Annotated in this window: 52 protein-coding genes (2 of these 52 only partly in view); 34 read left to right on the forward strand and 18 right to left on the reverse strand. The window is 67.8% G+C overall.

Annotated elements, in window-relative coordinates; all coding sequences use genetic code 11:
- Positions 1-2934: the 5' portion of a C39 family peptidase gene (locus tag PotMrB4_RS22985; protein ID WP_172434573.1), read on the reverse strand. It extends 2031 nt beyond the left edge of the window; the window shows 2934 of its 4965 coding nt (coding positions 1-2934); it begins with the start codon at positions 2932-2934; its stop codon lies off the left edge, out of view.
- A gap of 216 nt (positions 2935-3150) precedes the next feature.
- Between PotMrB4_RS22985 and PotMrB4_RS22990 the strand changes: the two genes are divergently transcribed.
- The 5 genes from PotMrB4_RS22990 (at position 3151) to PotMrB4_RS23010 (ending at position 8807) form a co-directional block, all read left to right on the forward strand.
- Positions 3151-3534: a hypothetical protein gene (locus PotMrB4_RS22990; RefSeq protein WP_172434574.1), complete on the forward strand. Its 384-nt coding sequence runs from the start codon at positions 3151-3153 to the stop codon at positions 3532-3534.
- Positions 3535-3695: 161 nt separating this feature from the next.
- Entirely contained in the window at positions 3696-4703 is a 1008-nt protein-coding gene (gene yejK, locus PotMrB4_RS22995) for a nucleoid-associated protein YejK (RefSeq protein WP_074970821.1), read from the forward strand.
- A gap of 158 nt (positions 4704-4861) precedes the next feature.
- Positions 4862-5368 carry a sigma-70 family RNA polymerase sigma factor gene (locus PotMrB4_RS23000; RefSeq protein WP_172434575.1) on the forward strand — a complete coding sequence of 169 codons (507 nt, stop codon included), beginning with the start codon at positions 4862-4864 and terminating at the stop codon, positions 5366-5368.
- Positions 5365-6312: a FecR family protein gene (locus PotMrB4_RS23005; RefSeq protein WP_172434576.1), complete on the forward strand. Its 948-nt coding sequence runs from the start codon at positions 5365-5367 to the stop codon at positions 6310-6312. Before PotMrB4_RS23000 ends, PotMrB4_RS23005 begins: the two co-directional genes overlap by 4 nt.
- Before the next feature lie 92 nt (positions 6313-6404).
- On the forward strand, positions 6405-8807 hold the full coding sequence (locus PotMrB4_RS23010; protein ID WP_172434577.1) for a TonB-dependent siderophore receptor: 2403 nt from the start codon (positions 6405-6407) through the stop codon (positions 8805-8807).
- A gap of 21 nt (positions 8808-8828) precedes the next feature.
- Here PotMrB4_RS23010 and PotMrB4_RS23015 read toward each other — a convergent pair whose 3' ends face one another.
- The 4 genes from PotMrB4_RS23015 to PotMrB4_RS23030 all read right to left on the reverse strand — a co-directional run bounded on the left by PotMrB4_RS23015 (position 8829) and on the right by PotMrB4_RS23030 (position 11366).
- Positions 8829-9761, reverse strand: coding sequence for a glutathione S-transferase family protein (locus PotMrB4_RS23015; RefSeq protein WP_172434578.1), 933 nt, complete (start codon positions 9759-9761; stop codon positions 8829-8831).
- A 50-nt stretch (positions 9762-9811) separates the two neighbouring features.
- Entirely contained in the window at positions 9812-10120 is a 309-nt protein-coding gene (locus tag PotMrB4_RS23020) for a GIY-YIG nuclease family protein (protein ID WP_044411691.1), read from the reverse strand.
- Positions 10117-10815 carry a glutathione S-transferase family protein gene (locus PotMrB4_RS23025; RefSeq protein ID WP_044411694.1) on the reverse strand — a complete coding sequence of 233 codons (699 nt, stop codon included), beginning with the start codon at positions 10813-10815 and terminating at the stop codon, positions 10117-10119. Before PotMrB4_RS23025 ends, PotMrB4_RS23020 begins: the two co-directional genes overlap by 4 nt.
- Before the next feature lie 80 nt (positions 10816-10895).
- Positions 10896-11366: a nuclear transport factor 2 family protein gene (locus tag PotMrB4_RS23030; RefSeq protein ID WP_074970808.1), complete on the reverse strand. Its 471-nt coding sequence runs from the start codon at positions 11364-11366 to the stop codon at positions 10896-10898.
- Positions 11367-11490: 124 nt separating this feature from the next.
- On the opposite strand from PotMrB4_RS23030, the gene PotMrB4_RS23035 reads away from it, so the two are divergent.
- Positions 11491-12444, forward strand: a complete 954-nt coding sequence (locus PotMrB4_RS23035; RefSeq protein WP_172434579.1) for a GlxA family transcriptional regulator — start codon at positions 11491-11493, stop codon at positions 12442-12444.
- Positions 12445-12551: 107 nt separating this feature from the next.
- On the opposite strand, the gene PotMrB4_RS23040 is transcribed toward PotMrB4_RS23035, so the two are convergent.
- The 4 genes from PotMrB4_RS23040 to PotMrB4_RS23055 all read right to left on the reverse strand — a co-directional run bounded on the left by PotMrB4_RS23040 (position 12552) and on the right by PotMrB4_RS23055 (position 16705).
- A complete protein-coding gene (locus tag PotMrB4_RS23040) occupies positions 12552-13313 on the reverse strand; it encodes an amino acid ABC transporter ATP-binding protein (protein WP_107329307.1) in 762 nt (253 codons plus the stop codon).
- Positions 13314-13323: 10 nt separating this feature from the next.
- Positions 13324-14418, reverse strand: a complete 1095-nt coding sequence (locus tag PotMrB4_RS23045) for an amino acid ABC transporter permease (RefSeq protein WP_172434580.1) — start codon at positions 14416-14418, stop codon at positions 13324-13326.
- Positions 14419-14428: 10 nt separating this feature from the next.
- Positions 14429-15613 (reverse strand): amino acid ABC transporter permease, encoded by a 1185-nt coding sequence (locus PotMrB4_RS23050; protein WP_172434581.1) that lies wholly within the window; start codon positions 15611-15613, stop codon positions 14429-14431.
- Positions 15614-15676: 63 nt separating this feature from the next.
- The gene (locus PotMrB4_RS23055; protein WP_074970800.1) at positions 15677-16705 is read right to left on the reverse strand and encodes an amino acid ABC transporter substrate-binding protein; all 1029 of its coding nucleotides are present in this window, start codon (positions 16703-16705) and stop codon (positions 15677-15679) included.
- A gap of 464 nt (positions 16706-17169) precedes the next feature.
- Here PotMrB4_RS23055 and PotMrB4_RS23060 point away from each other — a divergent pair, with 464 nt between their 5' ends.
- The 8 genes from PotMrB4_RS23060 to PotMrB4_RS23095 all read left to right on the forward strand — a co-directional run bounded on the left by PotMrB4_RS23060 (position 17170) and on the right by PotMrB4_RS23095 (position 26725).
- Complete coding sequence (locus PotMrB4_RS23060) at positions 17170-17829, forward strand: alpha/beta hydrolase (RefSeq protein ID WP_172434582.1); 660 nt, start codon at positions 17170-17172, stop codon at positions 17827-17829.
- A gap of 26 nt (positions 17830-17855) precedes the next feature.
- Positions 17856-19763 (forward strand): acyl-CoA synthetase, encoded by a 1908-nt coding sequence (locus PotMrB4_RS23065; RefSeq protein WP_172434583.1) that lies wholly within the window; start codon positions 17856-17858, stop codon positions 19761-19763.
- A gap of 231 nt (positions 19764-19994) precedes the next feature.
- Entirely contained in the window at positions 19995-20933 is a 939-nt protein-coding gene (locus PotMrB4_RS23070; protein WP_172434584.1) for a GGDEF domain-containing protein, read from the forward strand.
- 68 nt (positions 20934-21001) lie between these two features.
- Positions 21002-22165 carry a dipeptidase gene (locus tag PotMrB4_RS23075; protein ID WP_044411720.1) on the forward strand — a complete coding sequence of 388 codons (1164 nt, stop codon included), beginning with the start codon at positions 21002-21004 and terminating at the stop codon, positions 22163-22165.
- 95 nt (positions 22166-22260) lie between these two features.
- Positions 22261-23757 carry an ATP-dependent RNA helicase RhlB gene (rhlB, locus tag PotMrB4_RS23080; RefSeq protein WP_232060759.1) on the forward strand — a complete coding sequence of 499 codons (1497 nt, stop codon included), beginning with the start codon at positions 22261-22263 and terminating at the stop codon, positions 23755-23757.
- A gap of 172 nt (positions 23758-23929) precedes the next feature.
- The gene (locus tag PotMrB4_RS23085; RefSeq protein WP_172434586.1) at positions 23930-24886 is read left to right on the forward strand and encodes an ornithine cyclodeaminase family protein; all 957 of its coding nucleotides are present in this window, start codon (positions 23930-23932) and stop codon (positions 24884-24886) included.
- A complete protein-coding gene (locus tag PotMrB4_RS23090) occupies positions 24883-26007 on the forward strand; it encodes an NAD(P)/FAD-dependent oxidoreductase (RefSeq protein WP_172434587.1) in 1125 nt (374 codons plus the stop codon). The genes PotMrB4_RS23085 and PotMrB4_RS23090 overlap by 4 nt, the downstream gene beginning before the upstream one ends.
- Positions 26008-26083: 76 nt before the next feature.
- Positions 26084-26725, forward strand: coding sequence for a helix-turn-helix transcriptional regulator (locus PotMrB4_RS23095; RefSeq protein ID WP_044411726.1), 642 nt, complete (start codon positions 26084-26086; stop codon positions 26723-26725).
- A 396-nt stretch (positions 26726-27121) separates the two neighbouring features.
- On the opposite strand, the gene PotMrB4_RS23100 is transcribed toward PotMrB4_RS23095, so the two are convergent.
- Entirely contained in the window at positions 27122-27898 is a 777-nt protein-coding gene (locus PotMrB4_RS23100) for an ABC transporter substrate-binding protein (protein WP_172434588.1), read from the reverse strand.
- 23 nt (positions 27899-27921) lie between these two features.
- On the opposite strand from PotMrB4_RS23100, the gene PotMrB4_RS23105 reads away from it, so the two are divergent.
- Both PotMrB4_RS23105 and PotMrB4_RS23110 read left to right on the forward strand, forming a co-directional pair.
- Positions 27922-28128 (forward strand): hypothetical protein, encoded by a 207-nt coding sequence (locus tag PotMrB4_RS23105; RefSeq protein WP_172434589.1) that lies wholly within the window; start codon positions 27922-27924, stop codon positions 28126-28128.
- A 69-nt stretch (positions 28129-28197) separates the two neighbouring features.
- Positions 28198-28362, forward strand: coding sequence for a hypothetical protein (locus PotMrB4_RS23110; RefSeq protein ID WP_165667147.1), 165 nt, complete (start codon positions 28198-28200; stop codon positions 28360-28362).
- Positions 28363-28365: 3 nt separating this feature from the next.
- Here PotMrB4_RS23110 and moaE read toward each other — a convergent pair whose 3' ends face one another.
- The 6 genes from moaE to PotMrB4_RS23140 all read right to left on the reverse strand — a co-directional run bounded on the left by moaE (position 28366) and on the right by PotMrB4_RS23140 (position 33753).
- Positions 28366-28827 carry a molybdopterin synthase catalytic subunit MoaE gene (gene moaE / locus PotMrB4_RS23115; protein ID WP_044411731.1) on the reverse strand — a complete coding sequence of 154 codons (462 nt, stop codon included), beginning with the start codon at positions 28825-28827 and terminating at the stop codon, positions 28366-28368.
- 1 nt (position 28828) lies between these two features.
- Positions 28829-29077: a MoaD/ThiS family protein gene (locus PotMrB4_RS23120; protein WP_172434590.1), complete on the reverse strand. Its 249-nt coding sequence runs from the start codon at positions 29075-29077 to the stop codon at positions 28829-28831.
- 2 nt (positions 29078-29079) lie between these two features.
- On the reverse strand, positions 29080-29550 hold the full coding sequence (moaC, locus tag PotMrB4_RS23125; protein WP_044411737.1) for a cyclic pyranopterin monophosphate synthase MoaC: 471 nt from the start codon (positions 29548-29550) through the stop codon (positions 29080-29082).
- Between the two features lie 119 nt (positions 29551-29669).
- Positions 29670-31061: a PhoH family protein gene (locus PotMrB4_RS23130; protein ID WP_044411740.1), complete on the reverse strand. Its 1392-nt coding sequence runs from the start codon at positions 31059-31061 to the stop codon at positions 29670-29672.
- Between the two features lie 311 nt (positions 31062-31372).
- Entirely contained in the window at positions 31373-32500 is a 1128-nt protein-coding gene (locus PotMrB4_RS23135) for a polysaccharide deacetylase family protein (RefSeq protein ID WP_172434591.1), read from the reverse strand.
- Between the two features lie 68 nt (positions 32501-32568).
- Positions 32569-33753, reverse strand: a complete 1185-nt coding sequence (locus tag PotMrB4_RS23140; RefSeq protein WP_232060760.1) for a tetratricopeptide repeat protein — start codon at positions 33751-33753, stop codon at positions 32569-32571.
- Positions 33754-33933: 180 nt separating this feature from the next.
- Here PotMrB4_RS23140 and yaaA point away from each other — a divergent pair, with 180 nt between their 5' ends.
- The 17 genes from yaaA (at position 33934) to PotMrB4_RS23225 (ending at position 54321) form a co-directional block, all read left to right on the forward strand.
- The gene (gene yaaA / locus PotMrB4_RS23145) at positions 33934-34713 is read left to right on the forward strand and encodes a peroxide stress protein YaaA (protein WP_172434592.1); all 780 of its coding nucleotides are present in this window, start codon (positions 33934-33936) and stop codon (positions 34711-34713) included.
- A gap of 738 nt (positions 34714-35451) precedes the next feature.
- The gene (algD, locus tag PotMrB4_RS23150) at positions 35452-36762 is read left to right on the forward strand and encodes a GDP-mannose 6-dehydrogenase (RefSeq protein ID WP_044411749.1); all 1311 of its coding nucleotides are present in this window, start codon (positions 35452-35454) and stop codon (positions 36760-36762) included.
- A 110-nt stretch (positions 36763-36872) separates the two neighbouring features.
- Entirely contained in the window at positions 36873-38354 is a 1482-nt protein-coding gene (gene alg8, locus PotMrB4_RS23155; RefSeq protein WP_044411752.1) for a mannuronan synthase, read from the forward strand.
- A 25-nt stretch (positions 38355-38379) separates the two neighbouring features.
- Positions 38380-39546: an alginate biosynthesis protein Alg44 gene (locus PotMrB4_RS23160; RefSeq protein ID WP_044411755.1), complete on the forward strand. Its 1167-nt coding sequence runs from the start codon at positions 38380-38382 to the stop codon at positions 39544-39546.
- Between the two features lie 11 nt (positions 39547-39557).
- Positions 39558-40931, forward strand: a complete 1374-nt coding sequence (algK, locus tag PotMrB4_RS23165) for an alginate biosynthesis TPR repeat lipoprotein AlgK (RefSeq protein ID WP_172434593.1) — start codon at positions 39558-39560, stop codon at positions 40929-40931.
- Between the two features lie 10 nt (positions 40932-40941).
- Positions 40942-42393, forward strand: coding sequence for an alginate export family protein (locus PotMrB4_RS23170; protein WP_172434594.1), 1452 nt, complete (start codon positions 40942-40944; stop codon positions 42391-42393).
- A gap of 26 nt (positions 42394-42419) precedes the next feature.
- A complete protein-coding gene (gene algG, locus PotMrB4_RS23175; protein WP_142014808.1) occupies positions 42420-43979 on the forward strand; it encodes a mannuronan 5-epimerase AlgG in 1560 nt (519 codons plus the stop codon).
- Positions 43980-43992: 13 nt separating this feature from the next.
- A complete protein-coding gene (locus PotMrB4_RS23180) occupies positions 43993-45423 on the forward strand; it encodes an alginate O-acetyltransferase (protein ID WP_044411767.1) in 1431 nt (476 codons plus the stop codon).
- 14 nt (positions 45424-45437) lie between these two features.
- Complete coding sequence (locus tag PotMrB4_RS23185; RefSeq protein ID WP_172434595.1) at positions 45438-46544, forward strand: mannuronate-specific alginate lyase; 1107 nt, start codon at positions 45438-45440, stop codon at positions 46542-46544.
- Positions 46545-46717: 173 nt separating this feature from the next.
- Entirely contained in the window at positions 46718-48274 is a 1557-nt protein-coding gene (locus PotMrB4_RS23190; protein WP_172434596.1) for an MBOAT family O-acyltransferase, read from the forward strand.
- Positions 48275-48287: 13 nt separating this feature from the next.
- On the forward strand, positions 48288-49421 hold the full coding sequence (locus PotMrB4_RS23195) for an alginate O-acetyltransferase (RefSeq protein ID WP_160482969.1): 1134 nt from the start codon (positions 48288-48290) through the stop codon (positions 49419-49421).
- A gap of 56 nt (positions 49422-49477) precedes the next feature.
- Complete coding sequence (locus tag PotMrB4_RS23200) at positions 49478-50122, forward strand: alginate O-acetyltransferase AlgF (protein WP_142014789.1); 645 nt, start codon at positions 49478-49480, stop codon at positions 50120-50122.
- 135 nt (positions 50123-50257) lie between these two features.
- Positions 50258-51706, forward strand: coding sequence for a mannose-1-phosphate guanylyltransferase/mannose-6-phosphate isomerase (locus PotMrB4_RS23205; RefSeq protein ID WP_044411782.1), 1449 nt, complete (start codon positions 50258-50260; stop codon positions 51704-51706).
- A 183-nt stretch (positions 51707-51889) separates the two neighbouring features.
- Positions 51890-52354 (forward strand): multidrug transporter, encoded by a 465-nt coding sequence (locus tag PotMrB4_RS23210; RefSeq protein WP_107330904.1) that lies wholly within the window; start codon positions 51890-51892, stop codon positions 52352-52354.
- Between the two features lie 39 nt (positions 52355-52393).
- Complete coding sequence (locus PotMrB4_RS23215; protein WP_074970770.1) at positions 52394-53233, forward strand: SDR family oxidoreductase; 840 nt, start codon at positions 52394-52396, stop codon at positions 53231-53233.
- Positions 53230-53598 (forward strand): hypothetical protein, encoded by a 369-nt coding sequence (locus PotMrB4_RS23220; protein WP_044411790.1) that lies wholly within the window; start codon positions 53230-53232, stop codon positions 53596-53598. The genes PotMrB4_RS23215 and PotMrB4_RS23220 overlap by 4 nt, the downstream gene beginning before the upstream one ends.
- Positions 53599-54081: 483 nt before the next feature.
- On the forward strand, positions 54082-54321 hold the full coding sequence (locus tag PotMrB4_RS23225; RefSeq protein ID WP_172434597.1) for a hypothetical protein: 240 nt from the start codon (positions 54082-54084) through the stop codon (positions 54319-54321).
- Between the two features lie 284 nt (positions 54322-54605).
- On the opposite strand, the gene PotMrB4_RS23230 is transcribed toward PotMrB4_RS23225, so the two are convergent.
- Entirely contained in the window at positions 54606-55484 is an 879-nt protein-coding gene (locus tag PotMrB4_RS23230) for a DMT family transporter (protein ID WP_172434598.1), read from the reverse strand.
- Between the two features lie 144 nt (positions 55485-55628).
- On the opposite strand from PotMrB4_RS23230, the gene PotMrB4_RS23235 reads away from it, so the two are divergent.
- Positions 55629-56447 carry an AraC family transcriptional regulator gene (locus tag PotMrB4_RS23235; RefSeq protein WP_172434599.1) on the forward strand — a complete coding sequence of 273 codons (819 nt, stop codon included), beginning with the start codon at positions 55629-55631 and terminating at the stop codon, positions 56445-56447.
- On the opposite strand, the gene PotMrB4_RS23240 is transcribed toward PotMrB4_RS23235, so the two are convergent.
- Positions 56444-56725 carry the 3' portion of a cupin domain-containing protein gene (locus PotMrB4_RS23240; RefSeq protein WP_021220921.1) on the reverse strand. Its footprint extends 36 nt past the window's final position, so only the last 282 of its 318 coding nucleotides appear in the window; the start codon falls outside the window, past its right edge; the stop codon is at positions 56444-56446. The genes PotMrB4_RS23235 and PotMrB4_RS23240 overlap by 4 nt on opposite strands.

Below are 56725 nucleotides of genomic sequence, written 5' to 3' on the forward strand. Positions count from 1 at the left end.
GACCACCCACAGCTGCCAGGTGTCCGGCTGGCGCTCCAGGGCGGCCTGGAGCTGCTCCAGCAGCGCGGCATCGTCCAGCAGGGCGCGGGCCTGGTAGGCGTAGGTGAGCCAGCCGTCGCCGAAGTTCACCTGCTGCACCAGTTGGGTGTGGATGTAGGCCAGGGCTTCGTCCAGTTCCTCTCGGCTGGCGCAGCTGTCCAGCAGCATGCTCAGGGCGTAGTCGTTGTCGATGCTGCGGGCCAGCGCCAGGCGGAAGGCCTCGCGGGCAGCCTCGCGGCGGCCGGCCTGCAGGTGCACGAAGCCGAGGGTGGACTGGGCGCTGGTGGCGCCGTGCTCCACCTGGATGGCCCGCTCGCAGGTCTCCAGGGCTTCGTCGTCGCGCCCCAGGCGGGCCAGGGTCACGGCCAGTTCGCGGATCGCCCAGGCGTGCTCGGGGTGGCTGGCCAGCAGGCGCAGCAGGGCGGTCTCGGTGTCTTCCAGGGAGCGCCGCTTGGCCCGCTCCACGGCCAGGTCGGCGATGCCCCGGTGATGGGGGAAGCGCGCCACCAGGGCTTCGACGTAGGCGTCCACGGCCTCTTCGCCGGCGCTCTGCAGCAGCAGGTCCACCTGCAGGCGGTGTACGCGCATGTTCAGCGGGTCCAGTTCGGCGGCTTCGCGGCACCAGGCCTGGGCCTGTTCGAGGTCACCGCCGGCGCGCTGGCTGTGCAGCACGGCGGCACGCAGCCAGTTGCCGCGCCGGCTGACCGGTTCGGCGCGTTCGAGCAGGGCCTGGTTCAGCTCCAGTTCGCCGATGCGTCCGTAGAAGTCGGCCAGGCTGAGCAGCAGCGCGGGGTCGCGCGGGCGCTGTTCGACGGCCTGCTCCAGGACCTCGCGGCACTCCCGGGAGAAGTCCAGCTCCTCCAGGCATTCGGCGAGGGTCAGGCTCGGGCCGGCGTCCAGGCTGCCCAGGCGTGCCTGCCGGCGACGCAGGAAGGCCAGGCCCTCCTCCTGGCGGCCGAGGAAGCGCAGGGCGCGGAAGTACTGGACGCTGAAGCCTTCGTTGGTGTCGTGCAGGCAGGCGGCGATGCGGTAGTAGTCGCAGGCCGCCTCGCGCTCGCCGGCGCTCCACAGCTGGCTGGCCAGCTCGTTCCAGGCCAGGGCGTTGGTCGGTGCCTGGCGCAGGACACGGGCCAGCAGGCGGCGGGCCTCGGGGGCGTCGCGGCCGTCCTCGCCGAGGACGCTGGTGTAGCGCACCAGCAGCACGGGGTCGCACCAGCGTTCCTGGCAGTGCTGGGCGAGCCAGTCGAGGTGGACTTCGCGGCTTTCCAACTGGGACAGCGAGGTGGCCTTGGAGAGGATCAGGTTGGCGTCTTCGGGGAAGCGCTGCAGCAGCGCTTCGGTGGCTTCCAGCACCTGGCTCTCGCGGCCGTCGTACCAGCCGAGGGCGCGCAGGCCCTGGTAGGCCAGGCGGTGCTCGGGCGCGGCTTGGCGCAGGGCCTGGAGGGCGGCCTCGGCCTCTTCGCGGTCGTGCACTTCCAGGGCGCTGACCAGGCGGTAGTAGTGATCCCACACGTCGCTTTCGGGCAGCTCCAGCCCGTCCAGCCGGTGGGCTTCCTCGGGGGGCAGCAGGAGCATGCCGCGCGGGCCGGAGGGGCGCTGGCTCTCCAGCAGGCCGACGGCGAGGGATTCGCCGAAGTGGGCCTGGCCGGGGTCGCGGATCAGCAGGGTGCCACGGGGTTCGTCGTAGCCCACCACGGCCTGCAGGTGGCCGCTGCCGGTGTACTGCAGGGTCAGGGTGAAGGGGATGCCGCGGTCGATCAGGGCACGGCTGGTGGCCCAGTCCACGGTGAACTCGCGGGCCAGCCAGCCGTTGCGCTCGCCCCAGGCGCGCTCGGCCTGGTGGGAGGTGCCGTCGTAGCAGATCTCTTCGGCCACTTCGAGGTGGCCGACGGGGCGGCCCCAGTAACCGGACAGCGCGGTGAGGGTGGCCGGTACGCAGGTCATGTGGTGCTGGCGGACGAAGCGCACCGGCAGCAGGCAGCGCCGGCCCTGGGGCTCGGCGAGGTGCTCGGCGACCTTGCGGTAGAACGGCGACTCCGACTCCAGGGCCAGGCGATGCCCGGCGGCCAGGTCGCCGCGCAGGCAGGCGATGTCGCACCGGCGGGCGGCGTACCAGCCGCGCATGCCCTTCTCCATCAGCGGCGCCAGCTGTTCGCCATGGGCCAGCCAGTGCTCGGCCTCGTCGAGGGCTTCGCGTTCGATCAGCAGGTCGGTGAGCTGGGCACACAGGCTGGCGCTCTCGCTGCGCGCGCAATCGGCCCGCAGGCGCGCCAGGGCGGCGTCCTCGCGGCCGAGCTGCAGTTCCAGCTGCGCGGCCTGGTGCTGGGCGCCGCGGTAGTCGGGGCGCTCGGCGAGCACGGCTTCGCAGAGGGCCAGGGCTTCTTCGTAGCGGTCCTCCTGCTCCAGGCTGTAGGAGCGCTCCACCGGCAACCACGGGTCGCCGGGCAGCAGGCGCTCGGCTTCGGCGTGGCATTCGGCGCTGCGGTCGAAGTCACGCAGCAGCGCGTGCAGGTAGCCGAGGAAGGACAGCCATTCGGCGCGCAGCTCGGGCGCCTCGGGCAGCCAGCCGTCGAACCCCTGGACGAAGCGCCAGGCGCGGTACTGCCCGCGACGCGAGAGCAGGAAGCGCGCATAGCGCAGGCGTGCCTCGGGGGATTCGGGGTGGCGGCGGTAGGTGCGCCAGGCCAGGGCGTCGGCCAGACGCGGCGCGCCCATGTGGCCGACCAGGCGGCAGGCCAGCGCCAGGGCGGCGGGGTCACGCCATTGGCGGTAGTCACCCAGGCGGCCGGCCAGGGCATGGGCCTGGAGGAACAGGCCACGGTCGGCCAGCGCCTCGATGGCGTGCAGCAGCTCGGCGCGCTGGTGGGCGGGTAGATCGAGGGCGATGTCGGTCATCGGAACCATCCCTGGTCAGGCGGGGCCGCCACGCTGAGGTGGCGCCACGCTCAAGGTGAGAGCGGTTTCATCCGCGAAACAGGCTGAAAAGAATAATGCCCGGCACCGGGCAGAACCAGCGCCTGCGGCCGCGTTCTACTGCGCGACGGCTCATCGGTTCACAGGGGTGTGAACCGGGTAGCAGTCGTCGGGTTCCTTCAGGAGCGAAGAAACGAGATGGCGACAAAAGCGGGTGTCTTCACCAAACGTGTGTTGGGCGTGCTTTTGACCGTGGTGGCGCTGGTAGCGGTGACGGCCCATGCCATGGACGAGGATGTGGATAACGACGGATACCGCGATGCCACCTACGGTGGTACGGACGAGGATCTGGACAATGATGGCCGCCGCGATGCCCGCTTCGGCGGCACGGACGAGGACCTGGACAACGATGGGCGCCGTGATGCCGAGTTCGGTGGTACGGACGAGGACAGCGATAACGACGGGCGGCGCGATGCCCAGTACGGCGGCACCGATGAGGACATCGACAACGACGGCAAGCGTGACGTTCGTTTCGGTGGCACGGATGAAGACCGCGATAATGACGGCTACCGCGAGGAATAACGCGTCCGGCCCCCGGAAGACGCCCGCACATGCGGGCGTTTTCGCTTCTCCGCCCTCCCGCGAAACGACCACCCGCCGCGCCGTTGCACCGGGAGCCTGTTAGACTTCCGCCCCTCAGCCGACCCCAGCGGTCGCCCCGTCCACCGTTCCCGGATATGTCCATGCCGATTCGCCATTGCATCGTCCACCTCATCGACAAGAAGCCCGACGGCAGCGCCTCCACCCTGCACGCGCGCGACAGCGAGCTGGCCGAGTCCAAGGCCATCGAGAACCTGCTGGCCGACCTCAACGACAGCTACAACGCCAAGCAGGGCAAGGCCTGGGGCTTCTTCCACGAGGAGTCCGGCGCCTACCCCTTCAGTGGCTGGCTGAAGGCCTATCTGGAAGGCGGCGAGTTCGCGCCCTTCACCCGCCAGGCGGCGGAGCACCTGCAGAAGCTGATGGACGAGTCCAACCTCTCCACCGGCGGCCACGTGCTGTTCGCCCACTACCAGCAGGGCATGACCGACTACCTGGCCATCGCCCTGCTGCACCACAGCGAAGGGGTGACGGTGACCGAGTCCCTGGAGCTGGCCCCCGCCCGCCACCTGGACCTGGGCCAGTTGCACCTGGCGGCGCGCATCAACCTCTCGGAATGGCGCAACAACGCGCAGTCCAAGCAGTACATCTCCTTCATCAAGGGCAAGAACGGCAAGAAGGTCTCGGACTACTTCCGCGACTTCATCGGCTGCCAGGAAGGCGTCGACGCCCCCGGCGAGACCCGCACCCTGCTCAAGGCCTTCAGCGACTTCGTCGAGCAGGAAGACCTGGCCGAGGAACAGGCCCGCGAGAAGACCAAGACCCTGGTGGACTACGCCACCACCCAGGCCAAGCTGGGCGAGGCCATCACCCTGGAAGAGCTGTCCGGGCTGATCGACGAGGACCGCCCGCGTGCGTTCTTCGAGCACATCCGCAACAAGGACTACGGCCTGTCTCCGGAGATCCCGCCGGACAAGCGCACCCTCAGCCAGTTCCAGCGCTTCACCGGCCGTGCCGAGGGCCTGTCCATCAGCTTCGAGGCCCACCTGCTGGGTTCGAAGATCGAGTACGACGAGGGCCGCGACATGCTGATCATCCGGCAGGTGCCGACCCAGTTGAAGGATCAGCTCAAGCGCCGCAAGGACAACTGATCGCAGCGCCACCCTGGTGAGGCATGCAGGACGGAAACCCGGCACACGCCGGGTTTTCTCTGGGTACTCGGCACCACCCCCAGCCTTCCCGTGATTGCGGAACAGGCACTGGCCCCGATAAGATGCGACGCATTCTCATTTGAGCCCGGATCGCTCCCTTGCCCGCCTCCTCCTCCAGCAAACTGGGCTTCTTCTTCAGCGACCACCATCGCTGGCTGCTGCAGCACGTGCAGCGGCAGTTGCGTAACCGCGCGGATGCCGAGGACACGGCAGCCGAAACCTTCTGCCAGCTGCTCGCTGCGCGGGTCGACCCGGACAGCATCGAACAGCCCCGTGCCTACCTTTCCACCATCGCTCGCCGACTGATCTTCGATCGCCACCGCCGCAAACGCCTGGAGCAGGCCTACCTGGAGCGGCTGATGCTGCTGCCGGAGGAACTGGTGCCCTCCCCGGAGGAAAGCCACCTGCTGCTGGAGGCCCTGCACGCCATCGACCGCAGCCTTGCCGGCCTGCCGCTGACGGTAAAGAAGGCCTTTCTCATGAGCCAGCTCGACGGTCTCGGCTACGCGGAGATAGCTCGGCGCCTGGGCGTCTCCGAGCGCACCGTCGGCCGCTACATGACCCAGGCCCTGCGCCAGTGCTACCTGAGCGGGGCCCAGCCGTGAGCCGCGACGCATTGGCTCCGGCCGCCGAAGAGGCCATCGCCTGGATGGTGCGCCTGCGCACCGGGCACACCGACGCACACCAGCAGGCGCTGTTCCAGCAGTGGCTGGAGCAAGCGCCCGCCCATGCGCACGCCTGGGCGCAATTGCAACGCGGCCTGGGCGGCCACTACGACATCGTGAGCCGAGCCCCCCAAGCCCTGCGCGAGAGCCTGCTGCAACACGAACCAGGCCGCCGCGACCTGCTGCGCAGCCTGGTCGGTATCGGCCTGCTCGGTGGCGGGCTCTGGCTCGGCGGCCGCAGCCAGCCAGGCCAGGCGTTGATGGCAGGCCTGCGCACCGGCACCGGCGAACGACGCCATTTCACCCTGGCTGATGGCAGCCAGTTGGACCTGAACGCCGGCAGCGCCGCCGATTTCGCCCCCTCCGCCGAGCATCGCCTGCTGCACCTGTACCAGGGCGCCCTGGTGGTCCAGGTGGCAGCGGACCCGTCGCGCCCCTTCGTTGTGCGCAGCGCTCAAGGTGAGATCCGTGCGCTCGGCACGCGCTTCCTGGTCGAGCAACTGGCGGGGGCCACCCGCGTGGTGGTGCTGGAGCATGCCGTGCGCGCCTCGCTGCCCAACCGCACCACGCTGGACATGACTGAAGGCCAGGCCGCCCTGCTGCACGACCAGCGCATCGAGCCACTGCCTCGCGGACAGGCCTTCCGGGCTGACTGGGTCGAGGGCCGCCTCAGCGTGCTCGACGAACCCCTGGCGGCGGTGGTCGATGCTTTGCGCCCGTACCGTGCCGGGCTGATCCGTGTCAGCCCGGCAGTACGCGACCTGCGTGTGCAGGGCGTGTTCCCCCTGGACGACAGCGAACGCACCCTTGCCGCACTGGCGGAAACCCTGCCAATCCGCATCGAGCGCTACGGCCCCTGGCTGACGCTGATCGACACCTTTTGAAAGTGCGAGTGAAAAACTTTCGCATTCATGTCCGGTTTTTCGTACTCGTTGCACCTCTCTCCTGACACGTCCACCCTTTCAGGAGAACCCCCGTGCTCAAACCCTGGCCCCTTGCTCTCGCCATAGCCCTGGCTGCCGCCCCCTCGGCCTTTGTCCGAGCCGACGGTTCCGTCCAGCACGCCGTGCAGCGCTTCGACCTGCCGGCTGCCGGCCTGGCGGAGACGCTCAACGCCATCGCCCGCCAGAGCGACCAGGTGATAGCCCTCGACCCGGCGCTGGTAGCCGGCAAATACGCACCGGCCATACAGGGCGAGATGAGTGCCCTGCAGGCCATGCAGCGTGCCCTGCGAGGCAGTGGCCTGCAGGTGATCGTCACCAGCAGCGGCACCTTCAGCGTGGCACCGGCCGTGGATGCCGGCGGTGCACTCGAATTGAGCGCGACCGACATCAACAGCAGCGGACTGGGCGAAACCACCGAAGGCAGCGGCTCCTACACCACCGGCGCGGTGACCCTCGGCAAGACCGCGCGCTCCCTGCGCGAAACCCCGCAATCGGTGACCGTGGTCACGCGCCAGCTGATGGACGACAAGAACCTCGTCTCCCTCGACCAGGTGATGGCCCAGACACCGGGCATCACCCGCGCCAACCGTGGCTACGGCAACCACCACTTCAGTTCCCGGGGCTTCGATCTCACCGACGAGAGCTACATGGTCGACGGCGTGCCCGGACAAGCCTTCGCCTACACTGGCTGGATGCCGCCGGACATGGCGATCTTCGATCGCGTCGAAGTACTGCGTGGCGCCTCCGGGCTTCTGGTGGGAGCCGGCAACCCAGGCGGCGCGGTGAACCTGGTGCGCAAGCGCCCGACCCTGGACCCGCGCTTCACCATCACCACCCGCGCCGGGTCCTGGGACACCTACCGCCTCGACCTGGACGCCAGCGGCCGACTGAACGACGAAGGCACCCTGCGGGGCCGCATGGTCGCTTCCTATGAGGATCGCGGGTCGTTCATTGATGTCACCACGTCCAAGCGCCCACTGCTCTACGGCATCGTCGAAGCCGACCTGAACAACGCCACCACGGTCGCTTTCGGGCTGCGCCGGCAGACCTCGCGCATCGACGGCTACAGCGTGCTGGGCCTGCCGATGAACCCCGATGGCAGCAACCCGCACCTCAAGCGCTCGACCTTCCTCGGCCAGGACTGGGCCAAGCTGCAGAGCCGCATCGACGAAGTGTTCGCCGACCTCGACCATCGCTTCAACGACACCTGGACCGGCAAACTGGCGCTGTCCCACTCCGAAAGCAGCTACAACCGCAGCGCCATCGAATGGGGCGCAGCCGATACGCTGACCTACGGCAGCCCCGGCGGCCCGATGGTCAGCGGCATCGGCTACCACAAGTTCGATGCCACCTCGAATGCCGTCGACGGCCACCTGGACGGCGAGTTCGAGGCCTTCGGCCTGTCCCACCAAGTGACCCTGGGTGCCAACTGGTCCAGGCGCAAGATGAACGACAAGGACGCCACCGTCGCGTTGCCCAGCCCCATCCCCCTCGACGTGTTCAATCCCGACCACGGCAACGTGCCCCGCCTCGCCCGCCAGGCCTGGGACGCCAAGGACGACACCCTCGAAACCCGCTACGGCACCTACCTCAACGCCCGCCTGCACATGACCGAAGCCCTCAGCCTGGTCCTCGGCGGCCGTCTGAGCTGGTACAAGACCGACGCCTGGAACGGTGACCTGCTCTCCACCAACCAGCAGAAGCACGAGTTCACGCCCTTCGTCGGCGCCCTCTACGACCTCGATGAAACCTGGACCCTGTATGCCAGTTACGCCGACATCTTCATGCCCCAGGCCAGCTATCGCACCGTGGGCGGTCGCATGCTGGACCCCTCCATCGGCTCCAACTACGAGACCGGGATAAAGGGCGAGCTGTTCGACAAACGCCTGAATCTCTCCTTCGCGCTGTTCTACATCGAGCAGGAGGACATGGCCGCCCGCGACTACGCCAACGACGGCAAGTGCACGCAGGATGTCGCGGGACGCTGCTGGGTGAACAGCGATGGCATCAGCCGCAGCAAGGGCTTCGAGGCGGAAGCCAGCGGAGAGGTACTGCCAGGGCTGCAGGTAGCGGCCGGCTACACCTTCAACACCACCCGCTCGGAGGATGGCGGGCCCATCTCCGCGCAGACTCCCAAGCACCTGCTGCGTCTCAATACCCTCTACACCTTGCCGGGCGAGTGGAACCGCTTCAGCGTCGGCGGCGGTGTGTCCGCGCAATCCGGCTACGAAGATGCCTACAACGGCACCGACAACAGCGGCCGGGCGATCTTCGACGCGCGGGCGGCCTATAAGGTCGACTCGAACTGGACCGTCGCCCTGGACGTCGAGAACCTGTTCGACCGCACCTACTTCGCCTCTACCGGCTACTGGACGCGAGGCACCACGTACGGCACGCCGCGCAGTTACATGCTCACCCTGCGCGGCGATTTCTGAAGGGACCGACGCTCGGTGTTGTCAGCGCGCCTCGATATGGAAGCCGACCCGCGGGAAGTGCACGTGCACCACGCCGGCGCGGTCGTCCTCACGGCGCAGGATGAGGCTTTCCAGGCCGACGAACAGCAGCTCGCCTTCCACCGGGTCCACGCCGTAGTCAGTGGCGGCGATGCTGACCGCCTGGCCGGCCACCAGGCCATTGGCATCGCTGAAGGGCTCGGCCGGCAGCGGGGCCGGTTCGGCGGCGCGGGCGATCTCGATGGCTTCGGCAGCGCTCAGCTGGCTGGAGGCGCCATGGCCGAAGCCGAGCACACGGCCCAGCCAGGCGGCGACCGCCGGGTACTCATCCACCAGCGGGGCGGTGACCGGGGTGCCCTTGAGGAACCACAGGCAGTGGGCCAGGGAGAAGTCGGCCATGCTCGGCTCGCCGAAGAGGAAGTCGCCGCCGACAGCCAACTGCGCCTGGACCCGGGCCATGAAGGTGGGCCAGTTGTGCCGGGCCACCTCCAGCGGCAGGCGGCTGCTGGTGCCGCCGCTGAACAGCGCGGCGCGGTCGGCCATGAAGGCCTTGACCGCTTCCGGCGGCAGGCCGGCGAAGCGCACGGCGGCCGATTCGGGCTGGAACACCAGGGTCACGGCGTGCTGGAAGATCACCGCGTCCACCCAGTGGCAGAAGCTGGCGATGTTGAAGGCATGGGCATCGGGCAGCAGCGCCGGGACAGCCTTTTCCTGCTCCAGGCGACGGGCGATCAGGGCGGTGTCGCAGTAGATGTCGGCGCCCACCTGCAGCACCGGCGTCTTGCGGTAGCCGCCGGTCAGGGCCATCAGGTCGGGCTTGGGCATCACCCGGGGAATGTGCACCGAGCGCCAGGACAACTGCTTGAAGCCCAGCATCAGGCGGGCCTTCTCGGCGAAGGGCGAGGCGGGATAGTGGTGCAGGATCAGCTCGTGCATGGCGCGCTCCATCAGGTGGCGTGGGAGCCGCAGCTTAACCGGCCTGCGCGCTACGGCCTATCGCCCAACCGGCATGACAGGCCATCAGCCTCGCTGATACAGGTCGCCACCAACGCCTCCTTGGCGCGCTTGCTCAAGGCCTTGATGGCACGCTCGCGGCGCAGGGCGTCGCCCTTGCTGGCGCAGACCTCGACGTAGACCAGCGCCTGGGCCGGGCTGGAATGGAAGAAGCGCGCGCCCTTGCCGCTCTGGTGCTGCTCGAAGCGGCGCAGCGGGTGGTCGCTGATGCCGCAGTACAACGCGCCGTTCAACGCACGCACCAGGTAGACGAACCAGGGCCGGGGTGGCGCTGCACTCATGCCCAGGCCACGGCTCGCAGGCGCTGGCAGTAGTCCACCAGCACGGGGTATTCCCGCGCCAGGCGGTTGAGCGGGGTCTGCAGGGAGCAGAACACCAGGTTGGCCAGCACGCCGTAGGCGGAGGCATCGGCGCTGCAGGGGTGGTCGCCGCCGAAGAACGGGGCGTCGCCGAGCAGGTCGGTGAGGGCCTGCAGGTCTTCCCGGGCGAAGGTGAGCAGGTCTTCCCGCTCGTGGCGGGCGAAGCCCTGGGCGCTCAGGTCGGCCCTGACGCGGCGCTGGATCAGCGGGGTGATCAGCGTCAGCAGCGCCGGGCCGAGGTGGCCGAAGAAAGCCTGGCGGGTCTGCTGCCAGCCCTCCGGCTCCAGCCAGCGGAAGTACACCAGCAGCCAGTAGAGGTGGTCGTCGCACAGGCGGGTGACGGCCACCGCGCGGCCACGGGCCTCGGCGTCGAGGTGCTGGTCGAGTTCCAGGTGCAGGCGCTCGGTGAGCACCCGCTGGATGATGGCGCTGTCGGCGATCAGCTCGCCGTCGAAGTCGATGTAGGGGAGCTTGCCCTTGGGGGCCTTGCGCGGGTCGCGGAGCGCACGCACCTGGTACTGCACGCCGGCCAGGCGCATGAAGGTCTCCAGCTTGAGGCAGAAGGGGCTGACGTTGGGCACGTCGAACCCGGCAGGGAACTGGTAGAGCCTGATCATGAAGAAGTTACCGGTGAACAATCCGCCGGCGAGCTTAGCAGGTTGCCCGGGTGGCATCGCGCCACCCGGGCTCCGGCTGCTCAGTGGTTGGCGCGCCAGGCGGCCAGCCCGTGGGCGGCCTGGCGGCGGATCGCCGCCTGCACCGGCGGCAGCCAGCCCAGCAGCAGGCCCTTGGCGCCGAGGGCCTGGCGGGCCCAGCGCCACAGGTCGAAGCTGTCGCGGTGCTCGACGATCAGGCCGTTCTCGAAGCGGAAGCGCGCCTCGATGCGGTTGACCACGGTGCGCCCGGTCTGGCTGAACAGGTAGGTGGCGACCCAGCGCGCGCGGCCCTCGCGGTCATCGGCCTCGACACCGTCGAAGGTCAGGGAGAAGGCCTGGGCGCGCTGGGTCAGCATGCGCCACATGTCCGCCGCCTCGCTGCCGCGCAGGTCGGTGAACACCGGGTCGGCGAAGCGCACGTCGGCGGCGTAGCAGGCGGCCATGGTCTCGGCGTCCAGGGCCTGGAAGGCGCGGTAGAAGCGTTCGATGAGGGCGGCGTTGGGGTGGCTCATGGGGCGGCTCGCGGCAGGTGGGGTGAGGAGAGTATCGACGCCTTTCCGCTGGGCGGCGATTGGCTGTATCGCCATCTTTGTGGCAATAATCGCCATCCTTCCCTACCCCGTGCCGAGCCTTGTGATGATCCGAGTCGCCCTGCTGGTCTGCCCACAGACGGTCTGCTCCAGCCTGGCCATGGCCGACGACGCGTTCCGCCTGGCCAATGCCCTGGCGGGCGAGGAGCTGTTCGAGGTGCTGCGGGTCAGCCGGGATGGCCAGCCGGTGGACCTGGGCATGGCCAGCATCCGCGTGGATGGCGACCTGGGCCTGGCCGAAGGCGCACGCCTGGTGATGCTGCCGGCCACCGGCAGCGCGGTGGAACGCACCATCGCCGCCAACCCGGAGCTGCTGCGCTGGCTGGCGCAGCGACCCGCCCGGCAGCAGGTGGCCAGCCTGTGCAGCGGCGCCTTCCTGCTGGGCGCCGCCGGGCTGCTGGAGGGCCGGCGTGCCACCACCCACTGGGCCCTGGCCGGCGCCTTTCGCCAACGCTTCCCTGGGGTGCGACTGGAGGCGGATGCGCTGTACACCGAGGACGGCGAGCGCTTCTGCTCCGGCGGCGCCCAGGCCGGGCTGGACCTGTGCCTGCACCTGATCGCCCGGCACGCCGGCGAGTGGCTGGCCCAGCGGGTGGCCAGCGCGCTGGTGGTGGAGCGCGAGCGCGGCGGCCAGAACCGCTTCGCCCCGCTGGTCCCCGAGGCCGGCCTGGACGACCCGCAACTGGGCGCCTTGCTGGCCTGGCTGCAGGCCCACTACGCCGAGCCCATCGACCTGCCGGGACTGGCGGCGCGGGCCCACTGCTCGACCCGCACCCTGCTGCGGCGCTTCCGCACGGTGACCGGGCTGACCCCGAACGAGTACGTGCAGCGCCTGCGCATCGGCGCCGCCCAGCTCGCCCTGCGCCACCCGGGCCGCTCCCTGGAGCAGGTGGCGGCGCAGGTGGGCTACGGCGACCGGGCGACCTTCGCCAAGCTGTTCAAGCAGGTGTGCGGGGAAACGCCAGGGGCCTTCCGCAGGCGCCTGCGGGAACAGGCGTGATCCGCGTCATGCACCGTGCGGAGTGGCCGGCATTCCCGGACTGAAGTCCGGGCTACGGCGGACATGAAAAAGGGGCCCGAAGGCCCCTTTCCGTGTCGTGCTGGCGATCAGTGCAGGATCTGCCCGAGGAAGAGCTTGGTGCGCTCGTTCTGCGGGTTGTCGAAGAAGGCGTTGGGTTCGTTCTGTTCGACGATCTCGCCCTTGTCCATGAAGATCACCCGGTCCGCCACGGTGCGGGCGAAGCCCATCTCGTGGGTCACGCAGAGCATGGTCATGCCGTCCTGGGCCAGGCCGACCATGGTGTCGAGCACTTCCTTCACCATCTCGGGGTCGAGGGCGGAGGTGGGTTCGTCGAACAGCATGATCTTCGGCTTCATGCACAGGGCGCGGGCGATGGCCACGCGCTGCTGCTGGCCGCCGGAGAGCTGGCCGGGGAACTTGTGGGCCTGCTCGGGGATGCGCACGCGCTCCAGGTAGTGCATGGCGATCTCTTCGGCCTGGCGCTTGGGCATCTTGCGCACCCACATGGGTGCCAGGGTGCAGTTCTGCAGCACGGTGAGGTGCGGGAACAGGTTGAAGTGCTGGAACACCATGCCCACTTCGCGGCGGATGGTCTCGATCTGCTTGAGGTCGTTGGTCAGCTCGGTGCCGTCGACGACGATGCGGCCCTGCTGATGCTCTTCCAGGCGGTTGATGCAGCGGATGGTGGTGGACTTGCCGGAGCCGGACGGGCCGCAGAGGACGATGCGCTCGCCCGGCTTGACGTTCAGGTTGATGTCCTTGAGCACGTGGAACTGGCCGTACCACTTGTTCACGCCCTGCAGCTGGATGATCGGCGCAGCGGCGTCATTGCGGATTGCTTCACTCATTCAGATTCTCCTAACGCTTGTGCCCGGTATGCAGCTTGCGCTCCAGCCTCATGGAGTAGCGCGACATGCTGAAACAGAAGATCCAGTAGACCAGGGCGGCGAATACGTAGCCTTCGGTGGACATGCCCAGCCATTTGGGGTCGGTGGTCGCCTGCTTGATGCTGTTGAGCAGGTCGAACAGGCCGATGATGATCACCAGGCTGGTGTCCTTGAACAGGGCGATGAAGGTGTTGACGATGCCGGGGATGACCAGCTTCAGCGCCTGCGGCAGGATCACCAGCGCGGTGCTGCGCCAGTAGCCCAGGCCGAGGGCGGCGGCGGCTTCGTACTGGCCCTTGGGGATGGCCTGCAGGCCGCCGCGGACCACTTCGGCGACGTAGGCCGCCTCGAAGAAGATCACCATCACCAGGGCGCGCAGCAGCTTGTCGAGGTTCATGCCTTCGGGCAGGAACAGCGGCAGCATCACCGAGGACATGAACAGCACGGTGATCAGCGGCACGCCGCGCCAGAACTCGATGAAGGTCACGCAGATGACCTTGATCGCCGGCAGCTTGGAGCGCCGCCCCAGGGCCAGCAGGATGCCCAGCGGCAGGGCGCCGGCGATGCCGACGTAGCCGATCACCAGGGTCAGCATCAGGCCGCCCCAGCGGCTGGTGGACACTTCCTGCAGACCCAGCCCGCCGTGCAGCAGCCAGAAGGCCAGCAGCGGGTAGACCACCAGGAAACCGATCCCGTACAGGGCCTTGTGGGGCATCTTCTTCAGGAACAGCGGCGCAGCGCCGATGATCGCCACCCACACGGTGACGTCCACCCGCCAGCGCAGCTCGCTGGGGTAGAAGCCGTACATGAACTGGCCGAAGCGTTGCTGGATGAAGACCCAGCAGGCGCCCTCGCCGGTGCAGTCGGTGCGGGTGGTGCCGCTCCAGGTGGCGTGGATCACCGCCCAGTTCAGCAGCGGCGGGAGGATCAGCCACAACAGGTACAGCGACAGCAGGGTGAGCACGACGTGCAGCGGGCTGGCGAACAGGTTGTGGCGCAGCCAGGCGACCGGCCCCACGACATTGCTCGGCGGCGGCAGATCGGGCTTGAAGGTATGGGTGTTCATGGCTGTGCCCTCACCGCTCGATCAGCGCGATGCGCTTGTTGTACGCGTTCATCAGCAGCGAAATGCTGATGCTGATGGCCAGGTAGACGCTCATGGTGATGCCCATCACCTCAATGGCCTGGCCGGTCTGGTTGAGCGTGGTGCCGGCGAACAGCGAGACCATGTCGGGGTAGCCGATGCCGGCCGCCAGGGACGAGTTCTTCGCCAGGTTCAGGTACTGGCTGGTGAGCGGCGGGATGATCACCCGCAGGGCCTGGGGCACGATGACCAGGCGCAGGGTCAGGCCGGGGCGCAGGCCCAGGGAGTGCGCGGCCTCGGTCTGGCCGTGGCTGACGGCCTGGATGCCGGCGCGCACGGTCTCGCCGATGAAGGCGGCGGTGTAGATGGACAGCGCCATCATCAGCGCCACCAGCTCGGGGATCACCACCCAGCCGCCACGGAAGTTGAAGCCGCTGAGCTGCGGCACCTCCCAGTGGAAGGGGCTGCCGATCAGCAGGGCACTGAGGCCGGGCACCAGCACCAGCAGGGCGATGGCGCTGAGCAGCACGGGGAAGCGCTGGCCGGTCTCGTCCTGGCGCTTGCGGGCCCAGCGCCGCAGGGCATAGATGGCCACCAGGCACAGCAGCACGGCGATGGCGAAGGGCCAGAAGCCATCGGCCACGGTGGGCGAGGGCATGTACACGCCCCGGTTGTTGATGAAGAAGGTGTCGGCCAGGCTGAGGCTCTGCTTCGGCCCGGGCATGGGCAGCATCACCGCGAAGTACCAGAAGAAGATCTGCAGCAGCGGCGGGATGTTGCGGAAGGTCTCGATGTACACGGTGGCCAGCTTGCGCACCAGCCAGTTGGGCGACAGCCGGGCCACGCCCAGGATGAAGCCGAGGATGGTGGCGAGGATGATACCGATCACCGTCACCAGCAGCGTGTTGAGCAAGCCGATGAAGAAGACGCGCCCGTAGGTGTCACTTTCCTCGTAGTCGATCAGGTGCTGGGAGATGCCGAAGCCGGCGCTCTGGTCGAGAAAGCCGAAGCCGGAAAGGATCCCGCGCTTCTCGAGGTTGACCTGGGTGTTATGGAAGAGGAACCAGCCGAAGGCCACGACGGCGACCACGGCGATGATCTGGAATAGCCACGCGCGCACCTTGGGATCGGTCAGTACCGACCCTCGGGCACGCGGGGCTTGGGAAGTGTTGTGCATGACAGCCCTCGACGATTGGAACGGAACGCTGCCGCCCGCCTCCGCAGGCGGCAGCGTGGTCGGTCAGCGCACCGGCGGTGCGTATTGCAGACCGCCCTTGTTCCACAGGGCGTTGAGGCCGCGCTCGATCTTCAGGTCGCTGCCGGCACCGACGTTGCGGTCGAAGATCTCGCCGTAGTTGCCGACCTGCTTGACGATCTGGACGGCCCAGTCCTTCGGCAGCTTGAGGTCCTTGCCGAAATCACCCTCGGCGCCCAGCAGGCGGGCAACGTCGGGGTTCTTGGTGGACTTGGCGGTGGCTTCGACATTCTTCGAGTCGATGCCCAGTTCCTCGGCGTTCAGCTGGGCGAACAGGGTCCAGCGCACGATATCGAACCACTCTTCGTCACCCTGGCGCACGGCCGGGCCGAGGGGTTCCTTGGAGATGACTTCCGGCAGCACCACGTACTCGTTCGGCGCGGCCAGCTTGATGCGCTGGGCGTAGAGCTGGGACTGGTCGGAGGTCAGCACGTCGCAACGGCCGGATTCGAGGGACTTGGCGCTCTCGTCGGAGGTGTCGTAGGTGATGGGGGTGTACTTCAGGTTGTTGGCGCGGAAGTAGTCGGACAGGTTCAGCTCGGTGGTGGTACCGGCCTGGATGCACACGGTGGCGCCGTCCAGTTCCTTGGCGCTGGAAACGCCCAGCTTCTTGTTCACCAGGAAGCCCTGGCCGTCGTAGTAGGTCACGCCGGTGAAGTTCAGGCCCATCGCCGCGTCGCGGGAGCTGGTCCAGGTGGTGTTGCGGGAGAGGATGTCCACTTCGCCGGATTGCAGCGCGGTGAAGCGCTCCTTGGCGGTCAGGGGGCTGTACTTGACCTTGCTGGCGTCGCCGAAGACTGCAGCGGCAACGGCACGGCAGACGTCCACGTCGATGCCTTTGTATTCGCCCTTGGAATCGGCGTAGGAGAAGCCCGGGAGGCCATCACTGATGCCGCACTGCACGTAGCCTTTCTTCTTCACTGCGTCCAGGGTGGCGCCGGCCTGCACGAAACCACTGGCGCCGAGCACAGCAGCTGCGGTCAGCACAGCCAGGGTGGATTTCACCATCTTCATCAAAACCTCCAGTTGCTTTTATTTGTGTTGGAGTCTCGGTCCTACCGCCGTACCCTCGTGAGGCAGGTTCAACCGCCTGGGCGGCCAACCGGGGAATCGGACCTAAGGAAAGCGGGGATGCATCGCTCCACTCGTCCCGCGCTTTCCCCGCCCATTGGTCAAATGGGCTGGAGACGGATTTTCGTCCACAGGCTTCGCGGAACCCCGCAGCCAGCGGACGTTTGCAAGGGCACGGCGAACCGTGCCCCAACCCGTTGGGCCGCCGCCCGGAGTGTTACCTCACGGCCGGTGCCAGCAGTCTGCTACGGCCTTAGCAAGGCCCGTACCAGTACCTTTTCCGAAGGACTCTTCCGATAGGTCAATAGGAAAAGTTTTGATGGTGCGACATGTTCTTCACAGATAGACCACAACCCTGCAATGCGCCAGCACCACACTGGTGCGCACGCCCCAAACCGGAGCCCCACATGCGTGAATCCCTGATCCTGGAACCTACACACTCCGTCGATTCGTGCGTCATCTGGTTGCACGGTCTGGGGGCGGACCGTTACGACTTCCAGCCGGTGGCCGAGGCCCTGCAGCAGCAGCTCACCGGCACCCGTTTCATCCTGCCCCAGGCGCCCACCCGCGCCGTGACCATCAACGGTGGCTGGGCGATGCCCTCCTGGTACGACATCCTCGCCATGACCCCGGCCCGGGCCATCGACCAGGATCAGCTGGAAGCCTCGGCGCAGACGGTGATCGACCTGATCGAAGGCCAGCGCGATGCCGGCATCGACCCCGCGCGGATCATCCTCGCCGGCTTCTCCCAGGGCGGCGCGGTGGTGCTGCACACCGCCTTCCTGCGCTGGAACGGCCCCCTGGGCGGGGTGATGGCGCTGTCCACCTACGCGCCCACCTTCCCCGATGCGCTGGAGCTGGCGGATACAAAACTACAACTGCCGGCCCTCTGCCTGCATGGCACCTTCGACGACGTGGTGCCGCCGGCCATGGGCCGCGCCGCCCATGACAAGCTCGCCGCTGCCGGCGTGCCGGTGACCTGGCGCGACTACCCCATGGGCCACGAAGTGCTGCCCGAGGAAGTGCGCGACATCGGCGCCTGGCTGGCCGAGCGCCTCGTCCGCTGACCCGAACAATCCACAAGAAGCCGGCCATGACCCAGACGCCCATCACGCCCATCGTCACCCTGCGCGACATCGAAGCGATCGAGCGCACCCCGCTCGAAGAGCGCGGCATGCCCGCCAGTACCTACGAGCTGATCCGCCAGAGCGCCGAGCGCAGCCCCGACGCCATCGCGATGAGCTTCCTGCTCCAGGGAAGCGCCGAGGAAACGCCCTGGCAGCTCACCTATGCCGAGCTGCTGGCCCAGGTCACCCGCACCGCCAACGCCTTCCACCGCCTGGGCGTGCGCCCGGGCAAGGCGGTGTCGTTCCTGCTGCCGAACCTGCCCCACACCCACTTCACCCTGTGGGGCGGCGAGGCAGCGGGCATCGTCAATGCCATCAACCCGCTGCTGGAGCCCGAGCACATCGCCGAACTGGTCCGCGCCGCCGACTCCGAAGTGCTGGTGACCCTGGCGCCCTTCCCCGGCACCGACCTGTGGGACAAGGTGGCCGGCCTGCGCGACCACCTCGGCTCGCTCAAGGCCATCGTCACCGTGGACCTGGCCAACTACCTGCCGGAACCCCAGCGCAGCGCCCTTAAGGCCCAGCGCGGCCCGCTGCCGGAGGGCGTGCTGGACTTCGACACGCTGATCGCCGACTGCCCGGCCGACCACCTGGAGAGCGGCCGGGTGATCGCCCCGGACGACATCGCCTCGTACTTCCACACCGGCGGCACCACCGGCACGCCGAAACTGGCGCCGCACACCCACCGCAACGAGGTGGCGATGGCGATGATCCTCGCCTACACCATCCACCTCGGCCCGCAGGACGTGACGCTCTGCGGCCTGCCGCTGTTCCACGTCAACGGCGTGATGGTCACCGGCCTGGCGCCCTTCTTCGTCAGCGCCCAGGTGCTGCTGGCCACGCCCCAGGGCTACCGCAACACCACGCTGATCCAGAACTTCTGGAAGGTCATCGAGCGCTACCGGGTGAGCTTCTTCAGCGGCGTGCCCACCATCTACGCCGGCCTGCTGCAGGTGCCCAGCGAGGGGCATGACCTCTCCAGCCTGCGCTACGCCCTGTGCGGCGCCGCGCCGATGCCGGTGGAGCTGATCCGCCAGTTCGAGGCCAAGACCGGCCTCACGCTCATCGAGGGCTACGGCCTCACCGAAGGCACCTGCGGCAGCTGCGGCAACCCCAATGCCGGCGAGCGCCGCCCCGGCTCCATCGGCCTGCGCATGCCCTACTGCGAGGTGAGCATCAAGGTGCTGGACGAGGACGGTCGCTACCTGCGCGATGCCGCTGCCAACGAGATCGGCAACGTCTGCCTGCGCGGCGTGACGGTGTTCAAGGGCTACCTGCAGGCCGGCAAGAACGCCGGCATCTGGGTCGATGGGGACTGGTTCAACACCGGCGACCTGGGGCGCATGGATGCCGACGGCTATATATGGCTGACCGGCCGCAGCAAGGACCTGATCATCCGCGGCGGTCACAACATCGACCCGCAGATGATCGAGGAAGCCCTCCACGGCCACCCCGCCGTGGCCATGGCCGCCGCCGTCGGCAAGCCCGACGAGAAGGCCGGCGAACTGCCGGTGGCCTACGTACAGCTCAAGCCCGGCCAGCAGGCCAGCGAGGACGAACTGCTGGCCCACGCCGCCGCCCATGTGCCGGAGCGCGCCGCCGTGCCCAAGGACGTGTGGATCATCGACGCCCTACCGGTCACCGCCGTGGGCAAGACCTTCAAGCCGGCCCTGCGCCACGACGCCATCCGTCGCGTGTTCGAAGAGCGCCTGGCCGAGGTTGCTCCCGGGGTACGGGTCGAGGTGCGCAGCGATGACCGCCACGGCCAGCTGGCCCACATCCATGTACCGGGCCTGGACGACGCCCGACGCAGCGCTCTGGAGCAGGGCCTGGCCGGCTTCGCCGTGCGCTACGCGCTGTACCTCGCGGACTGAAATCCACCGCCCCCGGCCCCCCGGACGGGGGCCTCCCCACCCTGCAACCGGCCGATGGAATGGCCGGTTTGTGACGCCTTTCGGATTTTCGCCGGCCACCGGTCGGCCCGACTTCCGGCGTGCGTTGAAAGCGCCCTCGCGCGGCAATAATGTCGGGTCATGCAATTCCCGCGATGACACGGACCGTTCTGCAATGTCCCCTTCCGTTGGCCTCCGTGATGGAGGTGATCCATGAAGAACGCCCATTGGCAGGCCGATGTGCAGCAGTTGAAGGATCAACGGCTGTTCCAGAACGTCGCCGCCCACAGCCTCCGGCAGGTCCTGCGCGAATTCACCGCCTACGACCTGGAACAGGGCGAGGTGCTGCTCTCCCCTTTCGACCGCAACCAGTACCTCTACCTGGTGGTGCGCGGCGCCCTGCAGGTCTACCTCGGTTCGCTGGACAACCAGCCCATGTCCACCCTGGGCGTGGGTGACTGCGCCGGGGAAATCAGCTTCATCGACCACGAGCATCCGTCAGCCTATGTGGTCGCCGCCGAGCCCAGCACCGTGCTGCGCCTGCACCGGGAGGCGCTGCTGAAGCTGTTCCAGCAGTCCCCGCAGATGATGCAGAACCTGCTGGAGCTGCTTTGCGAGCGGGTGCGCGGCGGCAACCGGGTCATCCTCGACACCGAGCAGAACGCCAACGTCGACACCCTCACAGGCCTCTACAACCGTCGCTGGCTGGAACACGTGTACGCCCGCGAGAGCACCCGCTGCGCCTTCAACGGCCAGCCGCTGTGCCTGCTGATGCTGGATGTGGACCACTTCAAGGCCTACAACGACCGCCACGGCCACCTGGCCGGCGACTACGCGCTGTGCCTGGTGGCCCACACGCTGCGCAACCAGCTGCGGCCGAAGGACAGCATGTCGCGCTTCGGCGGCGAGGAGTTCGTCATCCTCCTGCCGGACATCGCCCTGGACGAGGCCCGCCGCATCGGCGAGCGCCTGCGCGCCAGCCTGGAGCAGATTTCCTCCTTCTATTCACCGGTCGGCGTGCTGCCGGGGGTGACCGTCTCCATCGGGCTCACCGAAATGGCCCCGCGCGACGACCTCAAGTCGTTGATCGCCCGGGCCGACCAGGCCCTCTATGACGCCAAGATGCGGGGACGAAACTGCCTTAGCGGCTGAGCCCCGCTGCATCGGCCCCGACGGCTTGCTAGAGTGCGCCTCCACAACAACAGAAGCGGGATGCTCCCATGCGCAAAGTCCTCATCGCGCTGGCCGTCGTGGCCGTGCTCGGTCTGGCCGTGTTCTTCACCCTGCCCAACCTGCTGGACCGGCGGATGAACACCGTGGCCCAACCCGGCCCCTACCAGGCCGGCGCCAGTGCCACCGACCTGCACAAGACCCTGTTCGTCGCCGACCTGCACGACGACGCCCTGCTCTGGCAGCGCGACCTGCTGGAGCGCCACGACTATGGCCACAGCGACCTGCCGCGCCTGCTGGAGGGCCACGTCGGCCTGCAGGTGTTCTCCACCGTCACCAAGACGCCGCGCGGCATCAACTACGAGAAGAACGACAGCGACAGCGACAACATCACCCTGCTGGCCATGGCCCAGCGCTGGCCTGCGCGCACCTGGCACAGCCTGCTGGAGCGCGCGCTGTACCAGGGCGAGAAGCTGGAGGACGCCGCCCGCCGCAGCGACGGCAAGCTGGTGCTGGTGCGCACCCGGGGCGACCTGGAAGGCTTCCTCGCCGCCTGGCAGAAGGACCCGCAGCGGGTCGCCGCGATCCTCGCCACCGAAGGCCTGCACCCGCTGGAGGGCAAGCTGGAGAACGTCGACCGCCTGTATGACGCGGGCTTCCGCATCACCGGCCTGACCCACTTCTTCGACAACGAGATCGGCGGCTCCGCCCACGGCATGGAGAAGGGCGGCCTGACCCGCTTCGGCCGCCGGGTCATCGCGCGCCTCGAAGAGAAGCACATGGTGGTGGACCTGGCCCACGCCTCCCGCGCCCTGATCGATGACGTGCTGAAGATCGCCGAACGCCCGGTGCTGGTCTCCCACACCGGTGTCGAGGGCACCTGCAAGGGGCCGCGCAACCTCACCGACGACCACATCAAACGGATCGCCGCCACCGGCGGGGTGATCGGCATCGGCTACTGGGACGCCGCCGTCTGCGACACCTCGGTGGACGCCATCGTCAAGGCCATCCGCTACACCGCCGACCGGGCGGGCGTCCAGCACGTCGCCCTGGGCTCGGACTTCGACGGCACCGTGCACACCCCGTTCGACACCAGCGGCCTGGCCCTGCTGACCGAAGGCCTGCAGAAGGCCGGCTTCAGCCAGGACGATATCGCCGCCATCATGGGCGGCAACGTGCGCCGCCTGCTGCTGGCCAACCTGCCCACCGAGTGAGGCTGCAGGCCCCGGAAAGTCCGGGGCCTTCGCCGCGATGGCTTCTTGCTTTACACTGGCGCCCGTTCACTCCTTAACCAATCGACGAGATGACCGTGCTCAAAGCACTCAAAAAGATATTCGGCAAGGGCGAAGCGCCCTTCGCCGGTAGCGCACCCAGCGCACCGGCCACCCCCACCCGCGAAGGTGAAAACAGCCCCGTACCGGCGCAACAGGCGCCACGCGCCGAGAAGCCGGCCCGCGACAACGCCCCCCGTGGCGAGCGCAAGCCGCGCGCCGAGAAGACCGCCGACGCCCCCCGCGCCGACAAACCCAAGAGCGACAAGCCCCGCAGCGAGAAGCCGCGCCGTGAGCGCGCACCCAAGCCGGTGGACACCTGGAAGCTGGAAGACTTCGTGGTCGAGCCGATGGAAGGCAAGACCCGCTTCCACGACTTCAAGCTCGCCCCGAGCCTGATGCACGCCATCCACGACCTCGGCTTCCCCTACTGCACCCCGATCCAGGCCGGCGTACTGGGCTTCACCCTCAAGGGCCAGGACGCCATCGGCCGCGCCCAGACCGGCACCGGCAAGACCGCCGCCTTCCTGATCTCGATCATCACCCAGCTGCTGCAGACCCCGCCGCCGAAAGAGCGCTACATGGGCGAGCCCCGTGCGCTGATCATCGCGCCGACCCGCGAGCTGGTGGTGCAGATCGCCAAGGACGCCCTGGCGCTGACCAAGTACACCGGCCTGAACGTGATGAGCTTCGTCGGCGGCATGGACTTCGACAAGCAGCTCAAGCAGCTGGAAAGCCGCTTCTGCGACATCCTCGTGGCCACCCCCGGCCGCCTGCTGGACTTCAACCAGCGCGGCGAAGTCCACCTGGACATGGTCGAAGTCATGGTGCTGGACGAAGCCGACCGCATGCTCGACATGGGCTTCATCCCCCAGGTCCGCCAGATCATCCGCCAGACCCCGCCCAAGGGCGAGCGCCAGACCCTGCTGTTCTCCGCCACCTTCACGGAAGACGTGATGAACCTGGCCAAGCAGTGGACCGTCGACCCCGCCATCGTCGAGATCGAGCCGGAGAACGTCGCCAGCGACACCGTCGAGCAGCACGTCTATGCCGTGGCCAGCAGCGACAAGTACAAGCTGCTCTACAACCTGGTGGCCCAGAACAACTGGGAACGGGTGATGGTCTTCGCCAACCGCAAGGACGAAGTGCGCCGCATCGAGGAACGCCTCACCAAGGACGGCATCAGCGCCGCCCAGATGTCCGGTGACGTGCCCCAGCACAAGCGCATCAAGACCCTGGAAGGCTTCCGCGAAGGCAAGATCCGCGTCCTCGTCGCCACCGACGTGGCCGGTCGCGGCATCCACGTCGACGGCATCAGCCACGTGATCAACTTCACCCTGCCGGAAGACCCGGACGACTACGTGCACCGCATCGGTCGTACCGGCCGCGCCGGCACCAGCGGCACCTCCATCAGCTTCGCCGGCGAGGACGACGCCTTCGCCCTGCCGCCGATCGAAGAACTGCTGGGCCGCAAGATCAACTGCGAAATGCCGCCGGCCGAGCTGCTCAAGTCGGTTCCGCGCAACAAGCACTGATCCGCCACCAGGCGACAGAAAAAGGCGAAGCCCCGGGCTTCGCCTTTTTCATTTCAGCCCCCTGCAGCCCGATGTAAAAACCTCACCATTTCCTCGCCCTCCATCGTCCGGCTCTTGCTGATCGATACAATAAATTCCACTATAGACAAATTGTTTACAGCGGAGTCCCACCATGTCCAGCGCCCTGCCCCGGGTCATCCCCGCCCACGAAGCCGAACGCCTGCTGCCACGCATCGACGTCCAGGCCGCCCTGCGCGGCATGTTCCTCGACCTCGCCGCCGGGGAGGCCGTGCAGCCGCCCCAGCAACTGGTGCCGTTCCCCGGCGGTGGCGACTTCATCAACTACCTCGGCGTGCTGGCCCGCGAGCAGGTCTACGGGGTCAAGACCTCGCCCTACCTGCCCAAACCACAGGGCGCGGTGGTCACCGCCTGGACCCTGCTGATGTCCATGCAGGACGGCCAGCCGCTGCTGCTCTGCGACGCCGCCACCCTCACCACCGAGCGCACCGCCGCCACCACGGCGCTGGCGGTGGATGCCCTGGCCCCGGCCGATGCCACCGAGCTGGCCGTGATCGGCAGCGGCGCCGTGGCCCGTGCCCACATCCGCCATTGCCTGGCGCTGCGGCCCTGGCAGCGCATCCGCGTGCACTCCCCGCGCCTGCAGGCCAAGGGCGAGCGTGCCGACGCCCTGCGCGCGCTGGACCCGCGCGTGACCCTCTGCACCCAGCAGGACGACGCCGTGGCCGGTGCCGGAGTGATCCTGCTCTGCACCTCCTCCGCCGGGCCGGTGCTGGACCCGCGCAGCCTCGACCATGCGCCGCTGGTCACCTCCATCAGCACCAATGCTCCGCGCGCCCACGAGGTGCCGCCCGAGGCCCTGGCCGCGATGGACGTGTACTGCGACTACCGCGCCACCACCCCCGCCAGCGCCGGGGAGATGCAACTGGCGGCCGAACACCACGGCTGGTCCGTCGACGCCCTGCGTGGCGACCTGCCCGAGCTGCTGGCCGGTCGCGCACCCCGCCCGGACTACCAGCGTCCGGTATTCTTCCGCTCCATCGGCCTGGGCCTGGAAGACGTCGCCCTGGCCCACGCCCTGTACCGGCTCAGCAACGAGGAAACGGCATGACCCAGGCGGACTTCATCATCATCGGCGGCGGCATCGCCGGCGCCTCCACCGGCTACTGGCTGTCGCGCCACGGCCGGGTCGTGCTGCTGGAGCGCGAAGAGCACACCGGCTACCACGCCACCGGACGCTCCGCCGCGCTCTACACCGTGGCCTACGGCACACCCCAGGTGCGCGCCCTCACGGCGGCCAGCCGGGCCTTCTTCGATGCACCGCCGGAGGGTTTCTGCGAACACCCGATCCTCACCCCACGGGGCGAGATGGTGGTGGACTTCACCGGCGACCGTGACGAACTGCAGCGCCAGTTCGACAGCGCCCGGGAACAGGTGCCCGACGTGCGCCTGCTGGACGCCGACGAAGCCTGCCGCCTGGTGCCGGTGCTGCGCCGGGAGAAGGTGCACGGTGCCATGCTCGACCCCAGCGCCGCCGACATCGACACCGACGGCCTGCACCAGGGCTACCTGCGCGGCATCCGCCGCAACAGCGGCGAGGTGCTGACCGGGGCCGAAGTCGCCACCCTCGAACGCCACGGCGACACCTGGCAGGTGGACAGCCGTGCCGGCCGCTTCAGCGCCCCCGTGGTGGTGAACGCCGCTGGCGCCTGGTGCGACCGCGTCGCCGAGCTGGCCGGGGCCCGCCGCCTGGGCCTGCAGCCCAAGCGCCGGGCGGCGTTCATCTTCGCCCCGCCGGAAGGCATGGACTGCCACGCCTGGCCGGCGCTGGTGAGCCTCGACGAATCCTTCTACTTCAAGCCCGATGCCGGGATGCTGCTGGGCTCACCGGCCAACGCCGACCCGGTGGAGCCCCAGGACGTGCAGCCCGAAGAGCTGGACATCGCCCTGGGCATCTACCAGATCGAGGAGCACACCCTGCTGAACATTCGCCGCCCTGCCCGCACCTGGGCCGGCCTGCGCTCGTTCTTCGCCGACGGCGACCTGGTCTCCGGCTACGACCCCCGCCTGCCGGGCTTCTACTGGGTGGCCGGCCAGGGTGGCTACGGCATCCAGACCTCCGCCGCCATGGGTGAGGCCAGCGCCGCGCTGATCCGCCGCCAGCCGCTGCCCGAGCACCTCGCCCGCTTCGGTCTCACCGAGGCGATGCTGGCCCCCGCCCGCCTGGGATGACGGCCCCGGAGCTTAGCGCCACACTCCCCCGCGCCGGCCACCAGGCCGGCGCCGTTTCCCGTCCCTGGAGCCCCGCATGACGCCAAGCCCTGCCCCCGATCTGGACAACTACCGGGCCATCGCCGACGCCATCGCCACGCTGTTCTTCCCCCACGCCGAAGTGGTCGTGCACGACCTGCGCACGCAGGCGATCGACTACATCGCCCACAACCTGTCCAAGCGCTCGGTGGGTGACGATTCGGCCCTGGAGGACATGCTCGAAGAGGGGGTCGAGGAGCGGAACATCGGCCCCTACGAGAAGCTCAACTGGGACGGCCAGAAGATCCGCTCGGTGAGCACCGTGCTACGCGATGCCGAGGGCAAGCCGGTGGCGGTGCTGTGCATCAACCTGAACATCTCCCTGTTCGAGTCGGCCAAGGCGGCGCTGGACCTGTTCCTCGCCCCCGGCAAGCTGATCCCCCAGCCGGACGCGCTGTTCCGCGACGACTGGCAGGAGCGCATCAACACCTTCCTCCACAGCTGGATGCGCCAGCGCCAGCTCGGCCTCAACCTGCTGACCCGCGAGCACAAGCGCGAGCTGGTCCTGGCCCTGCATGCCGAGGGCGCCTTCAAGGGCAAGAGCGCCGCCAACTACGTGGCCAACGTCCTCAACATGGGCCGCGCCACGGTCTACAAGCACCTGCGCGAACTCAAGGAAGAACCCGAAACGGATAGGTAGGGGCCATTCGTTGCGCCAGCCCCGTAGCCTGGGCTTCAGCCCGGGACGTGCAGGAGAACCCGGACTGAAGTCCGGGCTACAGAAACCATCCGGCGCCCTGTAGGGGCGACTTCAGTCGCCCGGCTCTTCGTGAGCAGAACTCGCTCCTGCAGCGTTCGTAGCCCGGGCTTCAGCCCGGGACATACGCACGAACCCGGACTGAAGTCCGGGCTACAGGAACCATCCGTCGCCCAGATCTTCGCGAGCAGAGCTCGCTCCTACAGCGTTCGTAGCCCGGGCTTCAGCACGGGACATACACACGAAACCCGGACTGAAGTCCGGGCTACAGGAAACCATCCGGCGCCCTGTAGGGGCGACTTCAGTCGCCCGGTTCTTCGCGAGCATCCCCGCTTCCGATCAATCCCCGTAGATATCGAAATCGAAGTACTTCGCCTGGATCGTCTGGTAGGTGCCGTTGGCGCGCAGGGCCTTGATGGCGGCGTCCAGCTTGTCACGCAAAGCGGTGTCGCCCTTGCGCACGGCGATGCCGGCGCCTTCGCCGAAGTAGCGAGGGTCGTTCAGCACCGGGCCGACGAAGGCGTAGCCCTTGCCGTTCTCGGTCTTGAGGAACCCCTCGTTGAGCGGGAACACATCGGCCAGCACCGCGTCCAGGCGACCGGAGAGCAGGTCCAGGTAGATCTCGTTCTGGGTGCTGTAGCGCACCACCTTCACGCCCTTGGGCTCCAGCACCTCGGTGGCGAAGCGGTCGGTGGTGGTGGAGCGCTGGGTGCCGACGGCCTTGCCCACCAGGCTGGCGAAGCCGTCGTCGACGCTGCTGCCGGCCTTCATCGCCAGCCGTGCGGGGCTGTAGTAGTACTTGCCGGTGAAGTCCACCGACTTGCGGCGTTCCTCGGTGATGGTCATGGACGAGAGGATGGCGTCCACCTTCTTCACCTTCAGCGAAGGGATCAGCCCGTCGAACTCCTGCTCCACCCATTGGCATTGCACCTTCATCTCCGCGCACAGGGCGTTGCCGATGTCGTAGTCGAAGCCAGCGATCTGCCCGTCGGGCGTCTTGTAGGCAAAGGGCGGATAGGCCGCCTCGATGCCGATGCGCAACGGCTTGTCGGCCGCGAACGCAGTGGAGGCCAGGAGGCCGAGGGCAAGGCTGCCAAGGAGGACGAGTTTCTTCATGGTGCGACTCCCGCTGTGCATGTGTGGGCCCGGCCGTTCAGGGGCGAGCCCTGTCGTGGTGGGCGCTGAAGGAGGGCAGTGACCGGCACCTGCGGCTGGCGCAGGCAGGCGGTGTGGAGAAGGAAAAGGGGATCGCGCGGCACGGCGACACCTTGTTATTGGAATTTCAGTCCACTCTGGACTTTTATGTACAGATCGTCAATCGGCCGCTCAACTGCTGGCACGGCTGACCCAGGTCATGCCTTGACCCGTCGGGGCGTCTAGGCTGCCTACAGGCAACCCAACGGGAGAGGCAGGCCATGGACCACGTACACCTGATGATCACGCTGCTGGTGGTGGGTTTCCTGTTGCTGGGCATCGGCTTCAGCAACCGGGAGAAGGAATGGGGGGTGTGGCTGACGGGGCTGGGCACGGCGTCCATGTTCATGCCCATCGTCTTCAAGATGTACATCGAGCTGGGCTGAGCCTCAGCCCTCGGGGGTATCCCAGCGCTTCGCGGCGGCCTGGTCGCTGCAGCGGCCCTCGACCCAGCGGGGGCCGTCGGGGGTGTCTTCCTTCTTCCAGAACGGCGCGCGGGTCTTGAGGAAGTCCATGACGAAGTTGCACGCGTCGAACGCGGCCTGGCGGTGGGCGCTGGCGGTGCCGACGAAGACGATGGGCTCGCCCGGCTCCAGCCGGCCGATGCGGTGGAGGATGTCGATGTTGAGCAGCGGCCAGCGGGCCGAGGCCTCGTCGGCGATCTTCTGCAGCGCCTTCTCGGTCATGCCCGGGTAGTGCTCGAGGAACATCCCGGCCACGTCCTGGCCGTCGTTGAAGTCCCGCACGTAGCCGACGAACCCCACCACCGCACCGACGCCGACGTTGGCGGCGTGCAGGGCATTGAGTTCAACGCCCGGGTCGAAGGCAGCGCTCTGCACGCGAATGGCCATGTCAGCCTCCGGTCACGGTGGGGAAGAAGGCCACTTCGTCGCCTTCGGCCAGCGGCTCGTCGAGGCTGCACAGCTCCTGGTTGCGGGCGCACATGAGGTTCTGCTCGTCGAGCACCGCCCACACGCCGCCGCGCGCCGCGAGGTGCTGGCGCAGGTCGTCGAGGCGGGCGAAGGCCGGGTCCCAGGCCAGTTGCTCGCCATCCAGGCCGAGGGCTTCGCGGTAACGGGCGAAGTACTGCACACGGATCATGGTCACGCCTCCGCCTGGTAGTGGCCGCTCTTGCCGCCGAGCTTTTCCAGCAGCCGCACGGACTCGATGGTCATGCCCCGGTCCACGGCCTTGCACATGTCGTAGAGGGTCAGCGCGGCGACGCTGGCGGCGGTGAGGGCCTCCATCTCCACGCCGGTCTGCCCGGCCAGCTTGCAGCGGGCGACGATGTGCACCACGTCGTCGCCTTCGGCAGCCAGCTCCACCTTGACGCTGGTGAGCATCAGCGGGTGGCACAGGGGGATGAGGTCGGACGTCTTCTTCGCCGCCTGGATGCCGGCGATGCGCGCCACGGCGAACACGTCGCCCTTGGGGTGGCCGCCGGCCTGGATCATCGCCAGGGTTTCCGGGCGCATGCGCACCCGCGCTTCGGCCGTCGCCTCACGGGCGGTCACCGCTTTTTCGGTGACGTCGACCATGTTGGCGCGGCCTTGGGAATCGAGATGGGTCAGCACTGCAAGTCTCCTCGGGCGACCCGGTGGGAGCGGGCCGCAGGAGGCGAATTGTATACAGAAGAGCCGGCAGCGGTCGCGCTTTCGCCGCCGGGCGGGTGAGCGCCCGGCGGCGACGGCAGCTACATGTGGGCTTCGGCGTATTCGGCGAGCACCGAACGCGGGACGCCCTGGAGGGTGATGTGAACGCCGTGGGGGAAGTCCTTGAAGCGTTCGGTCAGGTAGGTCAGGCCCGAGCTGGGCGCCGACAGGTAGGGGGTGTCGATCTGCGCGAGGTTGCCCAGGCAGATCACCTTCGAGCCGGTGCCGGCGCGGGTGATGATGGTCTTCATCTGGTGCGGGGTGAGGTTCTGGCACTCGTCGATGATGATCAGGCTCTGCTGGAAGCTGCGCCCGCGGATGTAGTTCAGCGATTTGAACTGCAGCGGCACCTTGCTGAGGATGTAGTCCACGCTGCCGTGGGTGCTCTCGTCATCCATGTGCAGGGCTTCGAGGTTGTCGGTGATGGCGCCCAGCCAGGGCTCCATCTTCTCGGCCTCGGTGCCGGGCAGGAAGCCGATCTCCTGGTCCAGCCCCTGCACGCTGCGGGTGGCGATGATGCGCCGGTAGCGCTTGGTCACCATGGTCTGCTCGATGGCTGCGGCCAGCGCCAGGATGGTCTTGCCCGAGCCGGCGGCGCCGGACAGGTTGACCAGGTGGATGTCCGGGTCCAGCAGCGCGTACAGCGCCAGCGCCTGGTACACGTCACGCGGGCGCAGGCCCCAGGCCTCCTGGTGCAGCAACGGCTCCTGGTGCAGGTCGAGGATGGTCAGCTCGGTGCCCTGGATGCCCTTGATCCAGCCGACGAAGCCCTGCTCGTCGACGATGAACTCGTTGACGTGCACCGCCGGCAGGTTGTCGGTGAGCTGCACCCGGTGCCAGGTGCGGCCGTGGTCCTGGCGGGTTTCCACCTTGCTGACGCGCTCCCAGAAGGAACCGGGCATGTCGTGGTAGCCACGGGACAGCAGGGACACGTCGTCCACCAACTGGTCGGTGTGGTAGTCCTCGGCATCGATGCCACAGGCGCGCGCCTTCAGGCGCATGTTGATGTCCTTGGTGACCAGCACCACGGACAGGCCGGGCCGGCGGGTCTTCAGCTCCACCAGCTGGTTGATGATGCGGTTGTCGTTGAGGTTGTCCGGCAGCCAGGTGATGGGGGCTGCGCTCTTGCTCATGAGGATCGAGAGGAAGCCGCAGGGGCCGCTCTTCTCGCGCTGGATCGGTACGCCGTGCTCCACCTCCTCGGGGGTCGCGCCACCGAGGATCTTGTCGATGAGGCGGATGGCCTGCCGGCATTCGGCGGCCACGCCCTGCTTGCCACTCTTGAGCTTGTCCAGTTCCTCCAGCACCGTCATGGGGATGGCCACGTGGTGTTCTTCGAAGTTGAGGAGGGCGTTGGGATCGTGGATCAGAACGTTGGTATCGAGGGCGTAGAGGGTTGGAGCGGTGGAGCGGGCGCGTCCGTGGTCATCCATACTCGGTCACCTTCTTGTCGGTCCGGGCGACGGAATGCCGGTACGGCGCTCCGCCGAGGAAGGACTGCCGCCCTGCCTGCCCGGGTCATGCCGGGAGCCAGGGACTCCATGAGGAGGATGAGGGCCTGGGGCCGCCACCCTGTCCTCAGGATTCGGCGGTCTGATTCGTTAATAACCCAAGAGAGATGACAGAAAAAAGAACTTTTTGGTCCGCAAAAACCTTTTTTTATCCCTCGACGAATAACCCTTGGCGCCGGACAGGGGCGCCGCTAAAGTCCGAAGTCCCCCCTGCCCTCGCCGCTCCGCTGCCCTCAGCGGTAGGTGTTGCACGGCATCCAGTCCACTCCCGCCAGGGCCGTCCGGTCCTTGAGCCACGGCACCGCCGCCAGCGCCTTCGGGTGGATGTCATGGAACAGCACCATGCCCCGGCGCCACAGCAGCATCAGGTTCAGCACCCGCTGCGCCGCTTCGTCGCCGCTGATGCGCGCGTTCCAGTCCTGCGAATCGATGTTCCACAGCGCCACCGTCAGCCCCTGGGCGGCGAAGAACGCCCCGCTGTCGGCACGACGCTGGCCATACGGCGGGCGGAACAGCGGCACGGCGTTGTCCGGCAGCGTGCGGGCCACCAGGTCGCGCACCCGCACCACCGAGTCCTGCCACTGCTCCCAGCTGCTGTGGGACTTGTGCTCCCAGCCATGCAGCCCGACGCACTGGCCGGCGTAGAGCTGGCGCATCGCCTCCGGCGAGGACTTGCCCAGGCGGGTCTGGAACCCCTGCCCCAGCACGTAGAAGGTCGCGCTCATGTGCTGCTCGCGCAGCCAGGTGGTGAGGCGATCGCTGAGGCCGTCACGGGGCGTCGGACCATCGTCGAAGGTGAGCAGGAACTGCCGGTCCTTCAGCTCATCGCCGTTGCGCTCCCGCTCGGAGAACAGGCCGATCTCGCTGCTGATGCGCGGGAACAGCGCCGCCAGGCGCATCTGCTCGTCCAGGTAGCGCAGGTGGAAGCCCCGGCTGGCCTCGGACCAGGCGAAGAACGGCGAATCCGGCGTCACCTCGAAGCGCCGGGCGCGCTCGCGCAGCGCCGCCTCGTCAGCCGCCGGCTCGCAGAACGGCCGCGTGGCGTCGCAGTCCTGGCTGGCCAGCCGGTAGTTCTCCGCCAGGCGCGCCCAGAAGCGCTTGCGCACCGTGGCGATGCCGTCCAGGTCCACCGCCTTCAGGCCCAGGCGCTGCTGCCAGGCGGCGGCGTCCAGCCCCTCGCTCTGCAGCAGGGTCTGGGCGAAGACCAGAATCTCGCCCCGGGAGGCGTCATCGAAGGCCGCTGGCGAATCCAGCGCAGCGGGCCAGGTGGAGCGGTCGATCAGGGCGATGCGGCTGGGGCCGGCGGCCTGGGCGAAGGTGGCGCCGAGCAGTGCGGCACCGAAAGCGAGGGTACGGAACATGGCGTTCTCCGTTCACGGCAGCGGAAACGAACGCGCCCCCGAAGGGGCGCGCTGTCAGCAGGGAGGGATCAGTGGCGGTCCTGAACCCGTTGGATCGCCTTGTCGTACACCGGGTTCGCCTTCTGCTCCTTGGCCAGGTGGTAGTGGCGCAGGGCATCGTCGTACTGCTCGGCCGCCTCGTAGATGCGGGCGATGTTGTAGTAGGAGCTGGCGCGCACGGTGGCCGCGTTGGCACCCGTGGCCAGGGCGATGGCCTTGCGGTTGGCCCAGATGGCCTCGGCGGTGCGGTTGGCCTTCTGGTAGGCCAGGCCGAGGTTGCTGTAGGCCTGGCCGTAGTTGGCATCCAGCTCGATGGCCTGGCGGTAGAAGTCGATGGCCAGGTCCAGCTTGCCGTCGTGGTAGGCCGCCTCGCCCTTGCGGTTCAGCGCCTTGGCATCGCCCTGGGCAGCCTGGGAAGCCGCCTGCGCAGCCACGCTGCGGCCCTCGTTGAGCAGCGGCTCGATGTCGCCCAGCACGTAGGCCGCGTCCTTCGCCTGGCTGCCCTCCAGGGTGTTGATGTCCTGGAAGTCACCGGATGCGGTGATGCGGAACACCTTCCACAGGTTGCCGCGCTGTTCCTTGGGCACGTAGTAGGTGCGCACCAGGGACTGGCCGACGTAGACGAACACCTTCGCCTGGCTGCCCGCCAGTGCCTTGGAGGACGGGTTGTCCCGGTTGGTGAAGTCATGCACCGCGTAGACGTAGGTCTCGCCGTAGCGCTTCTTGTGCAGGGTGATGGTCTCCGGGCCGTAGCTGTCGGTGTCGTCCACGTCCAGGTCGGCGTCGGTGCCTTCCTTCTCGGCGAAGTAGATGTGGTTGCCCGGGTAGGCGATGTGGGAGTCCAGGTCCTCCGGCTTCTCGCCCCAGCTCAGCACGATGCGCAAGCCGTCCAGGTCCTTCATCACCGGGCTGATGGCATAGGTCATGCCGGTGCACGGGCACTTGGCGACGAGGTTGGAGTAGCCGTCCTTCTTCACGATCACCAGGCTTTCCGGGTCATCGGCGAAGCTGCTGTCCAGCGTCACGCGGCCCTGGGCATCGGTACGGCCGGTCACGGTCTGGGCACCGTTCTTCTGCAGCAGCACCTCGGCGCCGGCAATCTTCTCGTCCTTCACCACGGCGCTCAGCACCTCGATGGAGACCGGCGCGGCCTGGGCCACCACGGCACCGGAAGCGAACAGCAGGGAAAGTGCGATACGCGAGAGGGTCTTCACAACGACCTCCTTGTCAGTCGGGGAATGGGCGGCCAGGGCCGCAGGGGAGCGCACTATAGCGCAGCCTCCCGGCCCGGTGGGTGACGCGGGGCATGGCCCCTGCCGGCTCAATCGGGGCGATAGGTGGAGCCTGCACGGGCAAGTCCCTACAATCGCGCCATTGCCGAAGGAGACAAGCCGATGCTGATGGTGATTTCGCCCGCCAAGACCCTGGACTACGAAACCCCACCGGTCACCGACCGCTACACCCAACCCCGCCACCTGGACCACGCCCAGGAGCTGATCCAGCAACTGCGCACCCTGGCCCCGGCCGACATCGCCGAACTGATGCACCTGTCCGACAAGCTCGCCGGCCTCAACGCCGCGCGCTACGGCAGCTGGCACCCCGATTTCACCCCGGAGAACGCCAAGCAGGCCCTGCTGGCCTTCAAGGGCGACGTCTACACCGGCCTCGACGCCGAAAGCTTCGCCGAAGCCGACTTCGACTTCGCCCAGCGCCACCTGCGCATGCTCTCCGGCCTCTACGGCCTGCTGCGCCCGCTGGACCTGATGCAGCCCTATCGCCTGGAAATGGGCACCAAGCTGGCCAACCCCCGGGGCAAGGACCTCTACGCCTTCTGGGGCGAGCGCATCAGCACCTGGCTCAACGAAGCCCTGGCCGAACAGGGCGACAACGTCCTGCTCAACCTGGCCTCCAACGAGTACTTCAGCGCCGTGAAGCGCAAGGTGCTGGACGCCCGCATCATCGACACCGAATTCAAGGACCTGAAGAACGGCCAGTACAAGATCATCAGCTTCTACGCCAAGAAGGCCCGCGGCCTGATGGCCCGCTACGTGATCAAGGAGCGCCTCACCGACCCGCAGGGCCTGAAGGACTTCGACTACCAGGGCTACCGCTTCGCCGCCGAAGCCTCCAGCGAGAACAAGCTGGTGTTCCTGCGCGACACCCCGCAGGACTGACCCGCCCCCTCGCCCCTCCTCCCCGGAGGGGCACGTGCCTCCCCCCGCTTATGCCCCCGACCCGATGAAGGGTCTTATAACCATCCCGCCCAACGCACTTCCCACTTCACCGCTTGCCGGCAGACTTTGATATCACCGTGCAATAACGGTAGCGGCCTACCAGCGAATACTTTTCCAACTTCCTTCACGCCCTCTAGCACGCGCCCTACAGCGCAAACCCGCGCCACGCCTGGCGTTTGAAAGTTTGAACTTTTCCGCAAGTTATAAGTAAGCAAACTTTGCCATCATTGTGATGCCAAACTTACCACTCATCGAAAAAGTGAAACGCCGCAAAATATTGACGAATGGCCGGAACTATCCAAACAGCCCCACACTCATAAACCGCGACACATAATTCTTCATATTTCCGTTTCTTACTGACTATGAAAACTGCCCCCGCTATCGGAGCACTCCGAGGGGGTAGTTATGCGTAACGGAAAGTTCCACTTGAACAAGGAGTGCAACGCCATTTTCGACGAGTGACATAAAAACCAAGGGCCAGAGCCGTTGAGGTGATCAGTCCAGGACTCTCTGGAGCCAGCGTCATTACAGGCTCCGCTTCAGGTACCCGCAGTTTCGGTGCCCGGTATCCGTCATGCCTGCACGCAGTAGAAAGTTGCTGTTTGGTGACAACTGCAGAAACGGCCGTGGCTAATAAGCCACTTATTAACACGTACTAAATGGAATGAGGTGATAGCGATGCGTATCAGCATCTTTGGTTTGGGCTACGTCGGTGCAGTATGTGCCGGTTGCCTGTCCGCTCGTGGTCATGAAGTTGTCGGCGTGGATGTTTCCAGCACCAAGATCGACCTGATCAACAAAGGCAAATCCCCCATCGTCGAACCGGGCCTGGAAGAGCTGCTGCAGCAGGGCCTGAAGACCAACCGCCTGCGCGGCACCACCGACGTCGCCGCCGCCGTACGCGATACCGACATGTCCTTCATCTGCGTCGGCACCCCGAGCAAGAAGAACGGCGACCTGGGCCTGGAATACATCGAAGGCGTCTGCCGCGAGATCGGCTTCGCCCTGCGCGACAAGGCCGAGCGCCACACCGTCGTGGTCCGCAGCACCGTCCTGCCGGGCACCGTGAAGAACGTGGTGATCCCGATCATCGAAGACTGCTCCGGCAAGCAGGCCGGCGTCGACTTCGGCGTCGCGGTGAACCCCGAGTTCCTGCGCGAAAGCACCGCCATCAAGGACTACGACTTCCCGCCCATGACCGTCATTGGCGAGCTGGACAAGACGTCCGGCGACCTGCTGGAAACCCTCTACCGCGAACTGGACGCCCCGATCATCCGCAAGGACATCGAGGTCGCCGAGATGATCAAGTACACCTGCAACGTCTGGCACGCCGCCAAGGTCACCTTCGCCAACGAGATCGGCAACATCGCCAAGGCCGTCGGCGTCGATGGCCGCGAAGTGATGGACGTGGTCTGCCAGGACCACAAGCTCAACCTCTCCAAGTACTACATGCGCCCCGGCTTCGCCTTCGGCGGCTCCTGCCTGCCCAAGGACGTGCGCGCCCTCAGCTACCGCGCCAGCTCCCTGGACGTCGAAGCCCCGTTGATCGGCTCGCTGATGCGCAGCAACTCGGCCCAGGTGCAGAAGGCCTTCGACATCATCGCCGCCCAGGACAAGCGCAAGGTTGCCCTGCTCGGCCTGTCGTTCAAGGCCGGCACCGACGACCTGCGCGAGAGCCCCCTGGTGGAGCTGGCCGAAATGCTCATCGGCAAGGGCTTCGACCTGCGCATCTACGACCGCAACGTCGAATACGCCCGCGTCCACGGCGCCAACAAGGACTACATCGAATCGAAGATCCCCCACGTCTCGTCCCTGCTCGACAGTGACTTCGACGGCGTCGTCGACAACGCCGACGTGATCGTCCTGGGCAACCGCGACGAACTCTTCGCCCCCCTTGCCCAGCGCGCCCCCGAAGGCAAGCACGTGATCGACCTGGTGGGCTTCATGCCCAAGGCCAGCCACGGCAACGCCGAAGGCATCTGCTGGTAACCGCGACCGCTTCAGCGCAACGCGATGACGCACCTTGGGCGAGCGAAACAATGACAAGCAGCGCCCACGCCCGAGGTCCGTCCAGCGTTCACGAAGGAATGGATGAATCAATGGACAAGCTCAAGCGAAGCCTCACCGAGGCAGCCGGCTGGCTGTTCTTCCTGACGGGCCTGATGCTGCTCGCGCTGGCGCTGCCCCGCTCGGTGTTCGATCCCGAGTCCAAGCACTTCCTGCTGCTCATCGGCGTGGTCGGTATCTGGCGCTATTCCATGGGCGCCCTGCACTTCCTGCGCGGCACCCTGTTCCTCTACGTCGTCTACCCCTGGCAGCGCCGCCAGGTGCGCAAGCTCGGCGCAGCGGCCGACCCGTCCCACGTCTACCTGCTGGTCACCAGCTTCCGCATCGACGCCCTGACCACCGCCATGGTCTACCGCTCGGTGATCCAGGAAGCCATCGACTGCGGCTACCCCACCACCGTGGTCTGCTCCATCGTCGAACTCTCCGACGAGCTGCTGATCAAGAACCAGTGGAACCGCCTGGCCCCACCGGAGCGCGTCAAGCTGGACTTCGTGCGCATCCCCGGCACCGGCAAGCGCGACGGCCTGGCCTACGGCTTCCGCGCCATCTCCCGGCAACTGCCCGACGACGACGCCGTGGTCGCCGTGGTGGACGGCGACACCGTGCTCACCCAGGGCGTGGTGAAGAAGACCGTGCCCTGGTTCAAGTACTTCCCCAACGTCGGCGGCCTCACCACCAACGAGTTCTGCGAGGTGCGCGGCAGCTACCTGATGAGCGAATGGCACAAGCTGCGCTTCGCCCAGCGCCACATCAACATGTGCTCCATGGCGCTCTCCAAGCGCGTGCTGACCATGACCGGGCGCATGTCGGTGTTCCGCGCCAAGGTGGTCACCGACCCCGGCTTCATCGCCGACGTGGAGAGCGACCACCTCGACCACTGGCGCCTGGGCCGCTTCCAGTTCCTCACCGGTGACGACAAGTCCAGCTGGTACAGCCTGATGCGCCTGGGCTACGACACCTTCTACGTGCCGGACGCCGCCATCAACACCGTCGAGCACCCGCCGGAGAAGAGCTTCATCAAGGCCAGCCGCAAGCTGATGTTCCGCTGGTACGGCAACAACCTGCGGCAGAACACCCGCGCCCTGGCCCTCGGCCCGCGCCGCCTCGGCTGGTTCACCACCCTGGTGCTCAGCGACCAGCGCGTGTCCATGTGGACCTGCCTGCTGGGCCTGGCCGTCGCGGTGATCGCCAGCCTCAAGTACAGCATCGCCTACCTCCTGGTGTACCTGCTGTGGATCGGCCTCACCCGCTTCATCCTCACCCTGCTGCTGAGCGTTTCAGGGCACCCCATAGGACCGGCCTACCCGCTGATCCTCTATTACAACCAGATCGTCGGCGCGCTGGTGAAGATCTACGTCTTCTTCCGCCTGGACCAGCAGTCCTGGACGCGCCAGAACACCAAGCTCAACCGGGACCTGGCCAGCTTCACCCGCTGGTTCAACACCTGGTCTTCCCGTGCCATGACCTTCACCGCCACCAGCGTCTTCGTAGCCACGCTGATGGCGTTCGTGTGACCGAACCCGATAGGAAATCCAGACCATGAATACAGCCGTCAACGTCAATGTGGTGCACGAATCCGAAGCCCAGCGCCAGCACGCCCGGGTCAAGCTCCCGGCCAAGGTGCGCTACCTGGTGGGCAAGGAGCGCGTCGAGCACCGCCTGCTCGACCTCTCCGCCGGCGGGTTCGCCTTCCAGGTGGAACCGGGGCAGAAGGTGCAGGTGGGCGACTACCACCAGGGCCGCATGCAGTTCCAGGTGGACAACCTCAGCCTCGGCCTGGACGTCGAGTTCCAGGTGCGCTTCCTCGACCCCCAGCAGGAGCGCGCCGGCTGCCAGTTCCACAACCTCAAGCCGCGTGACATCGCCACCCTGCGCTACCTGATCAGCGCCCACCTCTCGGGCGAAGTGGTCAGCGCCGGCGACATCCTCAACACCCTGCAGCGCGAGAACTTCACCAAGCCGCGCAAGAACGGCAGCGGCGGCGGCATGGGCATGTTCGGCCGCCTGCGCGCCGTCACCTTCAGCGCCGGCCTGTTCCTCGTCGGCCTGGCCGCCTTCGGCTTCATCTTCAAATCGCTCTACGGCCTGTACTTCGTCACCCACGCCGAATCCGGCATGGTCGCCGTGCCCGCCATGCAGGTCACCATGCCCCGCGAAGGCACCGTGCAGAGCCTGATCGGCGGCGAAGGCGCCGTGGTGCAGAAGGGCGCCCCGATCGCCTCCTTCTCCGCCACCATGCTGGAGATGCTCAAGGGCCACCTGACCGACGACCAGCTCGCCCCCGCCAACGTCGAGGAACTGTTCGGCAAGCAGATGAAGGGCACCCTCACCAGCCCCTGCAACTGCAAGGTCGCCCGCCAGCTGGTGGCTGACGGCCAGTTCGCCGGCAAGGGCGACGTGATCTTCGAACTGGTGCCCCAGGACTTCGAAGCCACCGTCAGCGCCCGCTTCCCCTACCGCAACTTCGCCCAGGCCAAGCCCGGCGCCAGCGTCACCTTCCAGGTGGCCGGCGAAGACACCCCGCGCCACGGCAAGATCATCAGCTCCAGCCTGATCGACAGCGGCCTGTCCTCCGACATCCGCGTCGTCATCCAGCCCGACCAGGTACTGGACAGCAAGCTCGCCGGGCAGCCCGTCGAAGTCAGCATCGACCGCGGTCCCTCCTTCGACTGGATGATCAACCGCGCCCTGGCGGCCGGCTTCTGAGGAGGACACCCGTGGCGACCCTTCCCTCCCGCACCCTGCTGCTCGGCGTCGCCGTCGCGCTGGCCGGCTGCGCCGGCCTGCCCGACCAGCGGCTGGCCAGCGAAGCACTCAAGCGCGGCGACACCGCCACCGCCGAGCGCAACTTCCGTCAGCTCGCCGAGCTCGGCTACGTCAACGCCCAGGTCGGCCTCGCCGACCTGCAGGTGGACAGTGGCGACCCGGAGCAGATGCGCCAGGCCGAGCAGACCTACCGCCAGGCCATGGACCAGTCGCCGCGCGCCAAGGCCCGCCTCGGCAAGCTGCTGGCGCGCAAGCCCGACGGCACCCCGGCCGAACGCCAGGAAGCCGCCCATCTGCTGGAAGACGCCTACAAGGCCGGCGAGCCCAACAGCCTGCTGCCCCTGGTGATGCTCTACCTCACCTTCCCCCAGGACTTCCCCGGCGTGAACGTGCAGCAGCGCATCGCCCAGTGGCGCGCCGACGGCCAGCCCCAGGCCGAGCTGGCGCAGATCCTCTACTACCGGACCCAGGGCACCTACGACCAGCACCTGGCCGAGATCGAGGACATCTGCACCCGCAACCTGCAGCAGGCCGACGCCTGCTACGTCGAACTGGCCACCGTCTACAGCAAGCAGGGCAAGGGCGACGAGCGCCAGGCCCTGGTGGAGCAGGTCATGGCCCGCTACGCCGCCGGCACCCTGCCCGCCCAGCGCGTCGACTCGGTGGCCCAGGTGCTGGCCGACGCCGAGCTGGGCAAGCCTGACGAAGGCAAGTCCCAGGACATGCTCGAACGCATCGCCCCGGCCTACCCGCCGGCCTGGGTCAGCCTCGCCAAGCTGCTCTACGAGTACCCGGGCCTGGGCGACATCGACAAGATGATGGAGTACCTCGACCACGGCCGCGAAGCCGCCCAGCCGCGCGCCGAACTGCTGCTCGGCCGCCTCTACTACGAAGGCAAGCTGGTCCCCCTGGACCCGGTGAAAGCCGAGCGCCACCTGCTCAAGGCCTCCGCCACCGAGCCCACCGCCAACTACCTGCTGGGGCAGATCTACATCCGCGGCTACCTCGGCGACATCGACCCGGACAAGGCCCTGGACTACCTGCTGAGCGCCGCCCGCGGCGGCCAGATCAACGCCGACTACGCCCTCGGCCAACTGTTCGCCCAGGGCAAGGGCATCCGCCCCGACCTGGTCAACGCCTATGTCTTCAGCCAACTGGCGCTGCCCAAGAACACCCCGCAGGCCATCGAACTGGCGCAGACCGTGGAACAGCAGCTGAGCCCCGCCGACCGCGCCCGCGCCGAACAGCGCCTGCGCGAGGAACGCCAGTTCCGCGGCGTCGCCCTGCAGGACACCACGCAGATGCAGGCCATGCAGACCCCTTGAAGGAACCGACATGAAATTCAACCTCTGGACGACCGCCAGCCTCGGCCTGGGCCTCACGCTTCTTTCCACCAGCAGCGCCTTCGCCGTGCAGATGAGCGACAAGAACTTCGGCCTCGACATCAAGATCACCGCCCAGTCCGAGGACGACCGCGACCTCGGCACCCAGAAGGGTGGCGACGTCAGCGGCGTGGGTATCGACCTGCGCCCCTGGGTCTACGCCGAACGGGGTGACTGGAGCGCCTTCGCCATGGGCCAGGCCGTCAGCGCCACCGACATCGTCGAGACCGACACCCTGCAATCCAGCGACACCGACGGGGAACAGGGCGCGCGCGACGACGGCCGCCAGCCGGACAAGAGCTACCTCGCCCTGCGCGAATTCTGGGTCGACTACGGCGGCCTCACCGCCTACCCCGGCGAACACCTGCGCTTCGGCCGCCAGCGCGTGCGCAGCGCCGAAGGCACCTGGTGGGACACCAACATCGAAGCCCTGCGCTGGAGCTTCGACACCACTCTGCTGACCGCCCACGTCGGCGTCGCCGAACGCTTCAGCGAATACCGCACCGACCTCGACGAACTGGCCCCCGAAGACAAGGACCGCCAGCACGTCTTCGGCGACATCGCCACCCAGTGGGCCCCGGGCCACTGGGTCGGCCTCAAGGTCCACCACAGCCGCGACAACGGCAGCCTGCCCGACGCCGGCGAGGTGGTGGAGCCCCTGGACAAGCGCTACACCGGCGACCTCACCTGGGTCGGCATCGACGCCGATGGCGGCTTCTTCGACCGGCGCTCCACCGCCCCGCTGAACTACTGGGCCCAGGCCACCTGGCTCACCGGCGACACCGACGAACTGACCCAGAGCGTGGTCGGTGACCAGCGCCTCGCCAGCGGCTCGCGCAACGTCGACGTCAACGCCTGGGGCGTCGACCTCGGCCTGCGCTGGAACCTCTCCGAGCAATGGAAGGTCGGCGGTGCCTACGCCCGTGGCAGCGGCGGCGGTGACGACGACAGCTCCCGCCAGTTCCGCCAGACCGGCATGGAGAGCAACCGCTCCAACTTCACCGGCACCGAAGCCCGCATGCACCGCTTCGGCGAAGCCTTCCGCGGCGAGCTGAGCAACCTGCAGGTGGCCACCGCCTTCACCTCCTGGCAGCTGCACGACGACTACGACGCCAGCCTCGTCTACCACCGCTTCTGGCGCGTGGACGACAACCAGGACGTCGGCCAGGCCGGCATCACCGCCCCGCTGGAGGACGGCGAGAAGGACATCGGCCAGGAAGTCGACCTGGTGGTGACCCGCTACTTCCGCCAGGGCCTGCTGCCCGCCGGGATGGCCGAGCACCTGGACGATGCCTCCGCCCTCGTGCGCTTCCGTGGCGGCGTGTTCAAGCCGGGCGATGCCTACGGCAGCGGCACCGACTCGCTCATGCACCGCGCCTTCGTCGACTTCATCTGGCGCTTCTGATGCCAGCGAGCCCAGGGAGAACAGCCATGCCCAACCTCCTCGCAACCCCCCGGCCGCTCAGCGGCCTGGTGCTCGGCGCGCTGCTGGCCAGCGCCCCGTGGGTGCACGCGGCCGAGCCGGCCAAGGGCCTCAAGGAAACCAAGAACTACACCGTCACCAGCGCCCCGGTGGACCAGCTCCACCTGGACCCGCCCGAGCTGCCCGACCTCTCCGGCTACACCCGCCAAGCCATCGAGGCCAAGGTGGACCGCCGCACCGCCGGCAAGGTGGTGGTCCGGCGCATGCTCCAGCAGGACGCCCTGAAGGACTTCATCGGCGGCAACGAGCGCATGCGCGAATGGGTCAGCCGCCAGCGCGGCATGCCCCAGGCGATCTTCATCGAAGGCGGCTTCGTCACCCCGGCCGACCTGGCCAAGGCCCTGCCCGACAGCCAGTTCGCCGAAACCGCACCGGGCGTCTACATCGCCCGCCTGCCGGTGGTGGTGGCCCAGGGCGCCAGCCTGCGCATCGGCGAAGAGACCCGTGACTTCCGCCTGTCCCAGGAGCGCGGCGCGTTCCTGGTCAACGACGGCAAGCTGTTCATCACCGGCACCAAGCTGACGGCCTGGCGCGAGCAGGACGACACCCCGGCCTGGTTCCGCAAGCCCTCGGAGTTCCGCCCGTTCCTGGTCTCCTGGGGCGGCAGCGAGCTGTACATCGCCGACAGCACCGTCACCAGCCTCGGCTACGACAACTCCAAGTCCTACGGCGTCTCCATCACCCAGTACACCCCCGGCATGCACGAGCGCCTCAAGCGCCCGGAACCCACCGGCTGGCTGGTGAACTCGGAGTTCGTCGACCACTGGTACGGCTTCTACTGCTACGAAGCCCGCGACGTGGTCATCAAGGGCAATACCTACCGCGACAACATCGTCTACGGCATCGACCCCCACGACCGTTCCCACGGCCTGGTCATCGCCGAGAACACCGTCCACGGCACCAGGAAGAAGCACGGCATCATCATCTCCCGCGAGGTGGACGACAGCTGGATCATCAACAACAAGACCTACGACAACAAACTGTCGGGCATCGTCATCGACCGCAACTCGGTGAACAACCTGGTGGCCTACAACGAGGTCTACCAGAACCATTCCGACGGCATCACCCTCTACGAGAGCTCCAACAACCTGCTGTGGGGCAACAAGATCGTCGGCAACCAGCGCCACGGCATCCGCCTGCGCAACAGCGTCAACATCCGCCTGTACGAGAACCTGTCCATGGCCAACGGCCTGACCGGCGTCTACGGGCACATCAAGGACCTGTCCAACACCGACCGCGACATCGAGCTGGACCCCTTCGACACCAAGGTCTCGATGATCGTGGTCGGCGGCAAGCTCGCCGGTAACGGCTCCTCGCCCCTGTCCATCGACTCCCCCCTCTCCGTGGAGCTGTACCGCGTGGAAATGCTCGCCCCGAGCAAATCCACCGGCATCAGCTTCGCCGGCGTACTGGGCGAGAAACAGGAGGAAATCCTCGACCTGATGGTGCGCCGCAACAAAGCGGTGCTCATCGACCCCGTCGAAAGCCAGGCCGAACTCCAGGATTGAGGCACACACCACCATGCACAGACACCCCATGAAATGGCTCGCCCCCTCCACCCTCGCCGCTGCCCTGCTGGCCGCGTCCCAGGGAGCCTGGGCCGCGCCCGAGTACAGCGTGCAGCGCACCGGCCCCCTGTGCGCCGTCGCCCAGGACCCGAGCGTGTACAACACCAAGTACCTGAGCTTCTTCACCGCCCTGGTCCAGGGCCGTGGCGACTGGCTGTTCCGCACCCGCTACGACCTGCGCACCGACTTCGGCACCAGCGCCTTCGGCTACAGCGAATTCAAGCGCCTGCGCGACGCGCTCAAGGCCAAGGGCGTCGAGCTGATGGTGGTCTACCAGCCGACCCGTGGCCTGGTGAACCGCGAGCAGCTCACCGAAGCGGAAAAGGCCCGCTTCGACTACGACCTGGCGAAGAAGAACTACCTCAAGGCCGTGGACGACTTCCGCAAGACCGGCATCTGGGTCACCGACCTCTCGCCGCTGTTCGACGAGAAGGGCGTAGACACCGACTACTACTTCAAGGCCGACCACCACTGGACCCCGGCCGGCGCCAACCGCACCGCCAAGCTGGTGGCCGAGACGCTGAAGCAGATGCCCGGCTTCGACGAGATCCCCAAGAAGACCTTCGACAGCAAGGTCGTCGGCCTGCTGCCCAAGGCCGGCACCCTGCACAAGACCGCCGGCCAGCTCTGCGGCACCACCTACGCCACCCAGTACGTCGACCGCTACGAGACCGAAGCCTCGGGCGACGGCGCCGCCGGCGATGCCCTGTTCGGCGACGAGTCGAACCCGCAGATCGTCCTGGTGGGCACCAGCAACAGCGGCCCGGCCTACAACTTCGCCGGCTTCCTGCAGCAGCACAGCGGCGCCGAGGTGCTCAACATGGCGGTCAGCGGCGGCGGCTTCGACAGCGCCCTGCTGCAGTACATGAGCAGCCCGGAATTCCACGAGCACCCGCCCAAGATCATCATCTGGGAGTTCGCCACCCACTACGACATGGCGCAGAAGAGCTTCTACCGCCAGGCCCTGCCGCTGGTGAACAACGGCTGCGAGGGCCAGCCGGCGGTGATGCACCGCAAGGTGCGCATGAAGCCCGGCGCCAACGAAGTCTTCGTCAACGGCCAGAACCAGCCGATCAAGGACATCCGTGGCGGCGACTACCAGGTGGACCTGACCTTCAGCGACCCGACCGTTCACGAGTCCAAGGCCACCGTCTGGTACCTCAACGGCCGCCGCGAGAACTTCAAGATCGAACAGAGCGACCGCGTCGACACCGGCGGCCGCTACGCCTTCGAACTGCGCAACGACCCCGACTGGCGGGACCTCAACGTCCTCGCCCTGGAAATCCACAGCCCCGAAGAGATGCCTGAGAACCTCAGCGTCGACGTGACCCTGTGCAAGCGCCCAGGCCACTCGGGTGAACACCTCGCGGCCAAGGCCGAGTGAGGAAGGAGGTCATCATGAAACCCCGACTCCGGTTGCTCGCCCCCTGCCTGTTCGGCAGCGCCCTGCTCGGCCCGCTCGCCCACGCCGGCGACCTGGTCCCGCCCTCGGGCTACTACGCCCCGGTGGAGGTCGACGAGCACAAGGCCGACAGCTGCGAAGCCCCGCCGCCGCCCTACACCGGCAAGCTGGAGTTCCGCAGCAAGTACGAGGGTTCCAACCAGGCCCGCGCCACCCTCAACCTCACGGCGGAACGGGCCTTCCGCGACAGCACCGCCGACATCACCCGCATGGAGCGCGGGGTCAACAAGATGGTCATGGCGTACATGCGCGACGGCCAGCGCGCGCAACTGGAGTGCGCCCTGCAGTGGATGGGCAGCTGGGCCCAGGCCAACGCCCTGCAGAGCACCGAGTACAACCACACCGGCAAGTCGATCCGCAAATGGGCGCTGGGCAGCCTGTCCTCCGCCTACCTGCGGCTGAAGTTCTCCAACTCCCACCCGCTGGCCGGCTACACCCAGCAGAGCCAGCAGATCGAGTCCTGGTTCTCGCGCCTGGCCGACCAGACGGTGCACGACTGGAGCGGCCTGCCGCTGAAGAAGATCAACAACCACTCCTACTGGGCCGCCTGGTCGGTGATGGCCACCGCCGTCGCCACCAACCGCCGCGACCTCTTCGACTGGTCCGTCGCCCAGTTCCGCGTCGCCGCCAGCCAGGTGGACAAGGACGGCTTCCTGCCCAACGAACTCAAGCGCGAGCAGCGCGCCCTGGCCTACCACAACTACAGCCTGCCGCCGCTGGCCATGATCGCCGCCTTCGCCCAGGCCAACGGCGTGGACCTGCGCAACGAGAACGATGGCGCCCTGCGCCGCCTCGGCGAAAAGGTCATCGCCGGGGTGGATGACCAGGAACCCTTCGACGACAGGACCGGCAAGGACCAGGACATGGAGGACCTGGAGAAGCGCGCCAAGTTCGCCTGGCTCGAACCCTGGTGCGCGCTCTATGGCTGCAAGCCCGAGACCCTGCGCTGGAAGGACTCCATGGCCCCCTACAAGACCTTCCGCCTGGGCGGCGACATCACCCAGGTGTTCCACCCGAAGAAGGAGGGCGGCAGCGGCAGCTGACCCGGTGCCCTCCCCCACCGGGGGAGCCACCTGACGCAACGAACCGACCGCGCGGCAGACGCGGCGGCGCAAGGATTTGAACGCCACACCCTGGGGAGGGAATGGCGGGTCGCACACCGGGCTGGAACGTCCGGCGGCGGCCCAGAAAGTTACGTACAAGTGGAGAGACTCGGATGGTCTTTTCTTCAAACGTGTTCCTGTTCCTGTTCCTGCCGATCTTCCTCGGCTTGTACTACCTGGTCGGGACACGCTATCGAAACCTGCTCCTGCTCATCGCCAGCTACGTGTTCTACGCCTGGTGGCGGATCGACTTCCTGGCCCTGTTCGCCGCCGTCACGGTGTTCAACTACTGGATCGGCCTGCGCATCGGCGCCGCCGGGGTGCGCACCAAGCCCGCGCAGCGCTGGTTGCTGCTCGGCGTCGCGGTGGACCTGTGCGTGCTGGGCTACTTCAAGTACGCCAACTTCGGCGTGGAGACCTTCAACGCGATCTTCACCCAGTTCGGCATGGAGCCCTTCGTCATCACCCACATCCTGTTGCCGATCGGGATCTCGTTCTACATCTTCGAGTCCATCAGCTACATCATCGACGTGTACCGGGGCGACACCCCGGCCACCCGCAACCTGGTGGACTTCGCCGCCTTCGTGGCGATCTTCCCGCACCTGATCGCCGGCCCCGTGCTGCGCTTCCGCGACCTGGTGGACCAGTTCAACCACCGCACCCACACCGTCGACAAGTTCGCCGAGGGCTGCACCCGGTTCATGCAGGGCTTCATCAAGAAGGTCTTCATCGCCGACAGCATCGCGCCCATCGCCGACCACTGCTTCGCCCTCTCCGACCCGACCACGGGGGATGCCTGGCTCGGCGCCCTGGCCTACACCGCGCAGCTGTACTTCGACTTCTCCGGCTACAGCGACATGGCCATCGGCCTCGGCCTGATGATGGGCTTCCGCTTCATGGAGAACTTCAACCAGCCCTACATCAGCCAGTCCATCACCGAGTTCTGGCGGCGCTGGCACATCAGCCTCTCCACCTGGCTGCGGGACTACCTGTACATCAGCCTGGGCGGCAACCGCGGCACCACCTTCCAGACCTACCGCAACCTGTTCCTCACCATGCTGCTGGGTGGCCTGTGGCACGGCGCCAACTTCACCTACATCATCTGGGGCGCCTGGCACGGCGCCTGGCTGGCCATCGAACGCGCCCTGGGCGTGGACGCCGCGCCGAAGGTGATCAACCCGCTGCGCTGGGCCTTCACCTTCCTGCTGGTGGTGATCGGCTGGGTGATCTTCCGCGCCGAGAACCTCGACGTCGCCTGGCGCATGTACGCCGCCATGTTCAGCTTCGGCGAACTGGGCCTCTCCGAACTCAACCGCGCCCAGCTCACCAGCCTGCAGATCGCCACCCTGGTACTGGCCTACGTCGTGCTGGCCTGGTTCGGCATCCGCCAGTTCCATGCCAAGCCGCTGACCGGTGCGCCCAAGGCCCGTGCCGACGAACACGTCGACGCCAACGGCCCGGCCACCGCCCAGCCGCGCAGCCCGCAGGCCGCCGCCGACGACCCGGCCGCCATCGCCTATTCCCCCAGCGGCGCCCTGGTCTGGCAACAGACCTGGATGACCCAGCTGCCGGTGCTGGCCACCCGTGTCGCCCTGCTGCTGCTGTTCGCCGCGTCGATCCTGAAGCTCTCGGCGCAGAGCTTCTCCCCCTTCCTCTACTTCCAGTTCTGAAGGGAGCGCACACATGAGCAGAACTGCAAACACCCTCTACATCGTGGCCTTCGCCGGCATGCTGCTGGCCCTGAGCCTGTGGTCCATGCGCGGCATCGTCGGCTTCAGCGTCGCCAAGGAAACCACCGTGCTCAACGGCAAGCTGGCCCACGCCTTCGAGAAGCACTACGACGATGAATTCCCCATCAAGCAGATCGGCACCAACCTCTGGGCCCTGGTGGACTACGGCCTGTTCGGCGAAGGCCGCCAGGGCGTGGTGATCGGCCAGGACGGCTGGCTGTTCTCCGACGAGGAGTTCGACCCGGTGGCCGAAGGCGAGCGCCACCTGCAGGAGAACCTGGCGCTGATCCAGGGCGTGCGCGACGAGCTGGACAGCCGCGGCATCAAGCTGGTGCTGGCCATCGTCCCGTCCAAGTCGCGGCTGTATCCCGAGCACGTCGGCGAAGCCCGCCCCACCGCCCTGCGCCAGGACCTCTACGCCCACTTCCGTGGCGCCGTGCGCAAGGCCGGGATCATCGCCCCGGACCTGCTCGGCCCGCTGGAACAGGCCAAGAACAACGGCCAGGTGTTCCTGCGCACCGACACCCACTGGACGCCCCAGGGCGCCGAAGTGGTGGCCCAGCGCCTGGGCCAGGTGGTACGCGAGCGCGTCAGCCTCTCCGGCAGCGACCAGGCCTTCGTCACCGAAGCGGTGAAGAACGAGGACTACAAGGGCGACCTGACCCGCTTCCTGCCGCTCGACCCGCTGTTCGCCGACCTGATGCCCGCCCCGGACACCCTGCAGAAGCGTGAGACCCGCGCCGCAGGCGAGGAGGAATCCGGCGACCTGTTCGGTGACAGCAGCGTGCCGGTGGCCCTGGTGGGCACCAGCTACAGCGCCAACCCCAACTGGAACTTCGCCGGCGCCCTGCGCCAGTCCCTGCAGCGCGACCTGGTGAACCACGCCGAGGACGGCCACGGCCCGATCCTGCCGATGCTCAAGTACCTCAAGAGCGACGAGCTGAAGGACGCCGCCCCCGAGCTGGTGATCTGGGAATTCCCCGAGCGCTACCTGCCCATGCCCAACGACCTGAGCGAGTTCGACCCGCAGTGGATCGCCCAGCTGCGCAAGGGCGCCCCCGGCGAGCGCGTCGCCGCCACCCATTAACGAACGGGCCTTCGGGTCCCAAGCGCCATGCGCATTGCACCAAAGGAGGAAACACCATGAACCGACAGAAGCAACGCACCTGGACGTCGTACGCCTGCGCCCTGGCCCTGGGCGTCAGCGCCTTCTCCGCCCTGGCCGATGAAGGCGGCCTCTACGGCCCGCAGGCGCCGAAGGGTTCGGCCTTCGTCCGCGCCTACAACGCCGGTGCCAGCGAACTGGATGTCAGCGTCGGCAACACCGCCCTGAACGACGTCGCCCCGCTGGGCTCCAGCGACTTCAAGTTCCTGCCCGCCGGCAACTACAACGCCCAGGTGGGCAGCGCCAGCGTCCCGGTGAAACTGGAGTCCGACCGCTACTACACCCTGGTCAGCCAGCCGGGCGCCGAGCCCAAGCTGGTGGAAGAGCCGGCCTTCAAGAACAAGCAGAAGGCCCTGCTGCGGGTGCAGAACCTCTCCGACGCCAAGCTCACCCTGAAGACCGCCGACGGCAAGACCGCCGTGGTCGAGGACGTCGCGCCCCAGGGCCGTGGCGAGCGCGAGATCAACCCGGTGAAGGTGGGCCTGGCCCTGTTCGACGGCAACCGCAAGGTCAGCGACCTCAAGCCGGTCTCCCTGCAGCGCGGCGAGGTGGTCTGCCTCTACGTCACCGGCAGCGGCGGCAAGCTCTCCCCGGTCTGGGTCAAGCGCCCCGCCGAGTCCTGATCCGCCCCGCCCGGGGCCCAGGCCCCGGGCCACGCTTCGTACCCGCCGCACGAGACAGTGGGACTACAAGACAGAAACCAGTGATCGATGTGATGAGCAACCTCACAAACGGACAAGCTTCTTAGGAGAAACACCATGATCCCTGTGATCCTTTCTGGCGGTAGCGGCTCCCGGCTCTGGCCCCTTTCGCGCAAGCAGTACCCCAAGCAGTTCCTCGCCCTGACCGGTGAGAAGACCCTGTTCCAGCAGACCCTGCAGCGCCTGGCCTTCGACGGCATGCAGCCGCCGGTGCTGGTGGCCAACAAGGACCACCGCTTCATCGTCCAGGAGCAGCTCGACAGCATCGGCGTCACCCCGCAGGCGATGCTGCTCGAACCCTTCGGCCGCAACACCGCGCCCGCCGTCGCCATCGCCGCCATGCAGCTGCTGGCCGAGGGCCGCGACGAGCTGATGCTGGTGATGCCGGCCGACCACGTGCTGGAAGACCAGCGCGCCTTCCAGCAGGCCCTGGCCCTGGCCACCATCGCCGCCGAGAAGGGCGAGATGGTGCTGTTCGGCGTGCCGGCCCTGCGCCCCGAGACCGGCTACGGCTACATCCGTGGCCAGGCCAGCGGCGAGCTGCCCGAGGGCATCAGCCGAGTCGCCCAGTTCGTCGAGAAACCCGACGCCGAGCGCGCCCAGCAGTACGTCGAGGCCGGTGATTACTTCTGGAACAGCGGCATGTTCCTGTTCCGCGCCAGCCGCTTCCTCGACGAGCTCAAGCACCACGACGTGGACATCTACGACACCTGCCTGCTGGCCCTGGAACGCAGCCAGCGCGAAGGCACCACCGTCACCATCGACGCCGCCACCTTCGCCTGCTGCCCGGACAACTCCATCGACTACGCGGTGATGGAGAAGACCGCCCGCGCCTGCGTGGTGCCGCTCTCCGCCGGCTGGAACGACGTCGGCAGCTGGAGCTCCATCTGGGAAGTCCACGACAAGGACCCCCACGGCAACGTCACCAAAGGCGACGTGGTGGTGCACGACAGCCGCAACTGCCTGGTGCACGGCAACGGCAAGCTGGTGTCGGTGATCGGCCTGGACGACATCGTCGTGGTCGAGACCAAGGACGCGATGATGATCGCCCACCGCGACCGCGTGCAGGACGTCAAGAAGCTGGTCAACGACCTCGACGCCCAGGGCCGCGCGGAAACCCAGAACCACTGCGCCGTGTACCGCCCCTGGGGCTCGTACGACTCGGTGGACATGGGCGGCCGCTTCCAGGTCAAGCACATCACCGTCAAGCCCGGCGCCCAGCTCTCGCTGCAGATGCACCACCACCGCGCCGAGCACTGGATCGTCGTCTCCGGCACCGCCGAGGTGACCTGTGACGACAAGACCTTCCTGCTCACCGAAAACCAGTCGACCTACATCCCCATGACGTCGGTGCACCGCCTGACCAACCCCGGCAAGATCCCCCTGGAGATCATCGAGGTGCAGTCCGGCAGCTACCTGGGCGAGGACGACATCGAACGCCTGGAAGACGTCTACGGCCGCAGTGACAGCGGCGTGCGCGTCAGCCAGGTGTCCACCGCGCGCTGAGGGGCCACGCCCCGGAGCCTCCCTCCCCCATCGGGAGGCTCCCGGCGCCTGTGCCAGCAGGTGCCGCCGCGCGCACCGCCTCACGGGGCCCGGGCCAGGAACGGCCAACGGCCCCGTGCCTTTTACCCCTGCCTGATCACGGATTGCGCTAGCATTGCAGCCTTTCCGTCATGGGCCCTCCTCATGCTCCTCGGCGCCATCCTCCTCTTCGCCTGGCTGATCCTGGTCATCCGCCACCCGGCCAAGGCGCTGCCCATCTCCCTGGCTGCGGTGCTGGTCATCGGGCTCATGGCCGCCTGGGTGCTGTGGGAAGAGCGCCTGGTGAACGAACAGCTGGCCCGCCTCGACGTCCGCCTCGCCTACCAGCCCGACCAGTGCCCCGCCGACCGCCCGCTGAAGATCAGCGTGCACAACGGCAGCAGCACCACCCTGCTGGACCTCGCCTGGATCGTGCAGGCCTACCGCCCGGGCGACGACCTCAACCTCGCCGAATCCCCCTACGAGGCCGAGCGCAGCCTCGGCCCGCCACGCCTGCAGGCTGGTGCCGACTGGCAGGACTGCCTGCCGCTGCCGCCGCTGCGCCGTGGCTATCGAGCCGACACGCTGGAGTTCCGCGCCGAACGATTGCATGGCAGATTCGCCGACTGATCGACTTCCACCACAACAAGACCAACAAGGAAATTCGCAATGAGCCAACCCGTTGCCCTCATCACCGGCTGCTCCAGCGGCATCGGCAGGGCCCTGGCCGACGCCTTCAAGGCCGCCGGCTACAGCGTCTGGGCCTGCGCCCGCAAGGCCAACGACGTGGACGCGCTGAACGTCGCCGGCTTCACCGGCGTGCAGCTGGACGTCAACGACGAAGCCGCCGTGGCGCGCCTGGGTGAGCGCCTGCAGCAGGAAACGGGTCGGCTCGACGTGCTCATCAACAACGCCGGCTACGGCGCCATGGGCCCGTTGCTGGACGGCGGCACCGAGGGCCTGCGCCGGCAGTTCGAGACCAACGTGTTCTCCCTGGTCGGCCTCACCCGCGCCTGCTTCCCCGTGCTGCGCGCCAGCCGTGGCCTGGTGGTCAACATCGGCAGCGTCTCCGGCGTGCTGGTCACCCCCTTCGCCGGCGCCTACTGCGCCTCCAAGGCCGCCGTGCACGCCCTCTCCGACGCCCTGCGCCTGGAACTGGCGCCCTTCGGCATCGAGGTCATGGAAGTGCAGCCCGGCGCCATCGCCTCCAGCTTCGGCGCCAACGCCAGCCGCGAAGCCGAATCGCTGATCGCCGAAGGCTCGCCCTGGTGGCCGCTGCGCGACGGCATCCGCGCCCGGGCCCGCGCCTCCCAGGACAACCCCACCCCCGCCACCGAATTCGCCCGCGACCTGTTCAACGCCATCCAGCACCACCCGCGCCCGCGCCTGCTGCGCCTGGGCAACGGCAGCCGCGCCCTGCCGCTGCTGGCCAGCCTGGTGCCCAAGGGCCTGCTGGAAGCGGTGCTGAAGAAACGCTTCGGCCTCAACGTGGCCCTGGAGCGCTCGTGAACGCGCCCCGCCCACTGGCCCTGCGCTACGTGGTGATCGGCGGCGTGGCCCTGGCCATGCTGCTCAACCTCGCCCTGCGCAGCCTGGTGCACCTCGGCGGGCTGCTGGCCACCCTGGTGATCGCCGGCGCCACCGCCCTGCTCATCGCCCTCGCCTTCCGCCTGCTGTACAAGCGCCCGCCGACCCGGGGCGAAGCCTGGCGCATCGTCCTCGGCTACGGCGCCCTGCTCGGCGTGCTCTACCTCGGCCTGCTGGGCATGATGACCCTGCAGAACGCCCCCGGCCCCATGGCCATCGCCCTGTTCGTCCTGCACTACCTCTGCTACCCCGTCCTCGCCGGCCTCGTGCTCCTGCACCGCCGCTGACCCGCGTTGCGCCTCGCTCGGTCCTCATCACGGTGATGCGGTTCGCCGAGCTCACCGCATCCTACGACCCCGCTCCGTCCGTAGGATGGGCTGAGCTGTGCGAAGCCCATCGTGACCGGCTCATGGGCCGCTGGGGTCTCATGCATCCCCGCCAATGATGCGGTTCGCCGAGCTCACCGCATCCTACGGCCCCGCTCCATCCGTAGGATGGGCTGAGCTGCGCGAAGCCCATCGTGACCGGCTCATGGGCCGCTGGGGTCTCATGCATCCTCGCCAATGATGCGGTTCGCCGAGCTCACCGCATCTTACGGCCCCGCTCCATCCGTAGGATGGGCTGAGCTGTGCGAAGCCCATCGTGACGGGCTACGGACGAGGGGCTTCGGGATTCCTGGGCACGCGAATGGAAGCCCGCCCCACGCGCCGTGAAAACGTCGGAACCCTCACCCCCGCTACCTCACTAAAGAGGAGAACAAGGGGGACACGATGGACTACCTCGACCTGCTGCAATGGCCGGCCATGCTGGTCACCGTGGCCGCCGCCTGGCTGATCGGCTCGAAGACAACCGCCCGGCGACACATCGGTTTCTGGGTCTTCCTGGCCAGCAACGCCCTGTGGATCGCCTGGGGCCTGCACGCCCACGCCTGGGCGCTGATCGTCCTGCAACTGTGCCTGGCGGCAATGAACCTGCGCGGCGCGAAAAAGGCCGACGAAACCAGCGACTAGTGACTGGCCATGCCGGGCAATGCCAAGGCCAGCACCCGACCGTAGCCGGGACTTCAGTCCGGGAACACCCGACACCGCTCCCGGGCTGAAGCCCGGGCTACGGAACGGGCAGCGATAAACCTGCGCGGAGCAAAGAAAGCCGACGAGGCCAGCGGCTGGCCATGCCGGGCAATGCCAAGGCCAGCACCCGACCGTAGCCCGGACTTCAGTCCGGGAACACCCGGCACCGCTCCCGGGCTGAAGCCCGGGCTACGGAACGGGCAGCGATGAACCTGCCCGGAGGGCTAGCGGTTGGCCGTGTCGCGTGACGGCACGGCCAGCACCAGGATCGCCAGGACCACCGCCCCAATCCCCAGCCCCTGGGACAGCCCCAGCGGCTCCCCCAGCAGCCCGGCCGCCAGCGCCACTGCCGTAAGCGGGGCCACCGCCGTGAAGGTGGCCGCCTCCCCGCCGCTGACCCGCGACGAGCCGGCGTACCAGAGCAGGAAGCCCGCCGCCGTCGGCACCCAGGCGTACCACGCCAGCGCCCCCAGGGATGCCGGTGCAGGCCAGGCCAACGGTCCCTCCAGCAGGGCCGCCGGCGCCGACACCAGCAGCCCGAGGACGACCATGGCCGTGGCCTGCTGCACCGCGCCCAGCGGCTGGCGCATGCGCTTGTTGAGCAGGATGAACGCGCTCTCGCACAGCACCGCGCCGAACACGCAGAGCATCCCGAACCCGCTGCCCGGCCCGCTGGCCTTCCAGGCCACCGCCATCACCCCCAGGGTCGCCAAGGCCACGCTGGCCACCTGCCGCAGCCCAGGCCGCTCCCCCAGTACCAGCACCGAGAACAGCGCGGACACCGCCGGCAAGGTGCCGATGATCACCCCCGCATCCGCCGCCGGCAGGTGGGCCAGGCCCATCACCAGCAGCACCGTGTAGCCCACGCTGCCAGCGGCGGCCTGGAGCACCAGCAACACGCGGTCCCCCGCCCCCAGGCGCGGCCACGCTGCGCCCTGGCGCCGCAGCAGCCACAGCATCACCGGCAGGGCCAGGGCGAAGCGCAGTGCGGTGGCCTGGAACGGCGGCACGCTGCCCGCCAGGACCTTGGAAGCGATGACCGTGGTGCCCACCGTCATCATCGCCAGTGACAGCAGCAGATAGCCTTGCGCACGTCTCGACACCCCAACCTCCCGAATAGCCTCTCGCTGGATTGCGAGGCCCTATTCAGGCCCATCCGCCGCCTCGGTTCTTGAACGAAATTGATCTGCCAGGGCCCGTGCCCACCCTGGCTATACTGCGGCCTCGCACACGACCGGGAGCCGCTCATGGCCGGCGGGACGCACACCGAAGCCTTCGACATCCAGCCCAGCCGCCTGGCCGGCGTGCTGGCCGTGGAGGCCACCTCGCAACGCGCCTTCGGCCGTCACACCCACGACGGCTTCGGCATCGGCGTCATCCTCCACGGCGCCCAGGACTCCGCCAGCGGCCGCGGCGAGGTGCGCGCCGAACCGGGCAGCCTGATCTCGGTGAACCCCAACGAAGTGCACGACGGCCGCCCCGTGGCGGACGCCCCGCGCAGCTGGCGCATGCTGTATTTCGACAGCGCCCTGATCGCCCGCGCGGCCGGGCTGCTCGACCAGAGCCCCGGCGTCGAGCTGGCCCACCCGGTGCTGCCCTGCAGCGCCACGCGGCAGGCCTTCCTCACCTTGCACGCGGCCCTCACCGGGCCGGCCGACGAGCCCTGGTGGGAGGTGGCAGAGCAGGAGCTGCTGCAGGTGCTGGGGGCGCTGCTGGAGGCGCGTCGCGCCGACCCGCCGCGCCTGCCCACGGGCGCCGTGGCCCGGGCCATCAGTCGCCTGGACGAAGCACCGGAAGAGGGGGTCAGCCTCGGCGAGCTGGCGCGGGATGCCGGCGTCAGCCCCCATCACTTCCTGCGTGCCTTCAAGGCCGTCACCGCCCTGCCGCCCCACGCCTATCGCCTGCAACGCCAGTTGCAGAAGGCCCACCGCCAGTTGCTGGCGGGCGAGGCGCCGGTGCAGGCCGCCCTCGCCTGCGGTTTCGCCGACCAGAGCCACCTCAACCGCCATTTCACCCGTGCCTACGGCTACACACCCGGTGTGCTGGCACGGGCGCTGCGCCGCTAGACGCTGCCCTCGCGCTCCACCACCAGGATGCGCGCCGCCCCACGGGGGTGGGCCACGTGCTCGCAACCGGGGCCGGCGTGGAACAGGTCGCCCACGCCCAGCAACACCGCGTGCTCCTCGCCGCCCTCGCGGTAGCGCATCTCCACCTCGCCATCGAGCACCACGAAGACTTCGCTGCCGTCGTTGACGTGCCAGATGTACGGCTGGTCGGTCCAGTGCAGGCGCACCGTGGTGCCGTCGAGGTTGGCGATGTCCAGCGCGCCCCAGGCACGTTCGGC

Origin of the sequence: Metapseudomonas otitidis, assembly GCF_011397855.1 — a bacterium.
GTDB lineage: Bacteria > Pseudomonadota > Gammaproteobacteria > Pseudomonadales > Pseudomonadaceae > Metapseudomonas > Metapseudomonas otitidis.

What these genes read in the sequence shown, in the direction of transcription:
- PotMrB4_RS22990 (WP_172434574.1), top strand. Translation starts at nt 3,151, where the DNA reads ATGGCGACAAAAGCGGGTGTCTTCACCAAACGTGTGTTGGGCGTGCTT.
- yejK (WP_074970821.1), top strand. Translation starts at nt 3,696, where the DNA reads ATGCCGATTCGCCATTGCATCGTCCACCTCATCGACAAGAAGCCCGAC.
- PotMrB4_RS23015 (WP_172434578.1), bottom strand. Translation starts at nt 9,761, where the DNA reads ATGCACGAGCTGATCCTGCACCACTATCCCGCCTCGCCCTTCGCCGAG.
- PotMrB4_RS23020 (WP_044411691.1), bottom strand. Translation starts at nt 10,120, where the DNA reads ATGAGTGCAGCGCCACCCCGGCCCTGGTTCGTCTACCTGGTGCGTGCG.
- PotMrB4_RS23025 (WP_044411694.1), bottom strand. Translation starts at nt 10,815, where the DNA reads ATGATCAGGCTCTACCAGTTCCCTGCCGGGTTCGACGTGCCCAACGTC.
- PotMrB4_RS23030 (WP_074970808.1), bottom strand. Translation starts at nt 11,366, where the DNA reads ATGAGCCACCCCAACGCCGCCCTCATCGAACGCTTCTACCGCGCCTTC.
- PotMrB4_RS23035 (WP_172434579.1), top strand. Translation starts at nt 11,491, where the DNA reads ATGATCCGAGTCGCCCTGCTGGTCTGCCCACAGACGGTCTGCTCCAGC.
- PotMrB4_RS23040 (WP_107329307.1), bottom strand. Translation starts at nt 13,313, where the DNA reads ATGAGTGAAGCAATCCGCAATGACGCCGCTGCGCCGATCATCCAGCTG.
- PotMrB4_RS23045 (WP_172434580.1), bottom strand. Translation starts at nt 14,418, where the DNA reads ATGAACACCCATACCTTCAAGCCCGATCTGCCGCCGCCGAGCAATGTC.
- PotMrB4_RS23050 (WP_172434581.1), bottom strand. Translation starts at nt 15,613, where the DNA reads ATGCACAACACTTCCCAAGCCCCGCGTGCCCGAGGGTCGGTACTGACC.
- PotMrB4_RS23055 (WP_074970800.1), bottom strand. Translation starts at nt 16,705, where the DNA reads ATGAAGATGGTGAAATCCACCCTGGCTGTGCTGACCGCAGCTGCTGTG.
- PotMrB4_RS23060 (WP_172434582.1), top strand. Translation starts at nt 17,170, where the DNA reads ATGCGTGAATCCCTGATCCTGGAACCTACACACTCCGTCGATTCGTGC.
- PotMrB4_RS23065 (WP_172434583.1), top strand. Translation starts at nt 17,856, where the DNA reads ATGACCCAGACGCCCATCACGCCCATCGTCACCCTGCGCGACATCGAA.
- PotMrB4_RS23070 (WP_172434584.1), top strand. Translation starts at nt 19,995, where the DNA reads ATGAAGAACGCCCATTGGCAGGCCGATGTGCAGCAGTTGAAGGATCAA.
- PotMrB4_RS23075 (WP_044411720.1), top strand. Translation starts at nt 21,002, where the DNA reads ATGCGCAAAGTCCTCATCGCGCTGGCCGTCGTGGCCGTGCTCGGTCTG.
- PotMrB4_RS23085 (WP_172434586.1), top strand. Translation starts at nt 23,930, where the DNA reads ATGTCCAGCGCCCTGCCCCGGGTCATCCCCGCCCACGAAGCCGAACGC.
- PotMrB4_RS23090 (WP_172434587.1), top strand. Translation starts at nt 24,883, where the DNA reads ATGACCCAGGCGGACTTCATCATCATCGGCGGCGGCATCGCCGGCGCC.
- PotMrB4_RS23095 (WP_044411726.1), top strand. Translation starts at nt 26,084, where the DNA reads ATGACGCCAAGCCCTGCCCCCGATCTGGACAACTACCGGGCCATCGCC.
- PotMrB4_RS23100 (WP_172434588.1), bottom strand. Translation starts at nt 27,898, where the DNA reads ATGAAGAAACTCGTCCTCCTTGGCAGCCTTGCCCTCGGCCTCCTGGCC.
- PotMrB4_RS23110 (WP_165667147.1), top strand. Translation starts at nt 28,198, where the DNA reads ATGGACCACGTACACCTGATGATCACGCTGCTGGTGGTGGGTTTCCTG.
- moaE (WP_044411731.1), bottom strand. Translation starts at nt 28,827, where the DNA reads ATGGCCATTCGCGTGCAGAGCGCTGCCTTCGACCCGGGCGTTGAACTC.
- PotMrB4_RS23120 (WP_172434590.1), bottom strand. Translation starts at nt 29,077, where the DNA reads ATGATCCGTGTGCAGTACTTCGCCCGTTACCGCGAAGCCCTCGGCCTG.
- PotMrB4_RS23130 (WP_044411740.1), bottom strand. Translation starts at nt 31,061, where the DNA reads ATGGATGACCACGGACGCGCCCGCTCCACCGCTCCAACCCTCTACGCC.
- PotMrB4_RS23135 (WP_172434591.1), bottom strand. Translation starts at nt 32,500, where the DNA reads ATGTTCCGTACCCTCGCTTTCGGTGCCGCACTGCTCGGCGCCACCTTC.
- yaaA (WP_172434592.1), top strand. Translation starts at nt 33,934, where the DNA reads ATGCTGATGGTGATTTCGCCCGCCAAGACCCTGGACTACGAAACCCCA.
- algD (WP_044411749.1), top strand. Translation starts at nt 35,452, where the DNA reads ATGCGTATCAGCATCTTTGGTTTGGGCTACGTCGGTGCAGTATGTGCC.
- alg8 (WP_044411752.1), top strand. Translation starts at nt 36,873, where the DNA reads ATGGACAAGCTCAAGCGAAGCCTCACCGAGGCAGCCGGCTGGCTGTTC.
- PotMrB4_RS23160 (WP_044411755.1), top strand. Translation starts at nt 38,380, where the DNA reads ATGAATACAGCCGTCAACGTCAATGTGGTGCACGAATCCGAAGCCCAG.
- PotMrB4_RS23170 (WP_172434594.1), top strand. Translation starts at nt 40,942, where the DNA reads ATGAAATTCAACCTCTGGACGACCGCCAGCCTCGGCCTGGGCCTCACG.
- algG (WP_142014808.1), top strand. Translation starts at nt 42,420, where the DNA reads ATGCCCAACCTCCTCGCAACCCCCCGGCCGCTCAGCGGCCTGGTGCTC.
- PotMrB4_RS23180 (WP_044411767.1), top strand. Translation starts at nt 43,993, where the DNA reads ATGCACAGACACCCCATGAAATGGCTCGCCCCCTCCACCCTCGCCGCT.
- PotMrB4_RS23185 (WP_172434595.1), top strand. Translation starts at nt 45,438, where the DNA reads ATGAAACCCCGACTCCGGTTGCTCGCCCCCTGCCTGTTCGGCAGCGCC.
- PotMrB4_RS23190 (WP_172434596.1), top strand. Translation starts at nt 46,718, where the DNA reads ATGGTCTTTTCTTCAAACGTGTTCCTGTTCCTGTTCCTGCCGATCTTC.
- PotMrB4_RS23195 (WP_160482969.1), top strand. Translation starts at nt 48,288, where the DNA reads ATGAGCAGAACTGCAAACACCCTCTACATCGTGGCCTTCGCCGGCATG.
- PotMrB4_RS23200 (WP_142014789.1), top strand. Translation starts at nt 49,478, where the DNA reads ATGAACCGACAGAAGCAACGCACCTGGACGTCGTACGCCTGCGCCCTG.
- PotMrB4_RS23205 (WP_044411782.1), top strand. Translation starts at nt 50,258, where the DNA reads ATGATCCCTGTGATCCTTTCTGGCGGTAGCGGCTCCCGGCTCTGGCCC.
- PotMrB4_RS23210 (WP_107330904.1), top strand. Translation starts at nt 51,890, where the DNA reads ATGCTCCTCGGCGCCATCCTCCTCTTCGCCTGGCTGATCCTGGTCATC.
- PotMrB4_RS23215 (WP_074970770.1), top strand. Translation starts at nt 52,394, where the DNA reads ATGAGCCAACCCGTTGCCCTCATCACCGGCTGCTCCAGCGGCATCGGC.
- PotMrB4_RS23225 (WP_172434597.1), top strand. Translation starts at nt 54,082, where the DNA reads ATGGACTACCTCGACCTGCTGCAATGGCCGGCCATGCTGGTCACCGTG.
- PotMrB4_RS23235 (WP_172434599.1), top strand. Translation starts at nt 55,629, where the DNA reads ATGGCCGGCGGGACGCACACCGAAGCCTTCGACATCCAGCCCAGCCGC.